This is a genomic window from Methylotenera sp., from assembly GCF_029946165.1.
Taxonomy (GTDB): Bacteria; Pseudomonadota; Gammaproteobacteria; order Burkholderiales; family Methylophilaceae; genus Methylotenera.
The window spans coordinates 1-57,671 of the sequence record NZ_JAQSDZ010000022.1 but is presented as its reverse complement, the minus strand read 5'-3'; the positions used below and the strand labels follow the sequence as shown (position 1 = coordinate 57,671).

The following is a 57,671-nucleotide window of genomic DNA, read 5'->3' as shown; positions in this document are numbered from 1 at the left end:
GCATTTTGTACTTTCAGTGCATCAGCCTGCGCAGTGGCCAATTTCAATATTTGATAAGCCTCACCATCTGCTTGCGCTTTAAGCGCACTGGCTTCAGCTTCGGCAATCGCCACTTTTTGCTTTTGCTCAGATTCAACCGTTTTAAGTTTATTTTCTGCCCCAAGTCGCAATTGCTCTTGCGTTACTTTGGCACTAATTGCCGCCATGTAGTCTTGTGAAAATGAGAAGTTGCGCATATCTACGTTAATCACCTGCGCGCCATATACATCTAATTTTTTGCGCAGAGCATCTAAAATATCACCAGAGACTAATGAGCGTTTACCGATTAAATCTGGTGCAGTGTATCTAGCCGTCACTGCTTTAAACACTTCTTGCGTTGCAGTTTGTACATAAGATTGTAAATTACCATCGTGGCTATATTTCTCAAATACTTCAGCTACTTTATCAGGTTTGATACTGTAACGCACCGTAAGGCTTACGCGTACTGGCTGCGTGTCGCTGGTGCTGCCATCAGCATTTTCTACTGCAGCTTCTTCAGCACGTATATTAAAAATGCTCAAAGTTTGCCAAGGGGCAACCAGCATAAAGCCTTCGCTTTCAATTCCTTTAATTGCACCGCCCACCGTAACAACGCCGCGACTGCCTGTTGGTACGCTGCGCAAAGGCCATAACCATGTGAGTAAAACTACCACAATGATACCCATGACGACATATTTAATGGATGATTGTATTGAAGGATTGTTTTCCACAGAGTCCCCTTTGACTTTTTGTAAAAAATTATTGATTGGTATTTTAGGATTCATGATTTATTGTTGATATTAATTTTTAACGCAGCTATTTTATTGCAGATTTTGGTCGAAATGCTTTAACTAAAGACTCATTGGTTTCAATGTAAGGTGCGCCAATCAAATCTAAGCAGTAGGGTACTGCGGCAAATATGCCGTGGACTTTAGTGTTGCCAGCTTCATCTTTTAGTCCTTCAAGTGTCTGTGCGATGGCTTTTGGCTGACCTGGTAAGTTAATGATTAAACATTGTTTGCGGATTACTGCCACTTGGCGTGAAAGTATTGCGGTAGGTACAAAATTTAAACTAATTTGACGCATTTGCTCACCAAACCCAGGCATTTCTTTATCAGCAACTGCCATAGTTGCTTCTGGTGTTACATCACGTAAGGCTGGGCCTGTGCCGCCAGTTGTTAAAATTAAGCTACATCCTTCACTATCAACCAAGTCAATGAGTGTAGATTCAATTTCATCTTGCTCATCGGCAATCAATCGTGCCATCATTTGGTAAGGCGTAGCGAGTGCGCTATCAAGCCAGTTTTTGAGCGTGGGTAGACCTAAATCTTCATACACGCCGCTGCTTGCGCGGTCGCTGATGGAAACTAAACCAATTTTAATGAATTCTTTTGTCATTAACGTGTCGTAAGTAATATAAAAATCTAATCATAACATTAACTACGTAAAGGGCATTTTATGCAGTCAAATATCCAGCCATTCAATAAGAAAAATCACGCAGCTACAAAAGAACCGCAAACTAAAGCACTACAAATTAAAGTATTACAGAAGAGACTTGTTAGCAGCGTAGTGTTGCTAAGTTTTCTGGGCTTAGGAGCTACTTTATTAGCACCAAAAGTACATGCTAATGATGTTGCTAAAGCTGGTACAAATTTATTTGAAGAGAAATTCGTAGAACAAAACGATCATCAACTTAAATCTCTCAAAGCCTCACCTGACACAACCTTAGAGTTAGGTGGAAATCAAGAAGCCGATACAACCCGTATGCTGGAAAATGGTTACGATATGATGGGAACATCAGAGTTTGTTTCGGCAAAAATCTCAGCAGAGTTGGCTAAAACTTATGCGAAAAAAATTAAAGCTGATTATGTATTGGTTTACGATAGACCGACCTCTCTTACGACCAATATGGTTAATTTAGACGGCACTGAAAGCGGTAATAAAGCGATTCAGGAAGCTAATGCTGAGAATGCTAAAAATGAGAAAACCGTGCATTATGCTAGCTATTGGGCAAAGCTGCCAATGCCTTTGCTCGGTGTACACGTCATCAAGTTGATAAAAGCTTCGACTAATCCTGCAGAGGAAGGTACTCCGCTGCCAGGGCTGAAAATTATAGCGGTAATTAAAGAGTCTCCAGCAGCCAAAGCCAATATTGTCACAGGTGACACCTTACTTCAAATAGGAGATGTCACACTTGAAAAATCCGGCGATTTATTTGCAGCCGTCAAGCGTTATCAAGGTCAAACGGTCGATATTATGTTCCGCCATGGGGATGAGGATATTAAAACTACAGTCGCTTTGAATTCACGTAAATAGTACGATACTCTATGCATCGCTAGGTTTAAAAATTCTAATAAACCTAGCGATATTTAGTGGGTGATATTGTATTGCAGAATATAAGTGAGATTGCCAGCAAAATAACCAATCAAGGCTAGCCAGCTTATCTTCTTAAAATACCAAACAAATTGTATTTTTTCTAAGCCCATTGCCGCAATCCCAGCTGCGGAGCCGATAATTAAAATCGAGCCGCCAGTACCAGCGCAATAGGCAATAAACTTCCATAAGAAACTATCTGGCGGATAAATCGCAAGGTCATACATTCCAATTGAAGCTGCCACAAGCGGTACATTATCCACAATGGCGCTAAGTAAGCCCATGATGCTTACGATCATATCTTGACGACCAATGGTTTGATCTAGGAATGTCGCTAAGTATTTCAGAATATGACTGTGTTCAAGCGTTGCAACAGCAAGTAATATACCGATAAAGAATACGATGGAGCTCATATCTATGCGCATGAGCGCATTGACTAGGGATAAATGCTCTTTATCTTGATCTTCTTTATCTCTATGTAATAAATCACCTACTAGCCAAACCAAGCCTAAACCCAATAGTATTCCCATAAACGGCGGTAGATGCGTGAGTGTTTTAAATGCGGGCACTAAAATCAATACACCTAGTCCCATAAAAAATACAACGTTACGTTCGAATTGGTTGGATTGTAAGTCTTTAGAGTTTTCTAGCATAATAGGCGCTATTACCGCTTTTCCTCTGAGAGAGTAACTCACGATCAGTAGCGGTACAATCAGGTTAACTAAAGACGCCAACAAAAGACTTTTTACAATAGAAGTAGCGGTGATCTGCCCACCGATCCAAAGCATAGTTGTTGTTACGTCACCTATTGGAGACCAAGCACCACCTGCATTAGCCGCGATAACCACCATAGAGGCAAAAATTAGGCGATCTTCCTGTTTGTCGAGAAGTTTCTTCATGAGTGAAATCATGACGATGGTTGTGGTCAAATTATCTAATATTGCGCTTAAAAAGAAAGTCACAAAACCAACAAGCCACATTAAGTTAGATAATTTTGTGGTTTTAATACGAGATGTAATTACTTCAAAGCCATTGTGTGCATCTATCACTTCAACGATAGTCATGGCGCCAATGAGAAAAAACACGATTTGGGCTGTAGTGGCTACAGACTCAGCCAGTTCATGATTGACTTGTAAATCGTTATTGCTGAATATCGCATAAACAGTCCAAAGTAAGCCTGCTCCAAGCAAAGCTGAAGCGGATTTATTTATTTTAATCGGATGTTCAAGCGCTATGGCGGTGTAGGTTACGATAAAGATGATGATCAGCAGGCTTAGCATATTTACTTTTCTTGGCTATTCTTAAGATATTCGCACAGGAGATATCAAATCCAGAATTATCAAATCAGGAGATATAAATTCAGTATATTTTAAATGTCACTGTCTGATTCATCATTAGGTGTATAGCTAGCGTCCGCATCGCTATTATCTTGAGACTCTTGCGTTATTTCGCGTAATAATTTAAAAATCTCACGACTGCTCTTTGGCGGCTTGTTGGCTTCTTGCTCTTTTTGTGCATTGCGAATTAATGTGCGCAATTGCTGACTGTCTGTTTTTGGATGGAGCGCCATAAACTCAGAAAGCACATTGCTGTCTGCAATCATGCGATCACGCCACCGCTCTAAGCCATGAAAATAAGCATTTTCAGCGGTATGTTTACCATCCCAGCGTGCTAGTTGCTCAAGAATTGGCGCATTATCAATTTCGCGCATCAATCTACCTAAATACTGGCGATGGCGTCTAATAGCGCCATTGGCAGTAATTTTTTTAGTATCTAACACAGCTGTTGTGACTGCATCAGGCAAGTCTAATTTAAGTAGTTTATCTTTAGGCAACTCAGAGAGCCTAACGCCAAGCGCTTGTTGCGCATCAGCTTCGGCTTTGAGTTTAGTTTTGCTAATAGGCTCATCAACATTTGATTCAACTTGTTTGTTGAGTTCATTGTCTAATTCGCGGTCTTTCGCGGTCTTTTTAGGTTTTGCTGATATTTGAGGTTTCATAGTGCGGTATTATAACAGCCTAGAAGTTGATAGACATTCCTTTAGTATTTTGTGTGTATTTTTATAATAGTAGAAGAGTTATGACAGATTCTGGATTTAGTTATTCTTTAGATGATATTAAGCAAATGTCGAGAGACGTGCTTAAAGTGGCAAAAGATTTAGGCGCAAGCTCGGCGGAAGCTGAGTTGAGTTTAAGCATAGGTCAAAACGTTTCAGTGCGCTTAAACGAGGTTGAAAACATTGAATACAACCGTGATAAAGGTATGTCGGTAACTGTATACTTTGGTCAGCAAAAAGGCCACGCCAGCACTTCTGATTTAAGTCCGTTAGCGATTAAAGATACGGTAGCCGCGGCTTGCAATATCGCTAAATACACCGCCAAAGATGAGTTCTGTGGTTTGGCTGATGCGAATTTAATGGCGAAAGAAGTGCTTGATTTAGATTTGCATCACCCTTGGAATATCTCTGTAGATGAAGCCATCGTCATCGCAAAAGAGTGTGAAACTGCTGCGTTAGGCGTTGATGCGCGCATTACAAATTCCGAAGGCGCAAGCGTTTCTACAAGCTCAGGTTACTTTGCCTATAGTAATAGTCATGGCTTCACAGGCGGTTACCCAAGCACGCGCCACGGCGTGAGTTGCTCTGTGATTGCAGAATCTGACGATAATATGCAGCGTGACTACTGGTATAGCACAGCCCGCGCAGCTGTCGATTTAGAGTCAGCCATAGCCATTGGCAATAGGGCGGGTGAGCGAACAGTTAGACGTTTAAACTCCAGAAAAATAAAAACTTGCCAAGTGCCTGTGATGTTTGAAGCACCCTTAGCAAGTGGTTTAATTTCTAGTCTGATTAGCGCAATTTCAGGTGGTAATTTATACCGTAAATCTTCATTTTTATTGGATAGTTTAGGTAAGCAAGTTGCTTCGCCACTACTTAATATTAATGAAGAGCCGCATCTCAAAAAAGGTTTAGCAAGTAGCCCGTTCGATAGCGAAGGTGTGGCAACGCATTCGCGACAATTGGTGAAAGACGGTATATTGCAGGGTTACGTCATGGGTAGTTATTCTGCACGTAAATTGGGCATGCAAACTACAGGTAACGCAGGTGGAAACCATAATTTAATCGTGCAATCTGGCGCGCAAGACTTCTCTGGTTTACTCAAACAAATGGGAACAGGCTTGCTAGTGACAGAGCTACTTGGTAGCGGTATGAATATGGTCACTGGTGACTATTCACGAGGTGCTGCTGGTTTTTGGGTTGAGAATGGTGTGATTGTTCATGCTGTTGAGGAAATCACTATCGCCAGCAATATGGCGGAAATGCTAAAAATGATTATTGCGATTGGCAATGACGTTTGCATACAGGGCTCAAAACAAGTGGGCTCTATTTTAATTGAGCGTATGACAGTGGCTAGCGAGTAAGGTGAGCGGACAAACTCGTCGAGTAAGTTAATGTTGCTATAATGAATAAGCCCCATCACTGGGGCTTATTCATTACATTTTTATATGCTTATTTAGCTGGAGTGTCTGCGTTTGCAGGATCAATCGCTATTTCTGCATCAATATCTTCATAATCATCTTTGTTTAATTCTTCAGATGCTTGTCCATCTTGAACCAAGCTTGCGCGTTTTTGCAAATAGGCATCGCGGGTAAATGCATATGGATCTAGTGAGGCTTCATCCACTAAATCAGATGCGGTCAGTAACTCCGTGCGTTTATCTAAAAACTGAGCTGCGCGTAATTGGTTGCTTAATCTGACTTGACCAATATTATGGGGGTAAGTGATTGGGTCGCTTGTAACTATATCAAACACTAAGCCAGTCGTATCACGGAAGCTAGATGGACCCAGTAGTGGCAAAACTAAGTAAGGACCGTTGCCTACACCCCAGAAACCAAGTGTTTGTCCAAAATCCTCTTTGTGATATCGTATATTATCCTTACCTGCTACATCAATAAACCCAGCAATACCAAATGTACTATTAATCACAAAGCGGCCAGCGTCAGTGAATGCATCGGCAAGTTTAAGCTGCAAAATATCATTTAAAACGGTTGTGAGTGAGCCTAAGTTAGTAAAAAAGTTGTTAAACCCGGTACGAATAGGCGAAGGTGTGATGGTTTTATACGCGATAGCTACAGGTTTAATGATTGCCCTGTCAGTGACATCGTTAAATTTGTATACACCACGATTTAAACCCTCAAGTGGGTCTTTATTGCCTTGAGTGGCGCAACCAGACAGAGTCGCTAGTGAAAGCACACAAATAGCAAGGATAGTAGTTTTATAATTTGTTATTTTTTTCGTACGCATGCAAGGCCCCAAAGTTGTAGTTTTTCACTAATTCATCACAAAACATTGTTTAAGGTGTTTTTTTAAGCTACCTTAACTAACTATATGAACAACTACGGAAAAACGTATCATAACTTTAACGTAGCGGATGGTCGTTGTCCAGCATTTGCTTATATGACACTTAATTTTAATGGTTTGTTGGCTTATTTGAATCGATGATTTGATGGGTTATTTTGCTCGCTTTTCACGATTTACTCGCGATATCTTCAGTAAAGTGTCACAATTATCAATATACATTTAACTTAGTAAATTCATCAGTCACCCATCATGTGACATCTAAACTTAGGAAGCCGTGTGACTAAACATATCAAGATAGCAGATTTTTTAAAGCAGCATTTGCAGGGTGAGCATAGTGTTGCGCTTAATGAAATATTAAGTGATGTGGTGGATGCATGTAAAAAAATTGCTGTTGCCATTGATAAAGGCGCTGTAGCCGGAAATATGGGTAGTTTGAGCTCTGAAAATGTGCAGGGGGAAGTACAAAAAGCGTTGGACGTAATTACTAATGATATCTTTATCGAAGCTTGTCAGCAAAGTGGTTACATTGCTGGAATGGCTACTGAGGAGTTGGTCGATGTGATAGCTATCGATGATAAGCATAAGCAAAATGGACAATATTTATTGCTTTTTGATCCGCTCGATGGCTCATCAAATGTGAATGTGAATATATCGGTGGGCACTATTTTCTCTATTCTTAAAAGTGCAAATAACAAGCCTGAGTTAGCCGATTATTTGCAAGTTGGTAATGCTCAAATATGTGCTGGCTATGCGCTGTATGGGACATCTACTATGTTCGTATTGACTACTGGTAATGGCGTTAATGGTTTCACGCTCGATGCTGATACTAATGAATTCTTGCTGACGCATCCCAATATGCAAATTGCTAAAGAGACGCAGGAGTTTGCTATCAATATGTCGAATTACCGTTTTTGGCGAGAACCTGTGCAGCGCTATATTGATGAGTGTTTGCAGGGCGAAGAGGGTGACCGTAAAAAAGACTTTAACATGCGCTGGGTCGCTTCAATGGTGGCGGAAGTGCATCGTATTTTAGTGCGTGGTGGCGTATTTATGTACCCAACTGACACTAAGTCAAGGTCGGGAAAATTGCGTTTAATGTATGAAGCTAACCCGATGAGCTTTATCGTTGAGCAAGCGGGTGGCGCTTCAACTACTGGTTCACAGCGTATTTTAGAGGTGCAGCCTAGCGGTATACATCAGCGTGTACCCGTGATGATGGGCAGTAAAAGCGAGGTGGATCGAATTGCGGCTTACCATCAAGTGACTTCAAAGAGGAAGTAAGCCTTAATTTAGATTGAAAATAAAGCGGCTAATTAGCCGCTTTGCATATGGCGATAAACTCTTCCGCATTCAACGATGCGCCGCCAACTAAGCCGCCATCAACATCTGGCATGCTGAATAACTTAGCGGCATTTTGCGCTTTCACGCTACCGCCGTAAATAATGCGTACTTTTGAAGCCGCCTCCGCATTACGCCTTGCAATGCGCTGACGAATAAATTGATGTACGATTTGCGCCTGCTCTGGCGTTGCAGTTTTACCTGTACCAACCGCCCAGACTGGCTCGTAGGCAAACACCATGTTCAGTTCCATTGCCTTGGCAAAATTTTCATCGTTAAGTGTTGCCATTACTGCATCCATTTGGCTTGCGACGATGACTTCTGTCAGCCCAGCCTCATGCTCTGCGAGGGTTTCACCCACACATAAAATTGGTGTTAAGTTGGCTTTAATGGAGGCATCAAATCTGGCTGCGGCTGATAAATTGGTTTCATGAAACAACACCCGCCTTTCTGAGTGTCCTAGAAGCACATAGGTGCAACCAAGATCTGTGAGCATGTGCGGTGAAACAGCGCCAGTAAAAGCGCCTTCTTCAAACTGATTAACGTTTTGACCACCCCAGGCAATGCCAGTGTTCTCTAGTAATGACCTTGTTTGATGTAAGTAAGGGTTCGGCACGCATACAACATAGTCTGCATTTTTGTAATCGCTTAGTCCACTAATCAATGTATTGAGTAGGGTTTCGTTGCTATGAATATTGCCATGCATCTTCCAATTGCCTACTACTAGGTTACGCCGCATTTCTAAATTCCTTATTTCTAACTTGCAAGACTTTGACTCACAATATTTCGATTCGCAATATTATGATTCATAAGTCGGATTATTTTGATTTAACAATCGCGTCTAATTCCCCAGCTTTATAGCGTACCGCCATTTGGTCGCATGAAATAGGCTTAATGAGTGCAGCTTGGCCAGCGGAGCCAAAAGCCTCATAGCGCTCTTTGCAAATGGCTCGCATGGCGACAGTAGAGGCGCTGAGGAACTTTCTTGGGTCAAATTCTTTTCTTTTTTCAGTGAAAAACTTACGAATAGATCCCGTATAAGCCATGCGCAAATCTGTATCGATATTGATTTTGCGTACACCGTATTTGATGCCCTCAACAATTTCTTCTACTGGTACACCATAGGTTTCACCCATGTCTCCACCAAACTCATTGATAATCTGTAGCCACTCTTGAGGTACGGAAGATGAGCCATGCATCACCAAATGTGTGTTGGGAATGCGCGCGTGAATTTCCTTAATGCGACTTATCGCGAGGGATTTACCTGTAGGCGGCTTGCTAAATTTATAAGCGCCGTGTGAAGTGCCGATAGCAATGGCTAACGCATCCACGCCTGTTCTACGAACAAAGTCAGCGGCTTCTTCTGGGTCGGTGAGCATTTGGTCGTGGCTTAAAATGCCAACTGCGCCAGAGCCGTCTTCTTCGCCTGCAAGACCTGTTTCTAACGAGCCTAATACGCCGAGTTCGCCTTCTACAGATACGCCAATGGCATGCGCAATCTCTACGATTTTTTTAGTCACATCGACGTTGTATTGATAAGTGGATGGCGTTTTTGCATCCTCCATCAATGAGCCGTCCATCATCACGCTAGAAAAACCTGAGCGTATTGCTTGAATACAAACTGCGGGCGATTGTCCGTGGTCTTGATGCATGACTACTGGAATGTGTGGGTAAGTTTCTATAGCGGCTAATACTAAATGCCTTAAAAAAGCTTCGCCGGCATATTTGCGTGCACCTGCCGAGCCTTGCAGAATCACTGGGCTATTCGTTTCGTCTGCCGCCTGCATAATGGCATGGACTTGCTCCATGTTGTTAACATTAAAAGCTGCCAAACCGTAATCGTGTTCAGCAGCGTGATCTAGCAATTGACGTAATGAAACGAGTGCCATGGTGATCTTTCAAATAATTAAAACATGTCTATGAGTATACTTAAGTTCTGTCTTTGCGTGGGCTTTGTGAGTCTGTGTAAATTATATAACACTTATGTCTTATATAAAACATATTATATATTTTTATAGAGCGCTAAAGCTTGCAGCCTTTGCGTAGTATGGTCAACTATGGGGGCTGGGTAGTCTTGACCGATGACTAAATTGAGCTCTTGCAGATGTAATGGCGGAATCAACCAAGGTGCATGAATTTCCTTGTCATTGCATTTTGCTAACTCTGGCATATATTTACGAATGAATTTTCCTTGTGCATCAAAGCGTTCACTTTGTGTAATTGGGTTAAAGATACGAAACCAAGGTTGCGCATCGCATCCCGTGCTGGCCGCCCATTGCCAGCCGCCATTATTGGCACTTAGATCAAAATCGATTAACTTTTCGGCAAAATAACGCTCGCCCCAGCGCCAGTCTATCAGTAAATCTTTTACCAAAAAGCTCGCAGCTACCATGCGCAAACGGTTATGCATAAAGCCTGTGGTGTTAAGTTGGCGCATGGCGGCATCAACTAATGGGTAACCAGTTTTGCCATCACACCAAGCTTGAAAAAGCTTAGGGTCCTCAGGAAACTTTAAAGCTTCAAATTCAGCTTTATAGGCTTTACCTGCAGCAACGTTGGGGTTGTGATGCAGTATTTGCACATAAAAATCACGCCAAATAAGTTCGTTTAGCCAAGTCTGTGCGCCAGCATTGCTCTCATGCAGTGCTTCGCGCGCTAGGTGGCGTATTGAAATAGTGCCAAATCTAAGGTGAACAGATAAATACGAAACACCTTTTATGGCAGGAAAATCTCTGGCGTCTTTGTAGCGACTCATACGTTCTTTAAAGTCATTAAAAAGTGTTAGCCCACCTTGCATTCCTGTTGGCAAATGCATAGCGCTTAAGTTTGTGCGTTTAAAACCCATATCTTCCAAGCTGATTAACGGACTTACTTTAAGTTTGGCCAAGTGGTTTAAATAAGCGTCTACTGGGTATGCTTTCAAAAAGAAATCATTCATAGTTTTCAGCCACATGTTTTTATACGGCGTGAATACACCATATGGCTTGCCTGTGAGATTTAACACTTCATCTTTTTCAAAAATTACATGATCTTTGTAATGATGAAAACTGATATTAAGAATATTCAGTTGTTCTGCCACATGTACATCGCGAGCAATGGCGCTAGGTTCATAATCATGATTAGCAAATACAGCACTCAATAAAAGTGAGTTGGCTAATTTTGGAATTTCATCGCTAGCATTGCCGTGCAATACAATTAAATCACTGCCGTGTTTTTGAAGTGAGGTTTTTAATTCTCTTACGCTTTCCCAAATAAACTCTACTCGGCGGTCGGCCTTATCATTTAATTGGTTAAGAATTGCAGTATCAAATACAAATACGCAATATACAGTTTTGGAGGATTTTAGTGCGTGGTAGAGCGCTGCATGGTCGTAATCTCTTAAGTCACGTCTAAACCAAACTAAAGATTTTTCATAGATTGGTTTCTGCTCAGGCATATTTACTCGCGATGATAGGGGTGATTGGTAATGACAGAATGTGCGCGATAAAGTTGCTCAGTCAGCAATACTCTAACCATGGCGTGCGGCAAGGTAAGTTTAGAAAGCCCCCAAAGCCAATCAGCTTTTTGTTTTACAGAAGCATGCAATCCGTCAGCGCCGCCAATGATGAGCGACACATCACGGCTTGAAGCTTGCCAATCTTTGAATTTATCTGCTAGTTGTAGTGTGGTAACTTCTTGCCCACGTTCATCTAGAGCAATACATAAATCTTTACCGACAGCTTCTAGAATACGTTTGGCTTCAATGAGCTGAATATTTTCAGTGCTGTTGCCAGCTGCACGTTTTTCGGGCTTGATGTCAATAATTTCAACAGTAGCTTCGCGAGGCATGCGCTTGGTGTATTCTGCGCAAGCGGTTTCAACCCAGCTTGGCATTTTGTGGCCGACAGAGATAATACGCAGCTTCATGCACTAACTCTGCTGGCGAATGAACTAATTACTCAGCTTTGATATGGCCGCGGCGGCTTTCAGCCTCGCCCCATAGTTGTTCTAGGTTATAGTAAGCACGTGTGGTTGGTACCATAATGTGTACGACGATATCATCTAAATCGACCAGCACCCATTCACCTTCTTTTTCGCCTTCAGTACCGCGAATGTGATAGCCTTTTTCTTTCAGTTTTTCACGCACGTTATCCGCAATAGCTTTGGCTTGGCGGCTTGATGTAGCAGAAGCCACAATCATATAACTAGTCATGCTCGTAAGCTTGCGAACATCCATAGGGGTGATGTCGAAGCCTTTGATATCTTCAATGGCATCAATCACTGCTTGTTTCATTGTTTCTAAATAGTTTACTGCGTTTACATCAATTGTCATTTAAGCGGCCTGTGCTGGAATTGCATTGCGTTGAGATTGTATGCGGTTGTTATCGTCCACATACACAAGTTGGGGTGAGAATTTTTGTAGTTCTAATTCGTTATAGTTTGCATAACTGGCAATAATCATAATATCGCCAGGCGCTGCTTTGTGTGCGGCTGCACCATTGACTGAGATAATACCTGAGCCGCGCTCAGCTAAAATCGCGTAAGTGCTAAAACGCTCGCCATTAGTCACGTTGTACAAATGAATTTGCTCGTACTCGCTAATGTTAGCGGCTTCAAGCAAGTTTTCATCAATAGCACAGCTACCTTCGTAATGAAGCTCACTATGCGTTACATGTACGCGGTGTAATTTAGATTTAAGCATTGTTCTTTGCATAATGCTGAAAACTCATTAGATATAAAAAACAGTATTATAGTGTATTCAACGGTTTATAGTAACTTAACATCTATTCACCTACTATTTGTATTAAGCTATTTGCCTGTAAAAAGGCGTTAAATATTGAATGTTAGGTTGTCGATTAGTCGGGTGTTACCTAATTTAGCTGCGCCTAAAACGACTAATTCAGTGTCTGTGTTGCAAGCAGGTAATAGCGTTAAGCTAGAGCGTATCGATATGTAGTCGGCCGCCCAACCTTGCTTATTGAGGGTAGATTTAGCTTGTTGCTCTAGTTGAGAGTAATCTTGATTACCATTTTTTACAGATTGAACAGTATCTCGCAAAGCACCATTTAGTTGACTTGCAGTGGCACGCTGCTCATTCGTTAAGTAACCATTACGCGAGCTCATCGCTAAGCCACTTGGCTCTCGCACTGTATCCACGCCAATAATGTGAATGGGCAAATTAAATTGTTTCACCATTTGTTTGATGATGAATAATTGCTGAAAATCTTTCTGACCAAATACAGCAACACTTGGTTGTACCATATTAAAAAGCTTCATTACCACGGTGGCAACGCCAGCAAAGTGGCCTGGTCGCGCAGCACCGCAAAGCTCGTTGGCGATAGGTGGCGGTGTGATGGTCATGCTTTGGTTGAGATTTTTACCGTCAAAGTCGGCGTACATTTCCTCAACAGTGGGCGTGAAAACAATGCTAGCGCCAGCTGCTTTTAGCTTTTTACAATCGGCATCTAGAGTACGTGGGTAACTCGCTAAATCTTCAGTTGGCCCAAATTGTAGTGGGTTAACAAAGATGCTCACTACAACACAGTTTGCATGCTGTTTAGCCACTTCAACCAATTGAACGTGACCCGCATGCAAGTTGCCCATAGTTGGTACAAAAGCGACATTTGATTGGTTTTTTAAAACGCTTCTTAATTCGGCTATGGTGTTAATAATTTGCATTAAATTAAGACTTTGAGAATGGACTTAATAACTATGCTCAAGCGCAGGAAAGCTTTTATCTTTCACTGCTTTAACATAAGCTGAAACCGCCGCTTGTATGCTATTAGTGTCTTTTAGAAAATTACGCACGAAACGTGGAGATTTAAATTCGCTAGTTTTTTTGTGGGCTGGCCCTGTGTAAATACCAAGCAAATCTTGAAGGACTAGCACTTGACCACTGCAATCAACACCAGCGCCTATGCCTATGGTTGGTGTTTTAATGGCTTCGGTAATTTTTTTAGCAAGGGTTGCAGGTACCATTTCTAGCACGATGAAACCTACACCAGCTTCACTCATGGCAATGGCATCTTGCATGATTTGAGTGGCACTTTCGTCGGTTTTACCTTGAATTTTATAACCACCCAGTTGATTAACTGATTGCGGTGTGAAGCCTAAGTGCGCGCAAACTGGAATGCCTCGTTCAACCAAGTAACGCGCAGTTCTAACTTTATTGCCGCCACCTTCAAATTTCACCATGTGAGCACCAGAACGAATCAGCCATTCGGCATTTTTATAGGCGGCTTCATTGTCGTGCTCATAGCTACCTAGTGACATATCTGCCACGATGTAGGTATTTAAAGCGCCGGCAGAAACGCTTTTGGTGTGATAAGTCATATGATGCATGCTGACATTAAGCGTGTTTTCAGCCCCTTGCAGTACCATGCCTAACGAATCGCCTACTAGTATTATATCAACACCAGCTTCTTCAGAAAGCTTGGCAAAGGTGGAGTCGTAACTGGTGAGCATGACGAGTTTCTCGCCAGCCGCAGCCTTTTCATGTAATTTGGATAAGTTCATTGGCTTAATTAACAGCTAACTAATCAAAGTTCGGATTAAAGAATTCGCGTTGACCTTTAATCTGCATAATACGGTTAAGTAGCAAATCAAGCGCATCTTCATTTTTTAGCACATTCAATTTTTCATTATTCACAATCAACACTGGCGATGCATCGTAATTATGAAAAAATTCACTATATGCATTGGCTAAACGCTCAATATATTCACGTGGAATGTCTTGTTCGTAACTCACGCTGCGCTCTTCAATGCGCTCCATAAGGGCATCAATAGGGGTTTGTAGATAAATCACCAAATCTGGTTTGGGTGCCTTTAGCTGCAAGTGCGAATAGATATTGTGATACAGCGCGTATTCTTCATCATCTAAATTCAGCCGTGCAAAAATTGGGTCTTTTTCTAAGAAAAAGTCGGCAACAATAGGTTTGGCAAACATGTCGCGCTGGCTTAAATCTGTCATTTGATTAGCACGCTGAAACAAAAAGAACAGCTGTGTGGGCAGAGCATAACGTTGCGCATCTTGATAAAAACGTGGCAAAAATGGGTTCGCTTCTGCTTTCTCAGATAAATAATCGACAGGAAATTTATCGGCCAACATTTTGGCTAACGTAGTTTTGCCACAGCCAATAGGGCCTTCAACAACGATATAAGGGAATTTGTTAAAAATGCTCATGCGATTAGTGTATTGCCTAAAGTTTTTTAATGCCAGTAAATTGCTGTTCGTGAATCAATGTCGCTATTTTGCCATGATTCGGGATGGATAATTGCGCTGCGATTTCAAATAATGGTAATAAAACGAAACCGCGCTGATGCATTCTTGGGTGCGGCAATGTTAGCTTGGTGGACTCCATGCTAACATTTTCATAAAGCAATAAATCACAATCCAGCACTCGTGGCGCATTTGGAAATGGGCGTTCGCGCCCAGCCTGATTTTCAATTTCCAATAATGCATCGAGTAACTCAATTGGGGTTAACTCTGTTTCAAGCTCGGCTACTGCATTAATAAAGTCTGGAATCTGCTCTAACTGCTCTGCTTCATAACCAATTGGCGCAGTTTTATATAAAGATGATTTCTTTAATACGCGCGTGTTAGGTAGCTTCTCAAGTGCAGAGAAAGCTGATTCTACTTGTGAAGTTGGGTTTGCTAAATTACTCCCCAGCGCAACAAAAGCCTGTTTCATCAATGCGGAGATTTATTCAGTTTCACTAGTACTAACAGTACTCGCACCAGCAGGTTTTTTGCGACTTCTTTTTTTACGCTTTTTAGGCGCAGTGTCAGCTTGTAGCATGGCTGTGCGTCCTTCACCATCCGCATTGGCGAATGCAGTCCACCACTCGCCTAATTCCATTGGTAATTCACCAGACTCACAACGTAATAGTAAAAAGTCATAGCCAGCACGGTAACGTGGGTGCGTAAGTAAGCCAAATGGCCGCTTTCCTGCGCGTTGTTCAAAACGTGGTTGCATACCCCAAATTTCTTTCATGGTGGCGGTGTAACGGTTATGAATCGCCATTTTCTCAGCTTGAGTCGCAATCACTTCACTCATCGCCATGTGCAGTGCTGGAATCGCATGCTGACCTTCTGCTTTGTAGCTTTCCCAAGCGGCTAACATTTCATGCCAAAGTAGGGTGGCGAATAAAAAGCTCGGGTTAGCTGATTTGCCAGAAAGTATACGATCATCGGTGTTTTTGAGTGCCAGCATGACAAAACGCTCACTCATAGGCTGCTCTAACACAACATCTAACATCGGCAATAAGCCATGGTGCAAGTGTTGCTCGCGTAAAGCGCTGACGCTTTCCATTGCATGACCAGATAAAAACAACTTGAGCATTTCATCAAACAAGCGGCTAGGCGGCACATCTTGCAGTAAATCTGCCATTTTCGCGATGGGTGCTTGTGTGGCTTGATCAATCTTTAAGCCTAATTTGGCAGATAGTCGTACAGCACGCAACATGCGCACAGGGTCTTCAGCATAACGCGTTTCTGGTTTGCCTATCATGCGCAAAATGCCAGCTTTTATATCGGTATAACCGTGGTGAAAGTCCAACACTTCTTGGCTAGCTGGGTTGTAATACAGGGCATTTGCAGTAAAATCTCGACGCACTGCATCATCTACAATTGAGCCAAACACGTTATCCCGAATAATGCGGCCAGAATCTGAGGTTTTAGAGTCACCTTTTGGGTTGCCCTCAGTTTCTAAATGACTACCGCGAAAGGTTGAAACTTCAATGGTTTCGTCGCCAAAGAGTACGTGAACCAATCTGAATCTTTTGCCTATAAGGCGCGAGCGTCTAAATATACGATTCACTTCTTCTGGCGTGGCATCGGTCGCTACATCAAAGTCTTTGGGCGTACGGTTAAGCAGTAAGTCACGCACTGCGCCACCCACAATATAAGCTTCAAAGCCTGCTTTATGTAAACCTTCAGTAGTTTTTAGCGCAGCATTACTTAACAAATCGCGGTCTATTTTATGGGTTTTATGTGCAATTACCGTTGCCCCATGATAAATACTATCGATATTTTTGTGCGCTGTTTTTTTTGTTCTAAGTGTTGGGCGATGAGTAGGCGCTTGCTGCGTTTTAGCTGGCGCAGCATTAACATGCTCAGGTTTGGCAATCTTGGGCTTGAAAATTCTATCTAGCAATTTTTTAATCATGGTCGAATTATAACTTACGAACAGAACTTCTAAAAATTATGCATGCTCGTTTTTCCAAAGAACATCACTCACGCCTGCCTCTTTATTGATTACGCGACACATGACAAACAGTAAATCAGACAAACGATTCAAATATTGAAGAGAAATATCTGTGACTTTTTCATTACGATGAAGCTCTACAAGCTTGCGCTCAGCGCGTCTACATACCGTACGCGCTAGGTGGCAGTAAGCCGCTGCTTTTGTGCCCCCTGGCAGGATAAATTCTTTAAGCGGCGACAATTGGCTGTTAAGTTCGTCAATCACGCTCTCTAAATCACTAATGCGTGATTGCTGCAATATGACATAGCCTGGAATGCAAATTTCGCCACCCACATTGAATAAATCATGTTGAATCTGGGTAAGCGGTTCTACCAGCTTGCTAGGCAGAGCTTCGGTCATCATCACGCCAATGACTGAGTTTAATTCATCCACATCGCCCATCGCCTCGACACGCAAGCTGTCTTTATTGATGCGGCTGCCATCACCCAAGCCTGTTGTGCCGCTATCACCCGTGCGGGTATAAATTTTACTGAGTCTGTTTCCCATAATATTTCCTCTATAATACGTGCATTGTAACTGATGACGACCTTGTAATGAGCGCTCAAACCATTAAGTCTAATGAAACTCCAGTTGATAAGTACGCGGAAAAACCGATTGCCGTATTCGACTCTGGCGTCGGCGGAATTTCTGTTTTAAAACATATTCATACCTTATTGCCAAATGAACAATTGCTCTATGTGGCAGATAGCAAATATGCGCCATACGGCAACAAAACAGCGGCAGAAATTCAAGCGCGTTGCTTTGAGATTGCCGAATTTTTAATCGCTAAAAATGCTAAAGCGCTAGTGGTGGCATGTAATACGGCGACAGCTGCTGCGATTGATGCTATGCGAGCAAGGTATTCTCTACCGATTATCGGCATGGAGCCAGCTGTTAAACCAGCTGCAGCAGCGACTAAAAACGGCATCATTGGCGTGCTGGCAACTACGGGCACACTTAAAAGCGCGCAATTCGCGGCGTTGTTAGAAAGTTATGGCCGCAATGTCAAAGTAGTCACGCAAGCTTGCGTAGGTTTGGTGGAATGTGTCGAGCGTGGTGAGCTAGATACGGACAATACAAACGCACTGGTGCAGCAATACTGTGCGCCCTTATTGGCAGAAGGCGCAGATACCATTGTGCTAGGTTGCACGCATTACCCCTTTATAAAACCATTAATCGAGCAAGCCGTGGGTAACAACGTTGCCATTGTTGATACAGGCGCTGCCGTGGCAAAGTATTTACAGAAGAAGTTAGCAGCGCAAGATTTGTTAACAACTGTTGAGGCAGAAGCGAATGTAGCTTTTTGGACGAATAGCCAAGCAGATAATTCCGCTCAAGTGATTGAAGCCTTGTGGGGCGCAAAGGCGGAAGTTCAGATTTTTTAGCGTTTAGTTTTTGGGCATCATTGTACGCGGATAGCTAAGGGTGTCGTGCGCTCTGTTGTCCCATCAAACAGCAGCACCTCACGAAAAGGTGAAGCTAGAATATCGCGCTCGACTTCAGAAATGAGCATACGCCAATCTTCAGCCGTATAGAGGCTATTTAGATGGCACTGGACGACAAGTGAGGTATTTTCAGGATATGCAATTTCGGATTTTTTCCGAATTGATGCGACGATGATTGGAGCAAATTTCAATACGTGTTCATAGTTAGTAAATACAACAGGTGCGGACTTAAGAGGCGAGCCCTTTTTTGTATCCATGCCTTCTGGTGCATAAGCGACTTTTCCTTGGCTTAGCAGCTTCCAGACCCAATGTTCGTTCTGATGCATTGCACAGGTTGCTTCTAGAAACGCTTGTGGTGCGAAATATCCTTGATCAATGTAATCGCCGCGTTGATGTAATTCTGCGTCATATGACTGACTATCGTTAACCCAACGAACTGAGATATATCGTCCGAGTCTATAGTAGGTTTGCACGTAGCGACATATTGGGAGAAGCTCCTCCAAGAGGCGTTTCTCATTATTGCCAGAGCGCAACCGCAACCGCTCTGCACCCCCAGGCTCCGCCCTAAGGCTCTCGAATAGAGAGTAGGTCTTTGCACAAAACTCTAAGCCATCAATCAACTGACCATCTAAATCATCGACTGTTATGCTCATTATGTATAACGTAATGTAGGTTTCAAGTTAATGATGCCCGACCACTTCACCCGCTTTAAGTTTATATTTGGTGCCGCAGTATGGGCATGCCACATGGCCGGTTTCGGCTATATCTAAAAATACGCGTGGGTGTGATGACCAAAGCGCAACTTCAGCTGTTGGGCAGTGCAGTGGTAGGTCTTTAGCGGTAACTTCAATTTCATTTGTGTTAGACATGCATCAATTTCCTCAATTTGTCATTCTGAGGTAAGCGAAGTATCCAGTTTCAATGTTACAAAAATTATGGATTCTTCGCTTTGTTCAGAATAACGGTGCAAAGATTAACATGTTTTTTTTAAACCAATGTTAACCAATCAGCATGTTTTTCTGATCTGCCGTGTACTACATCAAAATACATTTTTTGTAGTTGTTTAGTGATGGGGCCTGCTGTGCCAGCGCCAATTGCACGGCGATCTAACTCGCGAATTGGTGTTACTTCAGCAGCTGTACCTGTAAAGAAGGCTTCATCTGCGCCATACACTTCATCGCGGGTGATGCGTTTTTCAATCACAGTTAAGCCAATTTCAGCAGCAAGTTGCACAATCGTGTCGCGGGTAATGCCTTCTAACGCGCTGGTTAAGTCTGGCGTGTAAAGTTTGCCGTTACGCACAATAAATATATTCTCGCCCGAACCTTCAGCAACAAAGCCGTCTACATCTAACAATAATGCTTCTTCGTAGCCATCTTGCGCAGCTTCTTGGTGCGCAAGAATAGAGTTCATGTAGTTGCCATTAGCTTTGGCTTTACACATGGTGATGTTTACATGGTGACGTGAAAATGATGATGTTTTTACGCGAATGCCGTTATCTAGCGCTTCTTGACCCATATATGCGCCCCATTTCCAAGCGGCAACAATCACGTGGGTTGACAATGTTTTAGCAGAAATGCCCATTGCTTCAGCACCATAAAACGCCATTGGGCGCATATAAGCTGATTCTAAGTTGTTTTCGCGCACGGCTGCTTTTTGCGCTTCAATCATCTCTTCTTTTGTAAATGGCATTTTCATTTGCAAAATGTGAGCAGAGCGAAACAATCTGTCGGTATGTTCTGTCAAACGGAAAATAGCAGTGCCTTTGTCAGTTTTGTAAGCACGCACGCCTTCAAATACGCCCATGCCGTAATGCAAAGTGTGTGTTAAAACGTGTGTTGTGGCGTCGCGCCAGTTAACCATTTTGCCGTCATACCAAATTACGCCGTCACGGTCTGCCATTGATGTTGGAATTGCCATTATTGCTGCCTTATAAACGAATTTTGTAAAAGCATTATTGTAAACTAAAGCGCGGAATTCTTAGCGCATGTTAAAATCAAAAGCGTATAAATTTAAAACTTATTTGGAGTAATTTGTGCAACATTTACTAAAAACATTTTGTCTTGTAGCTTTCTTAAGTTTTTTATCGGCCTGCAAGCCTACTGGCGAGGCGAGTAACTTAGTTGCGACTGACATTACCGGCGCCGATTTTGGTCAATCATTCAGCCTGACAGATCACACTGGCAAACAGCGTACGATGGCTGATTTTAAAGGTAAAGCCGTGGCATTGTTTTTTGGCTATACGCATTGCCCAGACGTTTGCCCCACCACGATGTTGGATTTAAAACAAACCATGAAATTGCTTGGGCCACGTGCAGATGAAGTGCAAGTATTATTTGTCACGCTAGACCCAGCGCGGGATACTCAAGAAGTTTTAGCGCAATTTGTACCCTCATTTGATAAACGATTTATTGGTCTTAGAGGTGATGAAGCAACCATTGCTGCGACTGCCGCTACTTTTAAAATTTATGCAAAAAAAGTAGAGGCGCAAGGTAGGGGTGGATATACGCTAGACCATAGTGCTGGTATGTATATATTTGATAAATTAGGAAAAATCAGGTTGTACGTAGATTACGGAGAAAAACCTGCCGATATTGCCAATGATATTAAGCAGATACTCTAAGATGAAGCTTTAAAACCTACGTATTAGAATCTATGTAATTGAGCCGATATAGCTTTTAGTTCTTTTTCAGCCGATTTGTAATTAGGGAAAATACCAGCAACAGTCGCCCAAAACTTTGCTGAATGATTCATCTCTTTAATATGTGCCAGCTCGTGGCAAATCACGTAATTGATAATGTGCGGCGGGGCTTGTAGCAAGCGCCAGTTTAACCGAATCTCTTTTTTAGAGTTGCAACTTCCCCAGCGTGATGCTGCATTAGATAAGGTCAGTGAGGTGAATTGAACGCCTAATTTGCTTGAAAAAATCTCTAAGCGTCTTGTAAAGTCAGTGATTGCTTGCTTTTTGTACCACTGCACTACTTTACGTGCGATTAACATTTCATCTTGATTTGGCATTGCCAATTGCAAAACACCTGGCTCATATTCCACTGCTTTTGAACGGGCATTATGCTCAATGGTGAGTGTGATTGCGTTACCTAAGAATAGAAGTTGCTCGCCATGTTGCCATTGTATTTCTGGTATTTTATTGGCGGTAACTGAGGCGAGTTTTCTAAGCACCCAGTCAGATTTTTGTAGAATGATGTCCTCAAGCTGCGACTGTGAAATGCGTTTAGGAGCATGTATCACCAAGCCAGTTTGGGTGATTTTTAAGCCTACGGTACGGCGTTGGCGGCGCTCCAACTGGTAATGTAGGTGGTCGCCAGAAGGTAATGTGAGAGAGTGGCTCATTAATTTAACGTGAGCATCTCAGCTTCAATCCAGCTTTCTACCTGATGGTTTAATGCATCCGCTTTTACGCCGGTGGTTTGAATCGGTTTGCCGATATGCATTTTGATGACGCCAGGTTTTTTGATAAATGTGTTTTTAGCCCAATATTCACCCGCGTTGTGCGCGACTGGTAGCACTTGAGTTTTTGTATGCGTGGCTAACCATGCACCACCTATATGATATTTACTGCGTTCACCTGGTGTTATGCGCGTGCCTTCTGGAAATATCACTACCCACAGCCCTCGGTTTAATCTTGCTTGACCGTTCGCCACTAATTTTTTAAGCGCTTCACGACCAGAACTGCGATCAATGGCGATAGGGGAAGACATCGCTAAGCCCCAGCCAAAAATTGGAATCCATAATAATTCACGTTTTAGCACATAAACTTGCGTTGGGAATATGGCTTGAAAAGCCAGTGTTTCCCATGCGGATTGATGCTTGGACAAGACGATAGTGGGCGAGTCGCCAATGTTTTCTAGCCCCGTAACTTCATGGCGAATGTTGCAAGTGACTTTAAGCCACCACATCATACTGCGCGCCCAGCCTGAAATTAAGTCATTACGCAAAACGGGGTTAAGCGGCATGGCGAGTAGCGCAATCAGCGTGAAAAATGGCGCGGTAATCACTTGACCGATAAAAAACAACAATGAACGCAAAAATAGCATACTGACTTTCGATAGTGTTTAGCTTATTGTTCAGCCAAGTATTTTAATTTAGCCGAGTTCGGAGATAATTCGCTGAACAGCTTCCGCTAAGTCAGCGCAAACCCATGTGTTTGGCGGTAATGCTTTTTCTGAGCTTTCCTTTGATGTTGCTAAAGTTGCTTCACCTTTGCCTGTGAGCACTAAAATAGGTTGGCAACCCGCGCTGGCATAAGCCTGCAAATCACGAAACGCGTCGCCAATAGCTGGTACACTTTTCAATTCCATTGAAAAGCGCAGGCCAATTTCTTCTATCATGCCAGGATCAGGCTTGCGACAGTGGCATTGATCATCCGCCGCATGTGGGCAGTAGAATATCGCATCGATTCGTCCACCTACCACGGCTAATTCTTTATGCATTTTGTCGTGAATGCTATTAAGCGTGGTCATGTCAAACAAACCACGACTAATGCCAGACTGATTGGTCGCCACCGCCACTCTAAAGCCAGATTGGTTCAGCAAGGCAATCGCCTCAAGGCTACCCGCAATCGAAATCCACTCATTTGGACTTTTGATGAAATTGGCAGAATCTTGATTGATTACGCCGTCTCTATCTAAAATCACTAATTTCATGGGTGGCTCGCTTTGTCGGTTAACTAGCTAGTTTAGATAAGTCGGCAACGCGGTTCATGGTTTGGTGCAAAATCGCCAATAAACCAAGTCGGTTTGCTTTAAGTGCAACGTCGTCAACATTCACCATCACGTTATCAAAGAACGCATCCACAGGCGCTTTTAAAGCCGCGAGTGATTTAAGTGATGCAGTGTAATCGCCACTCTCAAATAACATATCGGCTTCTGGTTTTACTTTGCTTAACGCTTCATTGAGTGCTATTTCAGCAGGTTCTTGTAGTAAGTTAGTGTTTACTTCAGCTTTAACTTCGCCTTCTACCTTTTTCAGAATGTTGCCAACACGTTTGTTAGCGGCAGCTAACGCTGGGGCTTCTTCCAGTAAAGAGAATGCGCGAACGGCGGAAAGTCGTTGCGGAATTTCACTCAATAATTGCGGGTTAAGTGCTAGCACAGCATCTACTTCTTGTGGGCTGGCGCCTTGCTCTTTAAAGCTAACTGCTAATCTGTCTAAGCTAAATTCTTGTACTGCTTGGGCAGCCTTATTATCGCCATTAAATTGAGATAGCACAATTGCAATAAGCTTATTAAAGTGAATTGGTAGCTCGCCATCTATTAACATCCGAATCACACCAAGTGCCTGACGACGCAATCCAAATGGGTCTTTATCACCCGTTGGCTTCTCGCCAATGCTGAACAAACCAACCAGTGTTTCTAATTTGTCTGCTAATGCTACGCAAATGCCCACTTGGTTTCGTGGTAGTTCGTCACCTGCAAAGCGCGGTTTGTAATGGTCTTCAATGGCATAAGCCACATCATCATCAAAGCCCTCATGTTGCGCATAATAACGACCCATAATGCCTTGCAATTCTGGAAACTCACCCACCATATCAGTGACTAAGTCTGTTTTAGATAAGCGTGCAGCTTTTTCAACTTTAGAGACAAAATTAGCATCACCCAATTGCTTGGCAATTTCTGCTGCAATTTTAACTACACGCAGATTACGCTCACCTTGAGAACCAAGCTTATTATGGTAAACCACCTTGTTTAAACCTTCTAAGCGGCTTTCAAGGGTTTTCTTACGGTCTTGGTCAAAGAAGAACTTAGCATCTGCTAGGCGAGGGCGCACAACACGCTCATTGCCGCCAATCACTGCGCTGGCATCATCTGGGCTGATGTTAGAGACAATCAAAAACTTATTTGTGAGCTTATTGTTGGCATCTAGCAATGGGAAGTATTTTTGATTCGCCTTCATGGTCAAAACCAAACACTCTTGTGGTACTTCGAGATAAATTTCTTCAAACTGACCTAGTAACACATTCGGGCGCTCAACTAGCGCGGTTACTTCGTCTAGCAATGCTTCATCTTCAATGGGTTTTAGGTTTTGTTTAGCTGCCGCCGCATTTAGTTGACGTACGATTTCTGCACGGCGCTCAGCAAAACTGGCAATCACCGCACCTTCAGTTTTCAATTGCTCTGCGTAACTATCAGCATTTTTTAATACCACTGGTGAGACTGCTGCCTCAAATCTGTGACCTTGAGTAGCATTACCAGCAGTTAAGCCAAGAGCGCTAACCGCAACCACTTCATTGCCATGTAGGGCGACTAAACTATGCGCAGGACGCACAAAGTTCACACTCGTCCAGCCATCAGCCAATTGGTAAGTCATTACTTTTGGAATGGGCAGTTTTGCAATGGCTTCATTCAATGCGTTTTGCAAACCATCTTTTAGTGAAACACCTTTTTGCAATACATCTAAAAACAAAGCTTCATTTTTGCCATCCGCTTGCTTGGTCAAATTTGCTACAGCGCTTTCATCCAAGCCCATACCATTTAGGCGTTTAATTAACGCTGGTGTTGGGTTGCCGCTTGCATCTAAACCTACGCTTACAGGCATAAGTTTTTGAGTAGAGGTTTTATCTGGCGCGACAGCTTGTATATTGGTTGCATGCACAGCAAGTCTGCGGGGCGATGCAAACGCAGTAACAACTGAGCCATCTGCCACTAATCCTTGTGATTTCAGTGTTTCAAACAATACGGTTGAAAATGCTTCGCCAAGTTTATTCAACGCTTTCGGCGGTAGTTCTTCTACAAATAGTTCTACTAATAAATTTTGCGTACTCATGCTGCGGCTTTCTTAGCTAATTCTGTTAATACTTCATCTGCCCAATCTTTTGGTGCCATTGGGAAGCCAAGTCTGGCGCGGCTTTCCAAATAACCTGCGGCGACTGAGCGGGCTAGGTTACGGATGCGGCCGATGTAGCCTGCGCGCTCTGTCACTGAAATTGCGCCACGAGCATCTAGCAAGTTAAAGGTATGTGCTGCTTTTAGTACTTGCTCGTAAGCGGGTAGTGATAGCTTTTCTTCAATGAGATGTAAAGCTTGTTTTTCATGCGCAGTAAATGCCGTAAACAAGAAGTCAGCATCTGAGTGTTCAAAGTTGTAAGTTGATTGCTCTTTTTCATTTTGCAGATAGACGTCGCCATAGCTAAGACCTTCTGTCCAAGTTAAGTCGTAAACGTTGTCTACGCCTTGTAAATACATTGCCAAGCGCTCTAAACCGTAGGTAATTTCCCCTGTAATAGGTTTGCAGTTAATGCCGCCAACTTGTTGGAAGTAGGTGAATTGTGTGACTTCCATACCATTCAGCCAAACTTCCCAGCCCAAGCCCCATGCACCTAACGTTGGGTTTTCCCAGTCATCTTCAACAAAGCGAATGTCGTTCTTTTTTAAATCAAAACCCAGCGCTTCAAGTGAGCCTAGATAAAGCTCAAGAATGTCTGCTGGCGCTGGCTTTAACACTACTTGAAATTGGTAGTAATGTTGCAATCGGTTTGGGTTTTCACCATAACGACCATCTTTTGGGCGGCGGCTTGGTTGCACGTAAGCCGCTTTCCACGGCTCTGGGCCTAATGAGCGTAAGAAAGTCGCGGTGTGTGATGTACCTGCGCCAACTTCCATGTCGTAAGATTGCAGTAATGCACAACCTTTATCGCTCCAGTAGTTTTGCAGGGTGAGAATGATTTGTTGAAAAGTAAGCGCCATGATTTGATTCTAAGGTTCGATTCTAAATGGTTCTATATAGATTAAGTTGTACAGCTTACAGCCGTACAATTTGTAAAGGTGTGATTTTACTTTGTTTTATGCTTACTTGCCAAAAAATTGGGCAAACAGATGGCGCTAAGACCAATCAAGCAAATAATAAGGAATAACCTGTTTCCCCAACGCACATAAGGCGTACTACCGCTATAACCTTGTGCCGTGCCATTCAGTGTGGTTTCGGTAAAATGTGGCGCATGGGCTAGTACATTGCCATGCGGATCAATAATGGCGGTAGCGCCAGTGTTGGTTGCACGTAAAATTGTGCGGCCAGTTTCTAAAGCTCGGGCTTGTGAGAACTGCATGTGCTGAAAAGCCGCGTTGGATTGCCCATACCATGCATCATTACTAGCGTTGACTAATAGCGTGGCGGCGGGGAGTTGGCGGATGATTTCTTCGCCAAATACGTCTTCGTAGCAGATATTGATGGCGACTTTTTCGCCTGCGATACTCATCGGTTGTTGATGGATGCTGCCTCGTGTTAAATCACTGAGTGGCATGTTGAGTAAATCGCGATAAATCCAGCCGAAAGCCACTTTTAATGGAATAAACTCACCAAAAGGTACAAGGTGAGATTTGCGGTATGCCTCAAGTTTGCTGCCATTAATACTTAACATGCTATTAAAGTATGCGTCATTGTCGTGTTCAACAGCGCCGACTAAAATTGTGCCTTGATTCTGAACTGCATGTGTTTGCAAACGCGTGATAATTTCTTGAGGAATTTGGCTGGAAAGCACTGGCATGGCGGTTTCTGGCATGATAATGAGTTTGGCTTTACTCGCCTCTGCCATTTGCAAATATAAACTTAACGTCTTTTCAGCGACCTCTGGTGACCACTTAATATCTTGCGAGATATTGCCTTGTAGTAGCGCCACGGAGATTGGTTCGGATGTTGGTGTGGTCCATTCAACCAATTTTAATAAGCTGCCTGTCACCCAAATTAGTAGCAATAAGACAATCGTATTGCGCTTCCACAGTAAAGTAGCAGGTTGTTTAGCAAGCCAAAAGCCAATCAAACTTGCAATAAGTACCATGATCATCGATACGCCATATACGCCGATAATCGGCATATAGCCTGCCAGCGGACTATGCGGCACTTGGCTATAACCCATGGTTAGCCATGGAAAGCCAGTAAAAATCCAGCTACGTGTCCAATCGGCTAATGCCCAAAATATAGGAATGCTAATGAGCAACTGTGGGGGTTGGGCTTTTGAGATTTTGACACTAAAAGCCCCTACCAAGGCTGTGAATAAGGCCATAAATGCACATAACAAAAATGTAGCTAAACCTGCTATTACACTAGGCATATTGCCAAAGTCGTGCAGGCTGATATAAATCCAATAAATGCCTGTGCTAAATAAACCTAGACCGTAAATAAAACCTGATATGGCGGCTTGTTTTGACGTGTAATCTTGATGCCAAAAGTAAAATAAACCAATCAGCGATAAAATGCTCGCGGGGTAAAAGTAGAAAGGTGCAAAACCGAGTACACACAAGGCACCAAGCAGAAATAGTATGAGCGACCTTATGAATTTATTTTTAGAGATTATTTGCATGAGCTGAATTGTAGCTTGATAGCGCCAGATAACAAAAATTTACAGTGTTAACGCTGTGAAAATCTGGTGTTAATTGACATGAAATGTATTTAGAACCTATATTACGAGCTGTTACAACAATTAATTTATTGATTATCTTTAATTTTGTGGGAGAAGCGTATGAGTATGGCATCTGAGTTTAAAGAATTTGCCTTAAAAGGCAATGTGATGGATTTAGCTGTTGGTGTGATTATTGGAGGTGCTTTTGGCAAGATTGTTGATTCAATGGTTGGCGATATCATTATGCCAATAATAGGAAAAATTATTGGCAATGTGGATTTTTCAAACATGTATATTGCACTTAGTGGTCAGCCTGCTGGTTTATCGTTAGTAGAGGCTAAAAAGGCAGGTTCCGTGCTCGCTTATGGTAATTTCTTGACGATTTCTATCAACTTTTTGATTTTGGCTTTTGTTATTTTTCAACTCGTTAAAATGATGAATAGAATGAAAAAGACTGCACCCCCAGCCGCACCTGCCCCAACACCAGAAGATGTTGTATTGTTACGCGAAATTCGTGATGCACTGAAAAAATAATCAATCAAAGACTATTCATTAGCATCAGTAACAAACTAAAAAAGGGCTTTAAAGCCCTTTTTTAGTTTTCAAACTGTTAATTTAAATTAAAACTGAGTCAGCTTCATTAGATAATACTTCCACCATCATGGTATGTAAGCGACGGCTATCAGCCTTAAGCACTCTAAATCGTATACCGCCTAACATGATTTCGTCATCACGTTTTGGTAGGCGACCGAATTGATGAACCACCAAACCTCCAATGGTCGAGAATTCTTCATCGCTTAAATCAGTACCTATTACTTCGTTAAAGTCTGCAATTTCCGTGAGTGCTTTAACACGATACTGGCCATCAGCATTTTGAATGATGTTGTCTTCATCTTCGTCGTAATCATATTCATCTTCAATATCACCGACGATTTGCTCAAGCACATCTTCAATGGTCACCATGCCTGCTACACCGCCGTACTCGTCGACAACAATGGCAATATGGTTTCGATTGCTACGAAACTCTTTAAGCAATATATTCAAACGCTTAGATTCAGGAATAAATACTGCAGGGCGCAACATGTCGCGCACCTCAAAGTCCTCACCTGCGTAATAGCGGAGTAGATCTTTAGCTAGCAAAATGCCAATCACATCGTTTTTGTCATCTTCAATCACAGGAAAGCGCGAGTGGGCGGTTTCAATTACATGTGGGATAAAGGTTTCTGGAGGATCTGTGATGTCGATGACATCCATTTGAGAGCGCGGAATCATAATATCGCGCACTTGCATTTCACTGACTTGTAGCACGCCTTCTATCATGGCGAGCGAGTCTGCATCCATCAAACTGTTTTCGTAAGCGCCATGCAGTAGCGTTACAAGTTGCTCGCGATCTTCTGGTTCACGTAATAAAAAGTGACTGAGACGTTCTAATAAAGAGGGTTTGTTGCTAGGTTTTTCCGACTCGACAGCCATTAGCGGCGTCCTATGTTATGAGATAGGGATTAGGATACCCTAATTTTGTGATAATTGCAGTCTCTAAACTTTCCATTAACTCGGCTTGCGCTTCAATTTCATGGTCATAACCATGCAAATGTAGAATGCCATGCACCGTTAAATGTGCATAATGTGCCACTAGCGGCTTGTTCTGCGCGAGCGCCTCAGCGGCAACCACGGGCGCACAAATAATAATATCGCCCATCAGATGCGGCTCATCAGTAAGCGGAAACGTGAGTACATTCGTCGCGTAATCTTTGCCGCGGTAAGTTTTGTTAAGTTCACGACCTTCAACTTCATCAACGATTCGTATTGTCGCCTCAGTATCAACCCGAATAGCGGCTTTTGCCCATTGTCGAAACTGTGTTCTGCTGGGCAAGTCAGTTAAGGTTGATGCGTATTGAACGGCCAAATTGAGGATAGGCATAAGTTTAATTTGGGCGTGATTAATCGTTAATTAATTGTTATTAGATTGCTGTGTAGGACAATCTACATACGGAAATCGCACATGACCAAAACGAATGATAAGAATCGCAATCGCAATCAAGAAAATTGAGCCAGATAGTGCAATCATTTGCCAAGCGTCAATCTCTGCGACTTCCAATACCAAATAGCGCGCAAGCGCAATTATGCCAATATAGAGCGGATAACGCACTGGCAGGCTACCTGAGCCAAGGTAGTGGTTAAGCATTGACATGACTTCTAGGTATAAAAATAGCAATAACAAATCACCTACCGTAATCGCAGCAGCCAGATAGATATGCGTAATTGCCTGAAACACCGCAAAAATTGTGGCAAATGCAATGGTAATCAACACGGTTTGTTCAACATAACCAAGTCCGCGCTGCATCAATCTACTAAATTTATTCGGTGTCATTTTTAAACCTGAATCATCAAATGGAAAAACAATTATACCTTACTAGTTGTAAGGTTTTATTTCTCATTAATTTTCTCGTATTCTTCATACGCATTGACTATTTTTTGCACTAGTGGATGACGCACTACATCGGCAGATAAAAAGTGTGTCATGGCGATGCCTTTGATGTCTTTTAATACTTTTTGTGCTTCTACTAAGCCGCTCTTTTGATGGCGTTGTAAGTCAATCTGCGTTACGTCGCCCGTAATCACGGCTTTGGTGCCAAAGCCAATGCGGGTTAGAAACATTTTCATTTGTTCAGGCGTGGTGTTTTGCGCTTCATCTAAAATAATAAAGCTTTGGTTAAGCGTACGGCCGCGCATGTAGGCGAGTGGCGCTACCTCAATTGCACCACGCTCAAACATTTTATTTACTGTATCGTAACCAGCTAAGTCATAGAGTGCATCGTATAAAGGACGTAAATAGGGGTCAACTTTTTGGTTTAAATCGCCAGGGAGAAAGCCTAGTTTTTCGCCAGCTTCTACCGCTGGGCGAACTAATACAATGCGTTTAACGCGGTCGCGACTCATAGCATCTACTGCGCTGGCAACGGCTAAATAGGTTTTACCTGTACCAGCAGGGCCAATGCCAAACGTGATATCGTGGTCTTGAATTTGTTGCAAGTACGCGATTTGTCTTGGTGTGCGACCATGTAATTCGGTGCGACGTGTCATTAAAACAGGTGCGTTTGAGGTAGCAACATCCTCAGGTTTTAGTTTGTTGATTTCAACTAAGCCGAGTTGAATTTCATCTAAGCCGATTGGATTTTTAGCGCGAATATAAAAGCTTTCAATTAGCTGCACCGCCAAGCGCATATTGTGCACATCGCCAGTAAAGCGCATATGTGAGCCGCGTCTGGTAATTTGCACTTCTAGCGCATCTTCAATTTGCTTGATATTTTCATCGAGCACGCCGCATAGATTGGCTAAGCGTGAGTTGTCTTCTGGGGTTAGGTTGATTTCCATTTGTATGATTATATTTCCAATTCGTCATTCCCGCGAAGGCGGGAGTGACTGTAGAGGTGTTTTTAAATTATTTCGCCGCGTAAGCGTTTTGGGTTGCTAACATCGGTAATGCGCACGTTAACAAAGGTGTGAATTAAGTTTTCGCTGCCTACCAAATCAACAATACGATTATTATCGGTTTTGCCAGCTAGCTCATTGGCGTTTTTCCACGATGTACTTTCAATCAGCACGCGTTGCACCGTGCCTAGCATTTGCGTGCTGATGTTTTTGCCCAATTCTTCGTTAATGGTTTGTAACTTTGTTAATCGCGCTAATTTAACTTCTTGCGAGGTTTCGTCCGCTAAGTAAGAAGCAGGTGTGCCTGGGCGTGGGCTATATAAAAAGCTGAAGCTATAATCAAAACCTACGTCTTGCATGAGCTTTGCCGTGGCTTCAAACTCAGCTTCTGACTCCCCTGGAAAGCCTACAATAAAGTCTGAAGTGAAAGTAAGATTTGGATTTGCAACACGCAGTTTGCGTATGCTGGATTTAAATTGTAGCGCAGTGTAATTGCGTTTCATGGCCATCAGCACGCGGTCACTGCCAGCTTGTACGGGTAAATGCAATTGCACGGCTAGTTTTGGAATGTTAGCGAAACAATCGATTAATCGCTGATTCATTTCATTTGGGTGGCTAGTGGTAAAGCGTATGCGCTCGACTTGCGGAATTTCGGCGATGAATTCAATCAACAGGGCTAAATCAGCTTCTAAGTCATTGTATTGCGCGCGATAGGCATTCACGTTTTGCCCGAGTAGGGTGATTTCTTTCACGCCTTGTTCAGCCAGTTGTGCGGCTTCCGTTAGGATAGCTTCAAACGGACGCGAGACTTCTTCACCGCGTGTGTAAGGTACAACGCAAAAGCTGCAATATTTACTGCAACCTTCCATAATGCTTAAAAATGCACTGGCGCCTTCTATGCGCGGTGGCGGCAAATGGTCAAACTTCTCAATTTCAGGAAAGCTAATATCAACCTGAGAAGCGCCGCTAGACTGACTATTTTTAATCATCTCAGGTAGGCGATGCAATGTTTGTGGGCCAAATACCACATCTACATAAGGCGCACGTTTGATGATGTTGTCACCTTCTTGGCTTGCCACACAGCCGCCTACACCAATCACTAGGTTTGGGTTGGCTTTTTTAAGTGGGATAAAACGTCCAAGGTGGCTAAATACTTTATCTTCAGCTTTTTCACGTACTGAGCAAGTGTTGAGCAATATCACATCAGCATCTTCAGGCGTGAGCGTTTCCACCATGCCGTCAGTCGCATTGAGCATATCGGCCATGCGTGATGAGTCATACTCATTCATTTGGCAGCCAAAAGTTTTAATAAATACTTTTTTGGGTAAATTGCCAGTGGGCGTGAGCAAATCTAATTTATTTTCAGTGGTTTTCAAGGCAGGTTTCAAGATTGGTTTTCAAGGCAGTTTTTCAATAGCCTCTAGCATTTTTTAAAGCATAATTTTAACGCATTTTGTTAAGCCTAGTGCTAATTACCTTAGCCTGTCAATTTGCGGCTAACGATTTAAGTATGCGCTAAGTTCTTAATCCATTAAAATTACGTTTAAGTTAAATCACATAAAAATTCTAAAGGTCATCTATGCACGCGGTACTTCGTAACAATCTATTTTTTGTTAAAGAACAAGTTGGAATGTTTAAAGCGGCTAACAATTACGATATTTATGACCCTAGCACCAATCAAAAAGTTTTAGAGTGCCGCGAGCCTAATCTTGGTATTTTTACCAAAATTTTTCGCTTTACCGATTACAAACGCATGACGCCGTTTGATGTAGAAGTTCGCACACCTGATGGCGACAATGTTTTAAGCGTAAAGCGCGGCTTTTCTATATTTGATTCCAGAGTAGAAGTGTTTGACGAGTTGGGAAAATTAGCTGGTACATTCAGCCGTAAATTCTTTTCGATTGGTGGTAAATTTGATGTGTTAGATGCTCAAGGCACCGTGATTTGCACTTTGCAAGGCAAGTGGACAAGCTGGGATTTTAGATTTTTGAAAGGCGAAAAAGAGCTCGCTAACGTTTCAAAAAAATGGGCTGGTATGGGTAGAGAGCTGTTTACCAGTGCAGACAATTATATGCTGTCCATTGATAATAGTGTTGCTGCAAATGATACGGCTCGCGTTCTGATTATGGCCGCAGTGTTGTGCATCGATATGGTGTTAAAAGAGTAAGTGATTCATCGTATTATCAAATAAGATATTTAGTTAATCAAGGCAATAAAGGCTAGGCATGCAAGCACTTCCAATTTTTATTAATATCACTCAACGCCGTTGTGTTGTCATAGGCGGTGGTGATGTAGCTGCGCGTAAAGTGACCATGTTGCTTAAAGCGAATGCGGCGGTGGTGCTTTATTCGCCTGAACTATGTCATGAGTTAAGTGATTTGGTTAGTGGCGGGAAAATCAATCATATCAATGCCAATTTTGAGCCAAGCCAGCTAGATGGTGCTTGTTTGGTGATTGCGGCTACTGATGATGTGGCGGTTAATACGGCTGTTTCAGCTGCTGCAATGGCGCTCAATATTCCAGTAAATGTGGTGGATTCTCCTGCTTTATGCACCTTTACCATGGCGTCTATTGTAGAGCGGTCACCTATTGTGATTGCCATTTCAAGTGAAGGTAATGCTCCAGTATTGGCGCGCTATATCCGCACAAAAATTGAAACCATGTTGCCAGCAAGCTATGGCCGTATTGCTGAAATCGCTGGTGAATTTAGAGATAAAGTTAAGGCGAAATTTGCGACTACACAGCAACGCCGTATCTTTTGGGAAGGCGTACTGCAAGGGCCGATTGTTGAGCGTATTTTATCTGGGCAAGATGAGGCGGCAAGAAGAGCGCTAGACAATCTTCTTGCTGATGACCAGTCGTCTGATAAAACTGACCCTAAGCATCACGGTGAGGTCTATTTGGTTGGTGGTGGCCCGGGTGACCCAGATTTACTCACATTTAGAGCTTTGCGTCTTATGCAGCAATGTGACGTGTGTGTGTACGATAAATTAGTCAGCCCAGAAGTGATGGAATTGGTGCGTCGAGATGCAGAACTCATTTATGTAGGTAAGTCGCGCGATCAACATACGCTTCCACAAGAAGAGATTAATGAATTATTGGCAAGGTTGGCGTTAGAAGGTAAACGTGTTCTGCGCTTAAAGGGTGGTGATCCGTTTATTTTTGGGCGAGGCGGTGAAGAAATTGAAACCTTAATGCAACGCGGCGTTCCTTTCCAAGTGGTGCCTGGCATTACTGCGGCAAATGGCGTTTCTAGTTACGCTGGTATTCCGCTTACACATCGAGATTATGCACAAGCTTGCTTGTTTATTACAGGTCATTTAAAAGAAGGTACTTTAGATTTGGATTGGGTGGCAATGTCGCGCCCGCGCCAAACCGTGGTGATTTATATGGGCTTGGTTGGAATGGAAAAGATTTGTGAGCAACTCATTGCCCATGGCGTATCGCCAGATATGCCTGCCGCAGTAGTTCAGCAGGGCACGACACAAAAGCAACGCGTGGTTGTAGCAACACTAAAAGATTTATCTGCGAAAGTTAAAGAGGCGCAAATCAAAGCGCCTTGTTTGACGATAATTGGTGAAGTCGTGCAGTTGCGTGAGCGTTTGAATTGGTTTGAACCCGGCGCAAATTAATCAGGCATTCCCTCAGAGTAAACCGAAAGTTTGAGGGGTTTAGTTCCCTTACCTAGCAATTTGCACCATCTACTTATACTGGTACTATTCATGTCTTAATGTTTGATCGGCATGAAATAATGTTACTTCGTAATCGCTATATTCTGCTCGTCACTATTAGCTACTCTGTGCTGGGGTTGCTATGGATATTCTTATCGGACCAATTGTTATCAATCTTTGCCGATATTCACTCTATTGTCTGGTTATCAACCGCAAAAGGTGTCTTCTTTGTATTAGCTTCCGCGTTAGGTTTTTTCTTTGCCCTCCGCTCCATGCCTGAATTAGATCAAGCTGCTAAAGAGCGCCTGCAAGATGTGGTCTTTTCTGGCGCATTCATTGAGAATAGGTCTGCTTGGCTCACCTACACATTTGCTATCGTTATCACTTTGTTAATGTTGTTTGTGCGCATGAATATGGGGCTGAATACAGAACATCGACCACTTATGAGCTTATTCATTTTGCCGATTATTCTCAGCGCATTATTTGGCGGCTTTGGCCCTGGTCTTTTGGCGACTGTCCTTGGCGCGCTCGGCATAGATTATTTATTAATTGAGCCTTTAAACAAGCTTGAAATTACTGACAAATATGACTTAATACAATGGGGAAGTTTTATTTTTAGCGGCTTAGTCATTAGCATTTCAAGTGAGATTTTATTGCGCATGCACGCAAGAGCTGAAAGGAATCTTAGGTTATTGAATGTTGCGGTGTCTGGTACAGGAGATGCCATTTTTGTTAAAGATAAACTAGGTCGCTATCTAATTATCAATCAGGCAACAGCAAACTTTGTTGGCAAACCGATGGCCGAAATATTGGGAAAAGACGATCAATTTCTTTTTCCTGAGAGTTCAGCTAAAACAGTGATGACACTGGACCAGCAAATCATGGAAAGTCTGCAGACACAAAGTCATGAGGAAAACGTAGTTTCATTTAATGGAAAGGCTATGGTTTTCGATACCATCAAAGGCCCCATGTTTGATGATGCAGGAAATGTGATTGGTCTATTTGGTATTTCACGTGATATTACTGCCTTTAAACTAGCACAGGCGGCGTTGTTAGACCGTGACTTCAAGCTTAGTGCAATCGTTAATTACTCCCCTGCGGTACTGAGCCTAAAGGACACGGCTGGGCATTATGTGTTGGCAAATCCTAATTTCCAAAAGATTCATCATCTAGAGGAAAAAGAGATTATAGGAAAGACTGATTTTGATTTGTACCCAAAGGATATCGCAAATAGCTTTAGTCAAAACGACGCTATGATATTGGCGAGCTTAAAGCGTCACACCATAGAGGAGCGCTTTCCAGTAGAAGGTGAACTTCGTGATTTTATGACCACTATTTTTCCTGTATTGAATGCATCTGGCAAAGCCGAATTCATTTGCCGTATCTCGTTAGATATTACCGAGATGAAGCGTAAAAATGAAAGCTTGCAAATGAGTGAAGCTCGATTAAAAGAGGCGCACCGATTAGCTATGATCGGAGATTGGTCATGGGATGTCATCACAGATACTCATGTTTGGTCGGATGAAGTTTATCTAATCTATGGGCTTAATCCTGATCAACCTCCGGCAGACTACCTTCAGATTGAACAGTGCTTTACTACGGAAAGTTGGAAATTGCTTTCTACAGCAGTCAATGAAACGCTAGCAAATGGAACCGCATATGATTGCGATGCTGAGGTTGTTCGCCCAGATGGTAGCCATCGCTGGATAACCGCAAGAGGCAAAGCCGGATGTGATGTGAGTGGCAAGGTCGTGATGCTGCATGGCACTATTCAAGACATTACCGAGCGCAAGCAGGCTGAGATTAATTTGCAGATTGCGGCGGTAGCATTTGAATCTCAAAACTCGGTGATGATTACTGATGCTTCATTGAATATACTCAAAGTGAATAAGGCTTTTACGGAGGTTTTCGGTTATACCGCTGAAGAGGCTGTGGGCCGAACTGCTACTTTGCTTAAATCAGGTATGCAAGATACCGCTTATTATGAGCATATATGGCATCAAATTCATACGACTGGCTCATGGCATGGCGAAATTTTAAATCGTCATAAAAATGGTCAGTTATTGTCTAACTTGCTTTCGATCTCCGCGGTTAAAAGCAAAGATGGCATCGTTAGCCATTATGTAGGCTCACATGTTGATATCACCGAGCGAAAAGCGTCTGCTGACAAGATTCTTCATATCGCTTTTCATGATTTCCTCACTCAGCTACCTAACCGCCAACTTTTTAATGATAGGCTCAAACAAGCAATAGCTTCTAGCACACGTACTGCTCAAATTGGCGCATTGCTGCTGATAGACTTAGATAATTTTAAGACATTAAATGACACCCTAGGACATGATGTAGGTGATTTATTGCTTCAACAGGTTGCTGAGCGGCTAACCGACAATGTTCGGGCAGGTGATACTGTCGCACGCCTTGGTGGAGATGAGTTTGTCGTCCTATTAGAAGACCTAAGCGACAATCTATTAGATGCATCGGCCACAGCAGAGGTATTGGGCGAGAAAATTTTAGCCGCACTTAACCAAACATATTCATTGGGCACGCATCATTATCACAATACGTCTAGTATCGGCGTGACGATGTTTGACGGAAATCAGTCGCTGGTAGCGGATATTTTAAAACAAGCTGATATCTCGATGTATCAGGCAAAGAAAACTGGGCGCAACACCTTATGTTTCTTTGACCCTAAGATGCAAGAAGCCTTTAATGCTCGAGCTTCTTTGGAGATTGAGCTTCGTAAAGCGCTTGAAAACAAGCAGCTACAGTTGTAATACCAAGCTCAGGTCGATCAAGCAGATCGTCCATTTGGGGCTGAGGCATTAATTCGCTGGATACATCCAGAGCTGGGAGTGATCTCTCCTTTAAACTTCATTCCGCTTGCCGAAGAAACAGGTTTGATTTTGCCTATTGGACAATGGGTTCTCGAAACTGCTTGCGCTCAACTTGAAGTATGGCAGGAGCATCCATCGACAGCAAATTTAACATTATCAGTGAATGTAAGCGTAAAACAGTTTAGCCAACTAGATTTTGTGACACAAATTCAAGCTATGCTGAGTCGTTACAATGTGAAGCCGAAACGACTTAAATTAGAGCTGACGGAAAGCCTTTTGCTCGAGAGTGTTAATAACATCGTCACATCTATGGTTGCTTTAGAAGCTATTGGCGTGCAATTCTCTTTAGATGATTTTGGAACTGGGTATTCATCTTTACAATATTTAAAAATGCTGCCATTAAATCAACTTAAAATAGACCAATCCTTTGTGCGTGATCTTGTTGTTGATATCAATGATAGATCTATCGTACAAACGATTATTGCTATGGCGGGCAGCTTAGGTTTTGAAGTAATTGCCGAAGGCGTTGAAACCGAGGCGCAGAAAGCAATACTGCTAAATAAAGGTTGTCGCCATTTCCAAGGATATTTATTTGGCAAGCCTATGCCAATTGAGCAGTTTGATGAGTTGTTAAAGCTAAAAGCACATTAATGCGCATCATGAGTGTTTTGAGTTTAATTAACTTTTAATCGGAATGCTTAATCTCGCTTCTAATCCACCTTCTGGTCGGTTAATTAACGTTAATTTTCCATGATGTAATTTGGCTATGCGATCGGCAATGGCTAACCCTAAGCCACTGCCACCAGCATTGCTACGCGCAGTATCTAGCCTTTCAAATGGACGCAGCAGTTTTTGTAAATGGCTTTCTGGAATCCCTGGGCCATTATCAAACACACTTATTAAAATATGTTCAGCAGTCACTTTACCAGCTATTCGAACCTGCCCCTTGCCATAGGCATAAGCATTTCCCACTAAATTGTCCAACAAGCGTTGGATGGCTAACGGTTTAACGGGAATGAAATAGGTGGGAGCTAACTGTACTACCAAGTCACGCCCAGCGCGGAGTTGTCTATCATGTACCGCTTGCAGTAAGGCATTAATGTCAATCATTTGTGTAGGTTCGCCTTCGACCCCTTTTACAAAATCTAAAAACTGATGAATGATATTATCCATGTCAGCAATATCTTGTATCATGCCATTTTTTAGGCTGCCACAATCTTTATCAGGTAGCATTTCAACAGCTAAGCGTAATCTTGCAAGTGGTGTACGAATATCATGGGAAACGCCGGCAAGAATTAAGGTTCTTTCTGCATCAAGTTCAGCCAAAGAATCTGCCATTTTGTTAAAGGTTTCATTCACCTCGCGCAATTCAGCAAAACTTCCTTCGGGCAACTTTTCAGGCTGTTCGCCTTTACGAAGCCTATTCGCGGCATTCATTAATAAGTGCATGGGTCGGTTAATACGCAAGGCAATAAAGTAACCCCCTGCCAGTGACAGCATTAGTACTAGCGCACCCCAGCCTAGCCACTGCCATGGAAAGCGACGTTCAACATGCAGTTTTGGAATCACTACCCAAAAATCATCTTGTCCGATATTAAAGCTGACCCACAGCCCCTGAACACCATAGTGATTGACGGTAATAATGGTTTCTATGCCAAGCCGCTCTCTAATCTTTTCAGCGACCATATTAATAAATGGATCAGGAGGTAGAGGTTCAATGTCCTCCATAAAGTCCGCGTAATAAACGCGTACACCTTCTTTACCCGTTAGTTCAGACAGCAAAGCTAGGCGCAGATTATCTTGCGAAGCGATTAGTGAGGCACGAGTGTAATTCACCACAGTAACCGCTTGAAGCGCAGTAGCTTCCGCGCGAGGCTCGCGTTCAAAATACTCAAAGATCTGCAAGGAGGCGATTTGTCCAATAGCTAATAAAAAAGCAATGAGCAACATCCCTCTTGCGAGTAATGTTTTAGGTAGAAAGTTGAATTTCAAACTGAGTAATCTTAGGTTTGTTAGCCTTAGTGTTAACTAACGTTGGCGTCAGTCAACTTCGCCATCAGGAATAAATACATAACCAAAGCCCCACATGGTTTGTAAATAACGTGGATGCGCTGCGTCAGGTTCAATTAATTTGCGTAAACGCGATACTTGCACATCAATGCTGCGGTCAAATACATCTAGCTCACGTCCGCGCGCAAGTTGCATTAACCTATCGCGAGATAAGGGTTGACGTGGATGATCCACAAATACTTTCAGCAAGGCAAATTCGCCACTGGTAATAGTGACAGAAGCTCCTTCTTTGCTCAACGAGCGTGTAGACGCATTAAACACGAAATCACCAATAGTCACACTCTCTGTATTTACAGCAGGCGCGCTTGGTTGTAAGCGTTCATGTCTACGCATCACTGCGTTGATTCTAGCGAGTAATTCGCGTGGATTAAATGGTTTAGGTAGGTAATCATCTGCACCCATTTCTAAGCCGATGATTCTATCAACTTCATCGCCGCGCGCGGTCAGCATCACAATGGGTAACAAAGTGCCGGTGCCCCGTACTCGGCGGCAAATGGATAATCCATCTTCTCCAGGCAGCATTAAATCTAGCACTAGCAGGTCAATAGATTCTGCTGCTAAAACGCCATCCATCTCTTTAGCATCAGAAGCAACCTTCACTGTGAAGCCTTGCTCAGTCAGGTAGCGTTGTAATAATTCACGTAAGCGCACATCATCATCAACGACTAGTATTTTTTTATTTTGATCAATCATAGTATTTAGTCCGCGTTTATTATTTGTTAACTGAATTTGACTTTCAATCGCAATATTATGCAACTAAGCTTATTATTACTTTGTCGAAAGTCAAAATACTAAACCATTACAAAGTGTAAGCTATATTGTGTCAATTTAAAATAAAGCCTGAAATTAAATCGGGCAAATCAATTTAGATTTATAGTGAATAAGTGTCCATTTTATGCGTTACAATTTATTACAATTTCAATGTTCAATGAAACAATCAGTTAACAATCGTACTTCATTATGATGCGATTATGCTAAAGCTAAATCGTTTTTTCGACTTAATTATAAAGTTAGCGCATTGATTAAACTCACTCCTAAACATATTTTAACAGTTAAACACACGTGCATTGCAATGTATGTGTGCTTCGGAATATCGTTGGATGTTAATGCTGCGGGAAAAACAAACTTTATTGCAGTGGGTACAGTTGAAAAGCCAGTCCTTGGTGAAGAGGGCGCTGGCGATGGAATGCGGCAAACACTAAATCTTAATTTCAGCCCAGAGAATCGCGAAAAAATCCGTAAGGCTTTAGATGATTATGCCAAATCGGTTGACCAAGATCATGATCGAATTGAAGAGCGTCGACGCATCATGCAAGAAAGCCTAAAAGAACGTTTTTTAGATGCTGATAATGATAATGATGGCACTATAGATAGGCAAGAAGCGACAGAAAAGTTACCACAAATCGCAAGGCTTTTTAGTCAAGTGGATACCAATCAAGATGGTGTTATTTCATTAGAAGAACTCGAAGATGCGCAATCTCGCGCCGCTGAACGCAGAAGCGCAGCAGAAGCTAACCTTGAATTGCAAAAACAGCAAGCAACAGAGGCTTCATTAGCAACTAAATCTAAAAATAAGCAAGCTTCTACCAATCCCAAAAAGCGCACCTATTAGCTACCAAACTATTTAAGCTGAGCACAAATTTATTTTCCAAAGCCAGCTTTCTCACTTCTTAGCACTACTAAATAGCAATTAATAAGAATAGCGATTAATGAGTTTAATCTTAGAAATTTCCGATAGTATTGAGCAGCTTGATGCCCATGGTTGGGATGCCTTAGCGGGTGATATGCCATTACTCAGCCATGCGTTTTTAAGTGCGCTTGAAAGTTCAGGCTCAGTTGGTAAAGGCACAGGTTGGCAGCCTTATCCAATGCTAGTGCATGATGATGGCAGGTTAGTGGGTGCAATGCCGCTTTATATCAAAAGTCACTCCTATGGTGAATACGTTTTTGATTGGGCATGGGCAGAAGCTTATGAGCGCAATGGCTTAAGTTACTATCCTAAATTGATTTCAGCGATTCCATTTACCCCTGTTACTAGCCAAAGGCTTATTGCAGAAAGTTCCCAAATACAAGCACTAATGTTAGAAGCGCTTACTGAAACCATGCACAAACATCAATTGTCATCGATGCATGTGCTTTTTCCTGATGATGCTTCTACAGTTGCATTAGAAAAAGCAGGATGGTTACAGCGCAATGGTGTGCAATTTAGATGGCAAAACGATAATTTTATAGATTTTGAAGATTTTTTACGCACGCTCAGCCACGATAAACGTAAAAAGATTCATCAAGAACGTAAAAGGTGGTCGCTTCGGGAGTGGAATGTAAACGCATCAAAGGCGCAAACATTACCCCAGAACAATGGCAATTTTTCTATGAATGTTATGAAAACACCTACCTTGAGCATCGCTCAACTCCTTATTTAACGCCCGCATTTTTTCAGCAAATTGGTCGGACTATGCCGCAAAACATTTTGCTGGTATTGGCGTATTTGGGTGATGAGCCGATTGCCGCCGCGCTAAATATTTATCATCAAACTACGCTCTATGGCCGCTATTGGGGTGCCTTGAGATATGTGCCCAATTTGCATTTTGAGCTATGTTATTACCAAGCTCAAGAATTTTGTATCGAAGAAAAGATTCAATTCTTTGAAGGTGGCGCGCAAGGTGAGCACAAGTTAGCACGAGGGTTTAAGCCGCGTTCAACTTGTTCGTTTCACAAAATTGCGCAACCTGATTTTGCGCATGCGATTCAGGCATTTGTCACACAAGAGTCGCAAGGCATTGCCGCATATACTAACGAGCTTGAAGAGCGCGCACCGTTTAAAGCGCAATAGGTTTTGTTAATATTGTCATTGATTTATTAACGTGACAATCTTTTGTTTTACCAAGCAATTTCTTTACCATCATAAGCAATAAATTTTCCAGTATTGCTCAAGTTTAAATTCTCGATCACCTGACGCAACCCTGTCACACTTGTTTTGGTGCCTATCAATGCGTTGCTGCCGCCCATATCGGTTAGTACCCAGCCTGGGTGCAAAGTTGCCACGGCAATGCCTGCGGGTTTAACATCTATTGAGAGGCTTTTCATCACCATATTAACCGCAGTTTTAGTACTACGATAAATGTAACTACCTCCGCTAGTATTGTCGCTCATACTGCCCATTTTGCTAGAAAGCGTCGCTATCTTTTTAAGCTCGCCATTTGCAATGTGTGGAGTAAAAGCTGTCGCCATTTTTAATGGTGCAATGCTATTAATTTTAAATGCATCTAACCAGTCTTCTGTATTTGCATTCTTCAAGCTACTTTCAGGGTAAACGCCCGCGTTATTGATTAGTACATCAATTTTTTCGTCTTTTAATTGCAAAGCTAGCGCATCTATTTGTGCAAAATTTGCCACATCTAATTGCAGTATACGAATATTGGCATGTTTGCTTGCCAGCACCTGTAAAACGCTAGCCTTTTTAGGGTCACGGCAGCAAGCAAGTACGTTCCAGCCATCTTGTGCATATTGTTCTGTGAACTCTAAGCCAATGCCACGATTGGCACCTGTAATTAACACTTGGTAAGTCATTACTAAATCCTCAAATAAATATTGTTAACGCGCCTAAAAATACAAAAGCCACAAACTAAGCTGTGGCTTTTTTACTCTATGATTCAGGCTATTTAGCCATTTCATCCATCTTGTGGCCTTTCATTTTGCAATGGTCACCCATTTTTTCTTTCATTGCATCACGTTCAGCCTTATCGATTTTCCCATCTTTATTAGCATCCATTTTAGTAAACATAGTTTCTGCCATCTTTTGATGTGCTGCGGTGAATTCGTCGTGGCTGATTGCTCCATCTTTGTTGGTATCGGCATTCTCCATGGCATGAGAGCGATCGCCATGCATACCATCTTTACCGTGGTGATCAGCGTATGCCATTTGCGTTAAGCCCAATGTCAAAGCCGCCATTGCTATAATTTTTAAAGTTTTCATACAATATCCTTTTTTTGAATAATAATCGTACACGTAGGTAGACTCTGCGTATGTGTTGGCGTTCATTTTAGATTAACAATCAGCAGTCCAAACGAATCAAATGTTTAATTATGCCTAGTGATTTAGTCAAAATCACTAGGCACAATTAAGCTAAGCGCATAGGGCAGAATTCGAGAGGGCGCTCATAATGCAACACATGGAGCGAATCATTGTGAATCGCCAAACTAAAAAGGATACCTAATCATGTGGACAACACCAGGAGCTACAGAAATGCGTTTTGGCTTTGAAGTAACAATGTACGTAATGAACAAGTAATCAATCAGTTGATTTGCATATTAAGCTCGGTGGGAAATCACCGGGCTTTTTTATTGGCATTAATACAAGTTAACAAAATCAATCTTCTATTCTAAAGCCCACCTTCATTGTGACTTGAAAGTGAGCCACTTTTCCTTCTACAATATGCCCACGAGTTTCAACTACCTCAAACCATTCCAAATGCTTAAGTGTAAGAGAAGCTTTGTTAATGGCGCTTTTTATTGCATCGTCAGTACTGGTGGGAGAAGACCCCACTAGCTCAATAATTTTGTAAGTATGGTTCGACATTGCGTTCTCCAATTGATTTATTAATGATGCTTTGTTAATACTACGCTATTAACTCAGTGGTTTCTAATTCTGTAGCTTTTTGTTTACTAAGAAAAGGATAATCAATATAACCCTTTGCGCCACCACCATAAAGCGTATCAGCATCAAGTTTGTTCAAAGGTGCATTAAGTTTAAGACGAGCAACCAAGTCGGGATTTGAAATGAATGGCCGTCCAAATGCAACCATATCCACTAGATTTTCCTGACGTGCCGAAATAGCCATCCCTCTGTTATACCCATTATTGCCAATATAAATACCATTGAATAGTTTTCTAAGCGTTTGTAGGTTGAAGCCTTTGTCGACATTCCGTGGTCCGCCAGTCGCACCCTCAATAACATGTAAATACAACAAGTTAAATGTATTGAGTTGCTCTACAACATAACGGAAAAGCGGAGCAGGGTTGCTATCGCTAATATCATTTGCAGGGCTGATAGGTGACAATCTAACCCCAACACGCTCAGAAGACCAAACAGAAACAACTGCAGCGGTCACTTCCATTAAGAATCTGGCTCTATTCTCAAATGATCCACCATAAATATCGGTTCTATGATTGGTACTATCACGTAAAAACTGATCAATCAAATAACCATTAGCGGCATGAATTTCTACGCCATCAAACCCTGCAGCAAGCGCATTTTTCGCAGCTAGACGATATTGCTCAACAATGCCGGCTATTTCGCTAGTTTCTAAAGCTCGTGGAGTAACAAAAGGCACAAAGCCTTCTTCAGTAAATGCCTTTCCTTCTGGCTTAATTGCCGAAGGTGCAACAGGCAACGCATGAGAAGGTTGTAAGGAAGGATGCGATATACGACCTACATGCCATAACTGTAAAAAGATGCGGCCGCCAGCCTTATGCACAGTGTCAGTGATTGATTTCCAGCCTTTTACTTGCGCATTATTATAAATACCTGGCGTAAATGCATAACCTTTGCCCTGTGCAGAAATCTGCGTGGCTTCTGCAATAATTAACCCAGCCGTGGAGCGCTGACCATAATATTCAGCTGCAAGCAAGCTAGGCGCATCGCCCACTTGTGCACGGCTACGCGTGAGCGGCGCCATAACAATTCTGTTACTTAACTTATAAGGCCCAAATTGAAAGGGCATAAACAAGTCAGAGACCTCTGAGTTATATGAAAGCATATTTTCCTATGTAAAGTTACATAATAGATTGTTGAATCAGACCTAATAATTGCAAAACAATGTGTCAGGCTTATTACCAATACTACAATCAACTTAGCTTATAAACTGTGCGGCAGCTAACATATTGAATGGGTATAAATAAATTGACATCTGTAACGTTACGCATTACATTAAACAAAATTGAAAAATAAATAATGATTAAAACTTTCAGACATAAAGGACTCAAAGATTTCTTTGAGAGTGGAAGCAAGGCAGGAATAAGACCCGATCACGCTTCTAAATTAAGCCGTCAATTGGTGCGTTTAGACAATGCAAAAGTACCAGCGGATATGAACTTACCAGGTTGGAGACTTCATTCTTTAGAGGGTGAGTTAGCTGGGCATTATTCCGTTACTGTAAACGGTAACTGGCGAATGACTTTTATTTTTGATGGCGAAGATGCAGTTCTGGTGGATTATCAGGACTATCACTAGAAAGGAATTAAATATGAGCAAAATACACAATCCGCCACACCCTGGCGAGACTTTACGGGATGACATTCTTCCTGCACTTGGCTTGAGCGTGACTGAGGCGGCTGATCAGCTAGGTGTTGCACGCCCATCGTTGTCACGTGTATTGAACGGGCATGCCGCTATTTCACCTGAAATGGCTTTGCGTATCGAAAAATGGCTTGGTGTTGAGAACGGTGGTAGCGCCGACTTGTGGTTAGCAGAACAAGCCTCTTATGATCTATGGCAAGCAAGAAGTAAATTTAATGCAAAGGTAAAACCTGCGGCACTACTAAAAGCCTAAAAAAATTTCATTTCTAAAAATAATAAAAACAGGGGTAAACATTGCAACTAGATCCAGACGAAATAAGAGACTATCGGCAAGAGGCATTTTTTGACAAAAGAGAATCGAGTGAAGTTGATCCCTTTAAGATATTTCTAGCCGTACTTGCTGCTATTTTAATGGCATGGTTTATTAGAGCCGTCTATGTAGAGTGGCAGATCAGGCAAGTGTTGGATAACTTTAACCAGCAAATTGTCGTTATGAATGCAGAGTCGCAAAGAGCTATGGAGCTTAGTCAATTACGTGCTAAAGCTGCTGAGGATGAACGCACTAGAATTGAAGAGGAAAAAACTTATCAGCAAAAGGTTGCCAAGTATCAGCTAGAGCAAAATAGACAGGCTGTTATTACCAATGCGATCAACGACAAAAACCGAAAAGTACAGGCATGGGATGATTACTATAAACCTGCAAAGGGCTGTGAATCCTCTAATGATAATAAAGATCTCATGAAATGCGGCAATGACTATGCCCGTGCAAAAAAGAGTTTCGAGGCGCAATGGGCAAGCGCTCAATCTTCGCCTAGCAACTAAAACTTTACTCTGAAAATTAAGATTTACTTAGTCTTTGGGTATCTACGCAGTAATCAATGGTTTTGTACGTGCTGATATACCGAGACTGGAAAATTGCATAAGGTGACAAAGGTTATGAACAGGGAAGTACTGCGCTCGGTAATGTAGATATTAAGCAACAGAAGAGACAGTCTAAAGATCCTATGCGCCAATGCTTAGGAATCGCAAGCTATATTTGTGAATACTTTACTAAAAGCTATCTAGTGCATCATCAGTCTAACCGTAAGCGTTACTGGGTTCCTAAGCATTAAGCTCCCTGAATCAACATGATTGGTGGAAAAGAGTCAACTAAACTAACTCCTGTAAGCCCTTATTTAAAAGGGTTTGGTAGTTTCGTGGAATTTAGTTACCCCCAAACATCTTATACTCTTCAAAGCCTTGCCGAATCTTCAGCATTAATTTAACCCTAATATGTGTTTTAAATATATTAAGTAACTTACAGTTGTTCATTAATTAAATATGTTCACGTTACGTGAACAGTTAAAATAAATGAACAAAAATGTTGACTGCAATGTTCAACTTAATGTAATGTTCACGTAACGTGAACAAAATAAATAAATGAACAAAATGGAATTGGCTAATATAAAAGAAAATGAGATGCTTGATCGGGCAATAGAAGCTCTGAGGCAAACTGCTGGGTTAGATATTGAGGTTACTCAGTATGAGCCAGCAGCTACGCATGCGCGTGCAGATGCGTACATCAATATTGCATATAACAATAATAATTACAAGTTTGTAGTTGAGGTTAAGAATGTAGATCGCTTTGCTACCATTGCCCAAGTTAAACACCAGTTAGAAGAGTTTAACAAAGCGCCATTACTTATTGCGCCCAAGCTGACAGAAGCTGCTGCAAATAACTGTAAAGAGTTGGGCTTAAACTTTATTGATTTAGCTGGCAATGCTTATATTAACGAGCCTGGCTTTTTTGTATTAATAAAAGGGCAAAAACTAGTTCAAGAGCAAAATAATCCGATGAACTACTTCAAAGGCAACAAAGCGCTTACGCCGACTAATTTGCGTATGGTGTTTGCGCTGCTGTGTAACGCTGAAATGCTAAATGCACCTTACCGTGAAATCGCTAAAGTGGCAGGCATTGCATTAGGTGCAGTTGGCTGGGGATTTAATGACCTAGCCGCAAGAGCAATGACGCTTGGGGATGGTAAGAAAAACAATCGTGTAATCATTCAGCAAGAGAAGCTTATTCAAGAATGGGTGACAAACTACCCTATTAAATTGCGCCCTAAATTAAACCCAAGACGCTTTAAAGCAAACAACCTAGACTGGTGGAAGCATCTAGATGTTAAAAACTATGCAGCGCAATGGGGTGGTGAAGTCGCTGCCGACAAACTGACTCATTACTTAAAGCCAAATTTTTTCACGCTGTATTTACATGGCAAAGATTTGAAAAAAAACATGAATAAGCTGATTGTAGAAAACAGGCTTGTGCCAGACCCTAAAGGCGATATTGAGTTATTAGTAGCCTTTTGGGATTTTGATGGTGCAGACTTTTTGCCAGAGGTTGTACCCACTTTGCTGGTTTATGCAGACCTCATTGCAAGCAATGACCCGCGTAACTTAGAAACGGCAAAAATGATTTATGACAAGTTAATTCAACATGCAAACAATTAAACCTATTAAGCCAGTTGGCGAACTTACAGTTGAAATTGTGCGTGAAATAAACGCGGTAAGCAAAGCGCTGGGGCTAGAGTTGTTGCTAGTTGGCGCACAGGCAAAAGTGATATTACTAGAAAATATTCACGGCTTAAACCCAGGCCGCGCAACGGGCGATATTGATTTTGCATTTGCCGTTGAAAGTTGGGATCAGTTTAACCAAATTAAGCAAAGCTTAATCGCCACAGGCAAGTTTAGAGAGCTGCCAAAAGTTAAGCAAAGGTTACTCTATCAATCCAGTTTAATTGAGCATGGTTTTGTTGTAGATATTATCCCCTTTGGTAAAATGCAGGATGATAACAACATGATTGCGTGGCCACCAGAGCTAGATGTGGTGATAAGTGTAAGCGGTTATCAAGAGGCGCTTGAGTCTGCACTATTGGTAGAGCTAAATGCCAATTTGACTATTAAAGTAGTTTCGCTGGCTGGGTTGGCAGTATTGAAAATATTTGCGTGGTCAGAGCGAGGCACAGTCACTGAAAATAAAGACGCTATAGATTTGCTGACACTACTTCGCACTTATCATGAAGCTGGTAACGCAGACAGAATCTACGAAGTGCTAGAACCAGAGGTTTTGGAGTCTTTGGATTACAACCCAGAGCTGATGGGTGCTTGGCTACTTGGTTATGATGCCGCAGCGATAGCCTATAAAAGCACCATTGAAAGAATGACTGAGCTTATTGAAAGCAAAAAAGAAAACCTAATATTACAGATGGCTAAGTCTTTAACAGGTAATGAAAATGCTTTAAACGAGGCTGAAGCCTTGCTAAAAAGTTTTACTAACGGTTTGAGAAACTAACCAACTTTCACCAGCGCATTTTCATTCACCGCGCTCACCAACTGAATCACCTTTTTCGCGCCAATGTCATCAAACACACCCAGCAAACCATCTTGGTGAATATGCGTAAACGGCGGCTTAAACAACATATCATTATCAATCATGTCGTTTTGGGTGAGGTAGCTAATAATGTTGTTAATAAACGTCATCTGGTCAGCTTTAAGGCTGCCTGTCTGAATAAACGAGTGCAGCAACAATCGCAGAAGTCGTGCAAGAGCTTTATGTGCGTTTTGACATTACTTTAATGATGGAGGCTACAAAAGATAACAGCCTCTATATAACAGACCGTAATACGGCTATGATCTTTTTTAGATACTTGCCGAACGAAAATAACCCTTTACCAACGCCATTTTAGGAGAGGTCGCAATCTGCACCGCGCGCACGCGCAAGCGGCGCACGGAGCGGATTGCGACCGAGTCCTTTAGACTAGATATAAAGTACATTTAAGTACCGATAATTTAATAGATTGCGTTTATTTTTTGTTTGAGTACTTCAAAATATATTAAAGCTAACCAAGCAAACATTTTTTCGTTAATTGCTTGGAAAAATAGATCTGGCATAGGTACATCAATTAGCGATAAGTTGTTTTTGTGACTAGAGTTTTGATGAAAAAATCTATTCCTAACGCCTATTATGAGATCTAACATTCCTCGATTCTTAATTCTGATTGATTGATCAGTCTTAGACTCTATATTCTCTTTGCTAAATAAACATTTGTCTAAGCTATTAACAGCTTTTCTTTGTTCTTCAATAGTTAGTGCAGGAAATGAGAATTCGGTTGCATTGTCCAGTATTACATCATCGAATATTGATTCAGCGAATCGATTAAAAAATGGCAGTTCTGTTTTACTATCCCCTAAAAAATCTTTAAGAGAATCAAATGCCCCTAAGTAGTCTTTGGAAGCAGAAGCATATGCTAGCGGAAAAGAAAAGGAAACACGTTCCATGAAGCGATATAAGTGCAAGAATGCCATGCACTCTTCACTCTTTTTTCTTCTATGAAAGTAATGCAATGTCTCTAGCAATAAAGTTTTATAAAACTCTTTCTGCCTCAGGCTTTTTCTCAGATAATGATCGAGTGCTGTATGACTGATATCAATTTTTAATAGTTTATTTTTAATTGTAAGTTCATTGATTTTATTATTTTTTGGTAAGCCATAAATCGAATGATTTATACGTTGAGATATGTTTTTATTTGATGAAGTATGCGAAAAACTAACGGATCCAATAAGAAGTCTCACTAAAGCTGCCTCTTCGGAACTATTAGAGCCTATATTGAGAATTGTTTGCTGAGTTATTGGTAATGGTGGTAATACAGGAGCTATATCACTCGACTCCACTATTGAAAAATAACTATCTATTTGTAGCGACATTTATTCAATTACATCAAGTAATTTATCAGTAATTACACTAGATGAGCGATTTGCTAATGACTCTAAATTTTTAATAAAATATGCAACTGCAATTCTTCTAGCTTTACCAAGTTTAATTTTTGACACATCAAACTCTTTGAACGAAATTTCAAACTGCTCAATTGACTCTTCAAACGTAGAGATATCTAGATCTTTTAGGAAGTTATATGAGTTTCTTATTTCTGAACTGAATCCAATAAAATTGTTACTTAATCTAAACCATTTGTCTAGGATTGAAGAGGCTGATAGTTTCTTTACGAGTTCTATTACATCTTTATACTCAAGATCACCATCTTCTGGGCTGCGCTCTAATATTTTACCTGCGACAAGATCATCCAGTTTTTCTTGAATCAATTTCTGCGAGTCTATATTTACCGAATGACTCAAAAACGCCATGTATGCTAGTACGAAGTCGGAAAGACCAAATACCCCAGGTTTTATCCGTTTAGCACTTTTTTCGGTTAGTAAATCTGTTTCCTCTATTGAAAAATCAAAAAGATTTGCACTTAATATCTCTATTTGATGCCTAGTTGACATTGGCTTTTGACCATTATTCAGTGTAATCATCCTATAAAGCAAATTGTCCATCGATTGGCAGACTAATATATTTATAAAGATGGATTGGTCAAAAGGGAACTCTGATACTAATGGTAACTCTTGACTTGCTCTTTGTAGTGTTGAAAGTCTTTGTATACCATCAAGTACGAACCCTTCTGATATATTTGTATCAAGAAACCTTTGAAAGGCATTAACTGAAAATAATGAGTTAGGATCTGGATGAATGAAAGCAATTGTAATAGGAGGCATTAAGCAACCAGCTAATATATCTTTCTTTAGACGATCATAAAAACGTGGGTTTTGTATTCTTCTCTGGATTTCTAGTCTGTTGACTAAAGGTGTTAGTTTTTCTAGAGCGAATCTATAATCGGCTTTGCCCGTTGCAACAATTGCGCTCACTACTGAGTCTTTATCAATACTAAAAATAGTTAATGTTGTATTTGCTTGGTTAGCCACTGGTTACCTCTTGATAAATTAAACTATGGTCAATGTTAATTTAAATTGACTTTAAACTGTTAGAAATATTTTGTAGTTGTTCTTTTTTATACTTGCTTAAAGAGTTAGTGAAAAGTAATATCATGATTATGGCTACTAGATGGCTACTAATTGAGAAATAAGCACAAAGAAAAACGCCCCATTCTTTCGAATGAGGCGTCTTTATTGGTGGGAAAGAGGGACTTGAACCCTCGACCCCAGGATTATGAATCATGGGATCAAAAAATAAAAAAAATACCTTATAAATCATATACTTAATTTTAAGTCTTTTTTCTATAAATGTCCTTTTTAAGATTTTTTGTAGCAGACCGTATCAGACATAGGTAAGGGGTGTGTGCACAGGACTAATACTCCTTAGTTATTGAAATTTAGCATATCAAAAACGATTTTTCTGAATAAAAAATTTTCAAAGAATTACTATAAGGTTTGTGTGTTAATCATGCAAAACTAACAGTCAAATAAGACTTGGGTGAAGCTTTATAGTGAAAATCATGGCATATTATGAACATGTATCTAATTTGAGAATAATAATGGAAATTTTAGAAGATAAGAGGTTGCCAGAACAAACCATTGCCCTACTAAAAATCCTTCAGATAGGGCAGTCCCAAATAGAGCAGGGTCAGGTCAAGACAATGGAAGTGGTATTTGAAGAGCTTGATAAGCTAAACTAGCACAGTTACACACTTTGACAGTGTGGCTTAAATTAACTAGCAAAAAGCCATTAGAAATGTATTGAAAACCAGCTTATACTAAATTTAATGAAAATAAATGTCGTTAGATATACTTAATCAAGTTGAAAATAAAAATTTAGAATAATTTAACTAGTAGGGATAAGTCAGTGCCTTTAATAAAAATAACCCCTAAAAGCTCTATAAACAAGGCTTTTCTGAAAGTTAAACCCAATCGCATTGAGATTGAGAAATTCAAAGCCAATCTCACTAATTTACTTGATGCAACCAATGATACAGAATCAGAAGAGTTCCATAAAAACCTCGTTTCTGATTTTCTCAAAAAATCCTATTATGACCCTAACTACTTTATTAACACTAAAGGTAGAAATGATCTTGTTATACACAACGGCAAAGATGCTAAAAATACCGTAGGTGTTATTGTTGAGGCAAAAAAACCTACTAACAAAGTGGAAATGCTTAGGCAAGACAATATCAATTTCAAAGCTTTTCAGGAGCTTGTGCTTTATTATCTTCGTGAGCGAATTACTCACAAAAACCTAGAAGTGAAATGTTTGGTTGCAACCAACATTAATGAATGGTTTATTTTTGATGCTGTGATATTTGAAAAACACTTTGCCCAAGACAAAGCATTGGTTGCTAAATTTAATGACTTTGAAGCTGGAAGATTGTCAGGCACTAACACTGATTTTTTCTATAAGGAAGTAGCTCAACCTGCGATTGCAGCCATCACAGCAGAGATTGAATTCACCTACTTTGATATTCGTGATTATGAAAAACCTCTTCGAAATGCAGACAAAAAAGACGATAACAAATTAATCGCACTATTTAAACTTTTATCACCTGAACACTTACTTAAGCTTCCATTTATCAATGACAGTAATAGTCTAGATAAGCGGTTCTATACAGAACTGTTACATATTATTGGACTAGCTGAAACTAAAGAGGGTTCTAAAAAACTTATTCAAAGGAAAAATGTAGGTGAAAGAGATTCTGGATCTCTACTTGAAAATGCCATAGAGCAAATTGAAGCAAAAGATAAGTTGGCCGTTATAGATAATCCAGCAAAATTCGGAGCTAATAAAGAAGAAAGATTATTTAATGTCGGACTTGAGTTAGTTATCACATGGATTAATCGTATTTTATTTCTCAAGTTGCTTGAAGCTCAGTTGCTTTCATATAACAAAGGCAATAACTCATATGCATTTTTGAATCATAAAAAAATCGCAAACTTTGATGACTTGGATAGTTTGTTTTTTCAGGTGTTGGCTAAAAAGAGTGGCGAAAGAAAAAGCGAAGCACAAAATCAATTTAGCAAAGTTCCATATTTAAACAGTTCGTTATTTGAACCAACTGATATTGAGCATAAATTCATTTTCATTAGCAATCTAAGAGATGAAAAGAAAATACCTATTATTTCATCAACAGTGCTTAAAGATGAAAACGGTAAAAAGCGAACGGGGGAACTCAGCACACTTGAATATTTGTTTGAGTTCTTAGATGCCTATGACTTTGCAAGTGAAGGTAGTGAAGAAATACAAGAAGAAAATAAAGCATTAATTAATGCCTCAGTGCTTGGCCTGATATTTGAAAAAATAAATGGTTACAAAGATGGTTCATTCTTTACTCCTGGATTCGTCACAATGTATATGAGTCGTGAAACGATTCGTAGGGCAGTAGTGCAGAAGTTTAATGAAGCTAAACAATGGGAATGTAAAACCTTTGATGAGCTTTATGACAAGATAGAAGATAGAAAAGAAGCTAATGAAATCATTAACAGCATAAAGATATGCGATCCAGCAGTAGGTTCAGGACACTTTCTGGTTTCTGCACTCAATGAAATTATCGCAATCAAAAGTGATTTAAAGGTATTGCTTGATCGTGCTGGAAAAAGATTAAAAGAATATCAAGTAGAGGTTGTTAATGACGAACTGATTATTACAGATGAAGATGGTGAGTTTTTTGAATATAAGCCCACAAACAATGAAAGCCAGCGAATACAAGAAGCAGTATTTCATGAGAAACAAACAATAATTGAAAGCTGCTTATTTGGAGTAGATATTAATTCTAATTCCGTAAAAATTTGCAGATTAAGGTTGTGGATTGAATTGCTCAAAAATGCTTATTATAAAAATAGCGAAGATTTAGAAACTCTTCCAAACATAGATATAAATATTAAGTGTGGCAATTCATTAATAAGTCGTTTTGATCTGGATTCTAATTTAAAAGATGCACTTAAAAAATCTAAACTAACTATTGGAGGCTATAAAACTGCTGTGAATACTTATCGGAATGCGATAAGTAAAGAACAAAAGCGAGATATGGAAAAGTTGATTGAAGAAATAAAATCAAACTTTAGAATTGAAATATACAGCAATGATCCAAAAATAAAAAAGCTAGATAAACTGAAAAATGAGTATGGCTACTTATTAGGACAGTCATCATTGTTTGATGATACTGTAAAAGAGAGAAAACTAAGAAAACAAAAACTTGAGGATTTGAAAGGTCAAATAGACAAGGCTAGTACAGAAATTGATCAAATCAAAAGTAACAAAATTTATGAAAATGCTTTTGAGTGGAGATTTGAGTTTCCTGAAATATTAAATGATGAAGGAGATTATCAAGGTTTTGATTTGGTTATTGGGAATCCACCATACATTGCGATTGAAGAGTTTAGTGAAAGCCATAGAGATTACTTTAAAAGTAAATATACTCAGTTCGAAAGAAAATATGAATCATCCGTATTATTTATTGTTCAAGCAGAGAGAATATTGAAGGCGAATGCCTTACTAACATATATAGCACCACAAACATGGTTAACTGGAGAAAATTTTACAAAATTTAGGTCGTATATATTTTCTGAGTTATCAGTTAATAAAATCATTAACTTACCATTTAATATTTTTGAAGATGCCTATGTTGACACAAGTATTTATGTATTTAAGAAAGCTGTAAAAACTGATTACGAAATTTATAACTTTAATAAAAAAGATAAAATAACTTCATTAGAAAATATAAATTTCGTAAATATTGATTCTGATTTAATTCACTCTCCAGACTATAAAATTGTTTTAGATAAATCTGCTGCTGAGTTGATAAAGGCTATCAGTAATCCAAATTTTATAAGTTTGGGCGAAATTACAAAATCTACACAAGGGTTATCTGGTAGTGCTTATAAAAGTGTTGAGAATTCTGATAGTTGTCAAATTTACCCCTTTCTAAATAAAGGTAATGTGTATAACTATATTTTGATTAAAGAAGATATATTTTATACCAGCTTAGAAGACAAACATTCACTTAAACAATTTTATCAAAGCGAACCAAAATTATTAATAAGAAGAATAATAAACCGTCAAGATAGATTGAGTGTTGGTTACTGCAATGAAAGTCTTGTATTTAAAAAAGACATAAATCCATTTATATGTATTGATGATCGGTTTGATACATTTTATCTACTAGGAATATTAGCTAGTAAATTTATCTCCTCACTTTATTTGAAGTTATCGGCAATAGCTAGTAAGGATGACTTTAGACAAACAACTCTTGGCGAGTTGAGAAGACTTCCTATACCAATAATAAGCAAAGATGACCAAAAAGAAATCATTGCTCTAGTTAGTCAAATTTTAGAAAATAAAAAAGCTGAAATTGAAACACAGGAATTAGAGGACTCTGTAGAAAAAATCGTCAGTAGGTTATATGGATTTAATTCTGATTTAGAAGTGTGATCTTGAATATTTGATAGCAGGATAGCTTGATATTTAATTGAATTTTTATTTGAGTGATTGAACGGAATAATATGCAAAATCAAATTGATTTATCAGACATTGATCTTAAAAATAAACTTGAAATAAAATTCAATAATATCAAACCAATAGAATTAAATGACTTGAGTTTGTCTCTTCTTTCAATAGGAAATCAATATCAAAAGTTTATTGAGAATGACACAAACGATAGCTATAAAGTAAATTCAGAATTATTCATTAAAGAAGTTCGCACTGGTTCAATAATTATTGAATTGGTTGCCCAAGCTATGCCAGTAGTTCCATTGCTTTGGTCTGGTGGTTCTCTCGTTGAGTGGACTAGTCAAGCATCATCAACATTTCAATGGTTGCTAGGTAAAGTTAATGAGCCCCCTATTGAAGTATCAAAGCAAGATTTAAAGCAATGGAATTGCATACTTGAACCAATAGCAAAAGATAATGGCTCACAGCTAAACTTTACAGTTTCTGATGGTGGCACTGTAATTAACAATTTCTATATTAATTCAGAGCAAGCAAATGCTGCACAAAACTCAATTAAAAGAAGAATTGAAAGCTTAAATGAACCAGATGACCACCTTCAGGCAAAAAGAGTTATGTACTGGTATCAAACAAAATTTGATGATGAATCTCACACAGGTGATAAAGCTGTAATTGAAAGTATTTCAAAAAAACCAGTTAAGGTTATTTTTGAGAATAATGCAGTCAAAAAAGCGATGTTGAAAGGTGATGCTAGATTTATTAAGCCTTGGAATGAGTTAGCTTATCTTGTTGATGTTCGTGTGCAAACAGTTAGAGATGAGCCAAAAGTTTACACAATTATTAATTACTTTGAAGATGAAACTTTTGACCCAGAAATTTAATTTTATATTAACTCAGATCATGGCTAGGCAATTTCCATCAGTACATCAGCTGCAACTTTGAGCCTGTAAATAATTCTGTGTAAATGCAGTTTGAGTGCATTAATTCAAGGG

59 protein-coding genes and 2 pseudogenes (1 of these 61 running past the window's edge) are annotated in these 57,671 nt (G+C 40.9%); 21 read left to right on the top strand and 40 right to left on the bottom strand.

The features are described 5' to 3' along the window. Positions 1-749, bottom strand: partial view of a prohibitin family protein gene (locus tag PSV17_RS11560; protein ID WP_300482767.1) — the 5' portion only. Its footprint begins 151 nt before the window's first position; 749 of the gene's 900 nt are visible here — the first part of the coding sequence; its start codon is at positions 747-749; its stop codon lies off the left edge, out of view. An 85-nt stretch (positions 750-834) separates the two neighbouring features. Then, positions 835-1,416 carry a molybdopterin adenylyltransferase gene (gene mog, locus PSV17_RS11555; protein WP_300482765.1) on the bottom strand — a complete coding sequence of 194 codons (582 nt, stop codon included), beginning with the start codon at positions 1,414-1,416 and terminating at the stop codon, positions 835-837. A 60-nt stretch (positions 1,417-1,476) separates the two neighbouring features. On the opposite strand from mog, the gene PSV17_RS11550 reads away from it, so the two are divergent. Beyond that, a complete protein-coding gene (locus tag PSV17_RS11550; RefSeq protein ID WP_300482762.1) occupies positions 1,477-2,334 on the top strand; it encodes a PDZ domain-containing protein in 858 nt (285 codons plus the stop codon). 53 nt (positions 2,335-2,387) lie between these two features. On the opposite strand, the gene nhaD is transcribed toward PSV17_RS11550, so the two are convergent. Together nhaD and yjgA are read right to left on the bottom strand one after the other, a co-directional pair. Then, complete coding sequence (gene nhaD / locus PSV17_RS11545; protein ID WP_300482760.1) at positions 2,388-3,671, bottom strand: sodium:proton antiporter NhaD; 1,284 nt, start codon at positions 3,669-3,671, stop codon at positions 2,388-2,390. An 89-nt stretch (positions 3,672-3,760) separates the two neighbouring features. Then, positions 3,761-4,390: a ribosome biogenesis factor YjgA gene (gene yjgA / locus PSV17_RS11540; RefSeq protein WP_300482757.1), complete on the bottom strand. Its 630-nt coding sequence runs from the start codon at positions 4,388-4,390 to the stop codon at positions 3,761-3,763. Positions 4,391-4,470: 80 nt separating this feature from the next. Here yjgA and pmbA point away from each other — a divergent pair, with 80 nt between their 5' ends. Continuing rightward, on the top strand, positions 4,471-5,811 hold the full coding sequence (gene pmbA / locus PSV17_RS11535; protein ID WP_300482754.1) for a metalloprotease PmbA: 1,341 nt from the start codon (positions 4,471-4,473) through the stop codon (positions 5,809-5,811). Positions 5,812-5,899: 88 nt separating this feature from the next. Here the strand turns inward: pmbA and PSV17_RS11530 are convergent, their stop codons facing one another. Further along, positions 5,900-6,694 (bottom strand): VacJ family lipoprotein, encoded by a 795-nt coding sequence (locus PSV17_RS11530; RefSeq protein ID WP_300482753.1) that lies wholly within the window; start codon positions 6,692-6,694, stop codon positions 5,900-5,902. A gap of 351 nt (positions 6,695-7,045) precedes the next feature. Between PSV17_RS11530 and PSV17_RS11525 the strand changes: the two genes are divergently transcribed. Further along, positions 7,046-8,032 carry a class 1 fructose-bisphosphatase gene (locus PSV17_RS11525; protein WP_300482903.1) on the top strand — a complete coding sequence of 329 codons (987 nt, stop codon included), beginning with the start codon at positions 7,046-7,048 and terminating at the stop codon, positions 8,030-8,032. 28 nt (positions 8,033-8,060) lie between these two features. Here PSV17_RS11525 and tpiA read toward each other — a convergent pair whose 3' ends face one another. From tpiA to PSV17_RS11465, 12 genes are all read right to left on the bottom strand, one after another. After that, positions 8,061-8,828: a triose-phosphate isomerase gene (gene tpiA, locus PSV17_RS11520; RefSeq protein ID WP_300482750.1), complete on the bottom strand. Its 768-nt coding sequence runs from the start codon at positions 8,826-8,828 to the stop codon at positions 8,061-8,063. Positions 8,829-8,907: 79 nt separating this feature from the next. Then, a complete protein-coding gene (gene fba, locus PSV17_RS11515; RefSeq protein ID WP_300482748.1) occupies positions 8,908-9,978 on the bottom strand; it encodes a class II fructose-bisphosphate aldolase in 1,071 nt (356 codons plus the stop codon). Between the two features lie 113 nt (positions 9,979-10,091). Continuing rightward, positions 10,092-11,525, bottom strand: coding sequence for a deoxyribodipyrimidine photo-lyase (locus PSV17_RS11510; protein ID WP_300482745.1), 1,434 nt, complete (start codon positions 11,523-11,525; stop codon positions 10,092-10,094). A 2-nt stretch (positions 11,526-11,527) separates the two neighbouring features. Beyond that, positions 11,528-11,995 carry a 23S rRNA (pseudouridine(1915)-N(3))-methyltransferase RlmH gene (rlmH, locus tag PSV17_RS11505; RefSeq protein ID WP_300482743.1) on the bottom strand — a complete coding sequence of 156 codons (468 nt, stop codon included), beginning with the start codon at positions 11,993-11,995 and terminating at the stop codon, positions 11,528-11,530. Positions 11,996-12,023: 28 nt separating this feature from the next. Beyond that, positions 12,024-12,401 (bottom strand): ribosome silencing factor, encoded by a 378-nt coding sequence (rsfS, locus tag PSV17_RS11500; protein ID WP_013148837.1) that lies wholly within the window; start codon positions 12,399-12,401, stop codon positions 12,024-12,026. Further along, positions 12,402-12,782 (bottom strand): aspartate 1-decarboxylase, encoded by a 381-nt coding sequence (gene panD, locus PSV17_RS11495; RefSeq protein ID WP_300482741.1) that lies wholly within the window; start codon positions 12,780-12,782, stop codon positions 12,402-12,404. A 116-nt stretch (positions 12,783-12,898) separates the two neighbouring features. Further along, complete coding sequence (panC, locus tag PSV17_RS11490; RefSeq protein WP_300482738.1) at positions 12,899-13,747, bottom strand: pantoate--beta-alanine ligase; 849 nt, start codon at positions 13,745-13,747, stop codon at positions 12,899-12,901. A 24-nt stretch (positions 13,748-13,771) separates the two neighbouring features. Next, the gene (panB, locus tag PSV17_RS11485; protein WP_300482736.1) at positions 13,772-14,584 is read right to left on the bottom strand and encodes a 3-methyl-2-oxobutanoate hydroxymethyltransferase; all 813 of its coding nucleotides are present in this window, start codon (positions 14,582-14,584) and stop codon (positions 13,772-13,774) included. 19 nt (positions 14,585-14,603) lie between these two features. Further along, on the bottom strand, positions 14,604-15,251 hold the full coding sequence (locus PSV17_RS11480; RefSeq protein WP_300482734.1) for a deoxynucleoside kinase: 648 nt from the start codon (positions 15,249-15,251) through the stop codon (positions 14,604-14,606). A 16-nt stretch (positions 15,252-15,267) separates the two neighbouring features. Then, complete coding sequence (gene folK / locus PSV17_RS11475; RefSeq protein WP_300482731.1) at positions 15,268-15,759, bottom strand: 2-amino-4-hydroxy-6-hydroxymethyldihydropteridine diphosphokinase; 492 nt, start codon at positions 15,757-15,759, stop codon at positions 15,268-15,270. Positions 15,760-15,771: 12 nt separating this feature from the next. Next, a complete protein-coding gene (gene pcnB / locus PSV17_RS11470; RefSeq protein ID WP_300482728.1) occupies positions 15,772-17,235 on the bottom strand; it encodes a polynucleotide adenylyltransferase PcnB in 1,464 nt (487 codons plus the stop codon). Between the two features lie 36 nt (positions 17,236-17,271). Continuing rightward, positions 17,272-17,820: a cob(I)yrinic acid a,c-diamide adenosyltransferase gene (locus PSV17_RS11465; RefSeq protein WP_300482725.1), complete on the bottom strand. Its 549-nt coding sequence runs from the start codon at positions 17,818-17,820 to the stop codon at positions 17,272-17,274. A 47-nt stretch (positions 17,821-17,867) separates the two neighbouring features. On the opposite strand from PSV17_RS11465, the gene murI reads away from it, so the two are divergent. Next, positions 17,868-18,698 carry a glutamate racemase gene (gene murI / locus PSV17_RS11460; RefSeq protein ID WP_300482722.1) on the top strand — a complete coding sequence of 277 codons (831 nt, stop codon included), beginning with the start codon at positions 17,868-17,870 and terminating at the stop codon, positions 18,696-18,698. A 17-nt stretch (positions 18,699-18,715) separates the two neighbouring features. Here the strand turns inward: murI and PSV17_RS11455 are convergent, their stop codons facing one another. The 3 genes from PSV17_RS11455 to PSV17_RS11445 form a co-directional block, all read right to left on the bottom strand. Further along, the gene (locus PSV17_RS11455; RefSeq protein ID WP_300482719.1) at positions 18,716-19,261 is read right to left on the bottom strand and encodes a hypothetical protein; all 546 of its coding nucleotides are present in this window, start codon (positions 19,259-19,261) and stop codon (positions 18,716-18,718) included. Between the two features lie 177 nt (positions 19,262-19,438). After that, on the bottom strand, positions 19,439-19,627 hold the full coding sequence (locus tag PSV17_RS11450; protein WP_300482716.1) for a zinc-finger domain-containing protein: 189 nt from the start codon (positions 19,625-19,627) through the stop codon (positions 19,439-19,441). A 118-nt stretch (positions 19,628-19,745) separates the two neighbouring features. After that, a complete protein-coding gene (locus PSV17_RS11445) occupies positions 19,746-20,660 on the bottom strand; it encodes a branched-chain amino acid transaminase (protein WP_300482901.1) in 915 nt (304 codons plus the stop codon). A 133-nt stretch (positions 20,661-20,793) separates the two neighbouring features. Between PSV17_RS11445 and PSV17_RS11440 the strand changes: the two genes are divergently transcribed. Next, complete coding sequence (locus tag PSV17_RS11440; protein WP_300482715.1) at positions 20,794-21,381, top strand: SCO family protein; 588 nt, start codon at positions 20,794-20,796, stop codon at positions 21,379-21,381. Positions 21,382-21,404: 23 nt separating this feature from the next. On the opposite strand, the gene PSV17_RS11435 is transcribed toward PSV17_RS11440, so the two are convergent. The 6 genes from PSV17_RS11435 to lnt form a co-directional block, all read right to left on the bottom strand. Next, a complete protein-coding gene (locus tag PSV17_RS11435; RefSeq protein ID WP_300482714.1) occupies positions 21,405-22,109 on the bottom strand; it encodes a SprT family zinc-dependent metalloprotease in 705 nt (234 codons plus the stop codon). Beyond that, a complete protein-coding gene (locus PSV17_RS11430; RefSeq protein ID WP_300482713.1) occupies positions 22,109-22,813 on the bottom strand; it encodes a lysophospholipid acyltransferase family protein in 705 nt (234 codons plus the stop codon). Before PSV17_RS11430 ends, PSV17_RS11435 begins: the two co-directional genes overlap by 1 nt. Positions 22,814-22,861: 48 nt before the next feature. Further along, positions 22,862-23,422 carry a D-glycero-beta-D-manno-heptose 1,7-bisphosphate 7-phosphatase gene (gene gmhB / locus PSV17_RS11425; protein ID WP_300482711.1) on the bottom strand — a complete coding sequence of 187 codons (561 nt, stop codon included), beginning with the start codon at positions 23,420-23,422 and terminating at the stop codon, positions 22,862-22,864. Between the two features lie 19 nt (positions 23,423-23,441). Beyond that, positions 23,442-25,541: a glycine--tRNA ligase subunit beta gene (gene glyS, locus PSV17_RS11420; protein ID WP_300482709.1), complete on the bottom strand. Its 2,100-nt coding sequence runs from the start codon at positions 25,539-25,541 to the stop codon at positions 23,442-23,444. Next, complete coding sequence (gene glyQ / locus PSV17_RS11415; RefSeq protein WP_300482707.1) at positions 25,538-26,461, bottom strand: glycine--tRNA ligase subunit alpha; 924 nt, start codon at positions 26,459-26,461, stop codon at positions 25,538-25,540. The genes glyS and glyQ overlap by 4 nt, the downstream gene beginning before the upstream one ends. 86 nt (positions 26,462-26,547) lie before the next feature. Continuing rightward, positions 26,548-28,071, bottom strand: a complete 1,524-nt coding sequence (gene lnt / locus PSV17_RS11410) for an apolipoprotein N-acyltransferase (protein WP_300482706.1) — start codon at positions 28,069-28,071, stop codon at positions 26,548-26,550. 159 nt (positions 28,072-28,230) lie between these two features. On the opposite strand from lnt, the gene mscL reads away from it, so the two are divergent. Next, positions 28,231-28,644, top strand: a complete 414-nt coding sequence (mscL, locus tag PSV17_RS11405; RefSeq protein ID WP_300482705.1) for a large conductance mechanosensitive channel protein MscL — start codon at positions 28,231-28,233, stop codon at positions 28,642-28,644. Between the two features lie 81 nt (positions 28,645-28,725). On the opposite strand, the gene PSV17_RS11400 is transcribed toward mscL, so the two are convergent. The 5 genes from PSV17_RS11400 to miaB all read right to left on the bottom strand — a co-directional run bounded on the left by PSV17_RS11400 (position 28,726) and on the right by miaB (position 32,918). Then, the gene (locus PSV17_RS11400; protein WP_300482703.1) at positions 28,726-29,583 is read right to left on the bottom strand and encodes a transporter associated domain-containing protein; all 858 of its coding nucleotides are present in this window, start codon (positions 29,581-29,583) and stop codon (positions 28,726-28,728) included. A gap of 10 nt (positions 29,584-29,593) precedes the next feature. Further along, entirely contained in the window at positions 29,594-30,031 is a 438-nt protein-coding gene (gene ybeY / locus PSV17_RS11395) for an rRNA maturation RNase YbeY (protein ID WP_300482701.1), read from the bottom strand. A 30-nt stretch (positions 30,032-30,061) separates the two neighbouring features. Then, a complete protein-coding gene (locus PSV17_RS11390; RefSeq protein ID WP_300482699.1) occupies positions 30,062-30,481 on the bottom strand; it encodes a phosphate-starvation-inducible PsiE family protein in 420 nt (139 codons plus the stop codon). 56 nt (positions 30,482-30,537) lie between these two features. Further along, complete coding sequence (locus PSV17_RS11385) at positions 30,538-31,485, bottom strand: PhoH family protein (RefSeq protein WP_300482698.1); 948 nt, start codon at positions 31,483-31,485, stop codon at positions 30,538-30,540. Between the two features lie 62 nt (positions 31,486-31,547). Continuing rightward, positions 31,548-32,918: a tRNA (N6-isopentenyl adenosine(37)-C2)-methylthiotransferase MiaB gene (gene miaB, locus PSV17_RS11380; RefSeq protein ID WP_300482696.1), complete on the bottom strand. Its 1,371-nt coding sequence runs from the start codon at positions 32,916-32,918 to the stop codon at positions 31,548-31,550. A 203-nt stretch (positions 32,919-33,121) separates the two neighbouring features. Between miaB and PSV17_RS11375 the strand changes: the two genes are divergently transcribed. The 4 genes and pseudogenes from PSV17_RS11375 to PSV17_RS11360 form a co-directional block, all read left to right on the top strand. After that, positions 33,122-33,709 carry a phospholipid scramblase-related protein gene (locus tag PSV17_RS11375; protein ID WP_300482693.1) on the top strand — a complete coding sequence of 196 codons (588 nt, stop codon included), beginning with the start codon at positions 33,122-33,124 and terminating at the stop codon, positions 33,707-33,709. Positions 33,710-33,767: 58 nt separating this feature from the next. Further along, positions 33,768-35,174, top strand: a complete 1,407-nt coding sequence (gene cysG, locus PSV17_RS11370; RefSeq protein ID WP_300482691.1) for a siroheme synthase CysG — start codon at positions 33,768-33,770, stop codon at positions 35,172-35,174. Between the two features lie 119 nt (positions 35,175-35,293). Further along, on the top strand, positions 35,294-37,987 hold the full coding sequence (locus PSV17_RS11365; protein WP_300482689.1) for a PAS domain-containing protein: 2,694 nt from the start codon (positions 35,294-35,296) through the stop codon (positions 37,985-37,987). Positions 37,988-37,999: 12 nt separating this feature from the next. Next, positions 38,000-38,698 (top strand): annotated as a pseudogene (locus tag PSV17_RS11360) (EAL domain-containing protein); the annotation flags it as partial. 27 nt (positions 38,699-38,725) lie between these two features. Here the strand turns inward: PSV17_RS11360 and PSV17_RS11355 are convergent. Further along, positions 38,726-39,997, bottom strand: a complete 1,272-nt coding sequence (locus tag PSV17_RS11355) for an ATP-binding protein (protein WP_300482899.1) — start codon at positions 39,995-39,997, stop codon at positions 38,726-38,728. A 90-nt stretch (positions 39,998-40,087) separates the two neighbouring features. Next, complete coding sequence (gene ompR / locus PSV17_RS11350) at positions 40,088-40,810, bottom strand: two-component system response regulator OmpR (RefSeq protein ID WP_300482686.1); 723 nt, start codon at positions 40,808-40,810, stop codon at positions 40,088-40,090. 325 nt (positions 40,811-41,135) lie between these two features. Between ompR and PSV17_RS11345 the strand changes: the two genes are divergently transcribed. Together PSV17_RS11345 and PSV17_RS11340 are read left to right on the top strand one after the other, a co-directional pair. Then, positions 41,136-41,729, top strand: a complete 594-nt coding sequence (locus tag PSV17_RS11345; RefSeq protein ID WP_300482684.1) for an EF-hand domain-containing protein — start codon at positions 41,136-41,138, stop codon at positions 41,727-41,729. A gap of 97 nt (positions 41,730-41,826) precedes the next feature. Continuing rightward, positions 41,827-42,950 (top strand): annotated as a pseudogene (locus PSV17_RS11340) (GNAT family N-acetyltransferase). 47 nt (positions 42,951-42,997) lie between these two features. Here the strand turns inward: PSV17_RS11340 and PSV17_RS11335 are convergent. Then, a complete protein-coding gene (locus PSV17_RS11335; protein ID WP_300482682.1) occupies positions 42,998-43,687 on the bottom strand; it encodes an SDR family oxidoreductase in 690 nt (229 codons plus the stop codon). 88 nt (positions 43,688-43,775) lie between these two features. Further along, on the bottom strand, positions 43,776-44,093 hold the full coding sequence (locus tag PSV17_RS11330; protein WP_300482680.1) for an EF-hand domain-containing protein: 318 nt from the start codon (positions 44,091-44,093) through the stop codon (positions 43,776-43,778). Between the two features lie 243 nt (positions 44,094-44,336). Between PSV17_RS11330 and pqqA the strand changes: the two genes are divergently transcribed. Then, entirely contained in the window at positions 44,337-44,408 is a 72-nt protein-coding gene (gene pqqA, locus PSV17_RS11325; RefSeq protein ID WP_300482896.1) for a pyrroloquinoline quinone precursor peptide PqqA, read from the top strand. Between the two features lie 78 nt (positions 44,409-44,486). Here pqqA and PSV17_RS11320 read toward each other — a convergent pair whose 3' ends face one another. Continuing rightward, a complete protein-coding gene (locus tag PSV17_RS11320; protein ID WP_300482679.1) occupies positions 44,487-44,696 on the bottom strand; it encodes a dodecin in 210 nt (69 codons plus the stop codon). A 40-nt stretch (positions 44,697-44,736) separates the two neighbouring features. Beyond that, positions 44,737-45,876, bottom strand: a complete 1,140-nt coding sequence (locus tag PSV17_RS11315) for an alkene reductase (protein WP_300482677.1) — start codon at positions 45,874-45,876, stop codon at positions 44,737-44,739. A gap of 194 nt (positions 45,877-46,070) precedes the next feature. On the opposite strand from PSV17_RS11315, the gene PSV17_RS11310 reads away from it, so the two are divergent. From PSV17_RS11310 to PSV17_RS11290, 5 genes are all read left to right on the top strand, one after another. Next, entirely contained in the window at positions 46,071-46,349 is a 279-nt protein-coding gene (locus PSV17_RS11310; protein WP_300482675.1) for a type II toxin-antitoxin system RelE/ParE family toxin, read from the top strand. Between the two features lie 13 nt (positions 46,350-46,362). After that, positions 46,363-46,668: a HigA family addiction module antitoxin gene (locus PSV17_RS11305; RefSeq protein WP_300482673.1), complete on the top strand. Its 306-nt coding sequence runs from the start codon at positions 46,363-46,365 to the stop codon at positions 46,666-46,668. 41 nt (positions 46,669-46,709) lie between these two features. Continuing rightward, on the top strand, positions 46,710-47,237 hold the full coding sequence (locus tag PSV17_RS11300; RefSeq protein WP_300482672.1) for a hypothetical protein: 528 nt from the start codon (positions 46,710-46,712) through the stop codon (positions 47,235-47,237). A gap of 597 nt (positions 47,238-47,834) precedes the next feature. Beyond that, positions 47,835-48,905: a type IV toxin-antitoxin system AbiEi family antitoxin gene (locus PSV17_RS11295; protein WP_300482669.1), complete on the top strand. Its 1,071-nt coding sequence runs from the start codon at positions 47,835-47,837 to the stop codon at positions 48,903-48,905. Then, positions 48,892-49,746 (top strand): nucleotidyl transferase AbiEii/AbiGii toxin family protein, encoded by an 855-nt coding sequence (locus PSV17_RS11290; protein ID WP_300482666.1) that lies wholly within the window; start codon positions 48,892-48,894, stop codon positions 49,744-49,746. The genes PSV17_RS11295 and PSV17_RS11290 overlap by 14 nt, the downstream gene beginning before the upstream one ends. Here PSV17_RS11290 and PSV17_RS11285 read toward each other — a convergent pair. The 3 genes from PSV17_RS11285 to PSV17_RS11275 all read right to left on the bottom strand — a co-directional run bounded on the left by PSV17_RS11285 (position 49,743) and on the right by PSV17_RS11275 (position 52,211). Next, positions 49,743-49,979, bottom strand: a complete 237-nt coding sequence (locus PSV17_RS11285; protein WP_300482892.1) for a type I restriction-modification enzyme R subunit C-terminal domain-containing protein — start codon at positions 49,977-49,979, stop codon at positions 49,743-49,745. The two genes, PSV17_RS11290 and PSV17_RS11285, sit on opposite strands and share 4 nt — an antisense overlap. 264 nt (positions 49,980-50,243) lie before the next feature. Further along, on the bottom strand, positions 50,244-51,158 hold the full coding sequence (locus PSV17_RS11280; protein ID WP_300482664.1) for a hypothetical protein: 915 nt from the start codon (positions 51,156-51,158) through the stop codon (positions 50,244-50,246). Continuing rightward, positions 51,159-52,211: a hypothetical protein gene (locus PSV17_RS11275; RefSeq protein ID WP_300482662.1), complete on the bottom strand. Its 1,053-nt coding sequence runs from the start codon at positions 52,209-52,211 to the stop codon at positions 51,159-51,161. Between the two features lie 569 nt (positions 52,212-52,780). Between PSV17_RS11275 and PSV17_RS11270 the strand changes: the two genes are divergently transcribed. The 3 genes from PSV17_RS11270 (at position 52,781) to PSV17_RS11260 (ending at position 57,560) form a co-directional block, all read left to right on the top strand. Further along, positions 52,781-52,921 carry a hypothetical protein gene (locus PSV17_RS11270; RefSeq protein WP_300482661.1) on the top strand — a complete coding sequence of 47 codons (141 nt, stop codon included), beginning with the start codon at positions 52,781-52,783 and terminating at the stop codon, positions 52,919-52,921. Positions 52,922-53,088: 167 nt separating this feature from the next. Continuing rightward, positions 53,089-56,664 (top strand): TaqI-like C-terminal specificity domain-containing protein, encoded by a 3,576-nt coding sequence (locus PSV17_RS11265; RefSeq protein WP_300482659.1) that lies wholly within the window; start codon positions 53,089-53,091, stop codon positions 56,662-56,664. Between the two features lie 71 nt (positions 56,665-56,735). Beyond that, the gene (locus tag PSV17_RS11260) at positions 56,736-57,560 is read left to right on the top strand and encodes a hypothetical protein (protein ID WP_300482656.1); all 825 of its coding nucleotides are present in this window, start codon (positions 56,736-56,738) and stop codon (positions 57,558-57,560) included. The last annotated feature ends 111 nt before the right edge of the window (positions 57,561-57,671 follow it).

Bases quoted from the DNA above. Each gene is read 5' to 3' on its own strand.
- mscL (WP_300482705.1), top strand. From the start codon at position 28,231: ATGAGTATGGCATCTGAGTTTAAAGAATTTGCCTTAAAAGGCAATGTG.
- PSV17_RS11445 (WP_300482901.1), bottom strand. From the start codon at position 20,660: ATGGCAGACCGTGACGGCGTAATTTGGTATGACGGCAAAATGGTTAAC.
- pcnB (WP_300482728.1), bottom strand. From the start codon at position 17,235: ATGATTAAAAAATTGCTAGATAGAATTTTCAAGCCCAAGATTGCCAAA.
- PSV17_RS11335 (WP_300482682.1), bottom strand. From the start codon at position 43,687: ATGACTTACCAAGTGTTAATTACAGGTGCCAATCGTGGCATTGGCTTA.
- PSV17_RS11435 (WP_300482714.1), bottom strand. From the start codon at position 22,109: ATGAGCCACTCTCTCACATTACCTTCTGGCGACCACCTACATTACCAG.
- tpiA (WP_300482750.1), bottom strand. From the start codon at position 8,828: ATGCGGCGTAACCTAGTAGTAGGCAATTGGAAGATGCATGGCAATATT.
- ompR (WP_300482686.1), bottom strand. From the start codon at position 40,810: ATGATTGATCAAAATAAAAAAATACTAGTCGTTGATGATGATGTGCGC.
- lnt (WP_300482706.1), bottom strand. From the start codon at position 28,071: ATGCAAATAATCTCTAAAAATAAATTCATAAGGTCGCTCATACTATTT.
- PSV17_RS11280 (WP_300482664.1), bottom strand. From the start codon at position 51,158: ATGTCGCTACAAATAGATAGTTATTTTTCAATAGTGGAGTCGAGTGAT.
- PSV17_RS11355 (WP_300482899.1), bottom strand. From the start codon at position 39,997: ATGTTGCTCATTGCTTTTTTATTAGCTATTGGACAAATCGCCTCCTTG.
- folK (WP_300482731.1), bottom strand. From the start codon at position 15,759: ATGAAACAGGCTTTTGTTGCGCTGGGGAGTAATTTAGCAAACCCAACT.
- nhaD (WP_300482760.1), bottom strand. From the start codon at position 3,671: ATGCTAAGCCTGCTGATCATCATCTTTATCGTAACCTACACCGCCATA.
- panB (WP_300482736.1), bottom strand. From the start codon at position 14,584: ATGAACTTATCCAAATTACATGAAAAGGCTGCGGCTGGCGAGAAACTC.
- PSV17_RS11400 (WP_300482703.1), bottom strand. From the start codon at position 29,583: ATGGCTGTCGAGTCGGAAAAACCTAGCAACAAACCCTCTTTATTAGAA.
- fba (WP_300482748.1), bottom strand. From the start codon at position 9,978: ATGGCACTCGTTTCATTACGTCAATTGCTAGATCACGCTGCTGAACAC.
- PSV17_RS11510 (WP_300482745.1), bottom strand. From the start codon at position 11,525: ATGCCTGAGCAGAAACCAATCTATGAAAAATCTTTAGTTTGGTTTAGA.
- PSV17_RS11295 (WP_300482669.1), top strand. From the start codon at position 47,835: ATGAACAAAATGGAATTGGCTAATATAAAAGAAAATGAGATGCTTGAT.
- panD (WP_300482741.1), bottom strand. From the start codon at position 12,782: ATGCAAAGAACAATGCTTAAATCTAAATTACACCGCGTACATGTAACG.
- PSV17_RS11270 (WP_300482661.1), top strand. From the start codon at position 52,781: ATGGAAATTTTAGAAGATAAGAGGTTGCCAGAACAAACCATTGCCCTA.
- PSV17_RS11315 (WP_300482677.1), bottom strand. From the start codon at position 45,876: ATGCTTTCATATAACTCAGAGGTCTCTGACTTGTTTATGCCCTTTCAA.
- PSV17_RS11305 (WP_300482673.1), top strand. From the start codon at position 46,363: ATGAGCAAAATACACAATCCGCCACACCCTGGCGAGACTTTACGGGAT.
- PSV17_RS11530 (WP_300482753.1), bottom strand. From the start codon at position 6,694: ATGCGTACGAAAAAAATAACAAATTATAAAACTACTATCCTTGCTATT.
- ybeY (WP_300482701.1), bottom strand. From the start codon at position 30,031: ATGCCTATCCTCAATTTGGCCGTTCAATACGCATCAACCTTAACTGAC.
- pmbA (WP_300482754.1), top strand. From the start codon at position 4,471: ATGACAGATTCTGGATTTAGTTATTCTTTAGATGATATTAAGCAAATG.
- panC (WP_300482738.1), bottom strand. From the start codon at position 13,747: ATGCAAATTATTAACACCATAGCCGAATTAAGAAGCGTTTTAAAAAAC.
- PSV17_RS11450 (WP_300482716.1), bottom strand. From the start codon at position 19,627: ATGTCTAACACAAATGAAATTGAAGTTACCGCTAAAGACCTACCACTG.
- yjgA (WP_300482757.1), bottom strand. From the start codon at position 4,390: ATGAAACCTCAAATATCAGCAAAACCTAAAAAGACCGCGAAAGACCGC.
- PSV17_RS11260 (WP_300482656.1), top strand. From the start codon at position 56,736: ATGCAAAATCAAATTGATTTATCAGACATTGATCTTAAAAATAAACTT.
- gmhB (WP_300482711.1), bottom strand. From the start codon at position 23,422: ATGAAATTAGTGATTTTAGATAGAGACGGCGTAATCAATCAAGATTCT.
- PSV17_RS11375 (WP_300482693.1), top strand. From the start codon at position 33,122: ATGCACGCGGTACTTCGTAACAATCTATTTTTTGTTAAAGAACAAGTT.
- PSV17_RS11385 (WP_300482698.1), bottom strand. From the start codon at position 31,485: ATGGAAATCAACCTAACCCCAGAAGACAACTCACGCTTAGCCAATCTA.
- rsfS (WP_013148837.1), bottom strand. From the start codon at position 12,401: ATGACAATTGATGTAAACGCAGTAAACTATTTAGAAACAATGAAACAA.
- PSV17_RS11550 (WP_300482762.1), top strand. From the start codon at position 1,477: ATGCAGTCAAATATCCAGCCATTCAATAAGAAAAATCACGCAGCTACA.
- PSV17_RS11365 (WP_300482689.1), top strand. From the start codon at position 35,294: ATGTTACTTCGTAATCGCTATATTCTGCTCGTCACTATTAGCTACTCT.
- PSV17_RS11465 (WP_300482725.1), bottom strand. From the start codon at position 17,820: ATGGGAAACAGACTCAGTAAAATTTATACCCGCACGGGTGATAGCGGC.
- PSV17_RS11320 (WP_300482679.1), bottom strand. From the start codon at position 44,696: ATGTCGAACCATACTTACAAAATTATTGAGCTAGTGGGGTCTTCTCCC.
- PSV17_RS11330 (WP_300482680.1), bottom strand. From the start codon at position 44,093: ATGAAAACTTTAAAAATTATAGCAATGGCGGCTTTGACATTGGGCTTA.
- rlmH (WP_300482743.1), bottom strand. From the start codon at position 11,995: ATGAAGCTGCGTATTATCTCTGTCGGCCACAAAATGCCAAGCTGGGTT.
- murI (WP_300482722.1), top strand. From the start codon at position 17,868: ATGAGCGCTCAAACCATTAAGTCTAATGAAACTCCAGTTGATAAGTAC.
- glyS (WP_300482709.1), bottom strand. From the start codon at position 25,541: ATGAGTACGCAAAATTTATTAGTAGAACTATTTGTAGAAGAACTACCG.
- PSV17_RS11390 (WP_300482699.1), bottom strand. From the start codon at position 30,481: ATGACACCGAATAAATTTAGTAGATTGATGCAGCGCGGACTTGGTTAT.
- PSV17_RS11290 (WP_300482666.1), top strand. From the start codon at position 48,892: ATGCAAACAATTAAACCTATTAAGCCAGTTGGCGAACTTACAGTTGAA.
- PSV17_RS11430 (WP_300482713.1), bottom strand. From the start codon at position 22,813: ATGCTATTTTTGCGTTCATTGTTGTTTTTTATCGGTCAAGTGATTACC.
- glyQ (WP_300482707.1), bottom strand. From the start codon at position 26,461: ATGGCGCTTACTTTTCAACAAATCATTCTCACCCTGCAAAACTACTGG.
- cysG (WP_300482691.1), top strand. From the start codon at position 33,768: ATGCAAGCACTTCCAATTTTTATTAATATCACTCAACGCCGTTGTGTT.
- PSV17_RS11310 (WP_300482675.1), top strand. From the start codon at position 46,071: ATGATTAAAACTTTCAGACATAAAGGACTCAAAGATTTCTTTGAGAGT.
- PSV17_RS11480 (WP_300482734.1), bottom strand. From the start codon at position 15,251: ATGAGCATTTTTAACAAATTCCCTTATATCGTTGTTGAAGGCCCTATT.
- mog (WP_300482765.1), bottom strand. From the start codon at position 1,416: ATGACAAAAGAATTCATTAAAATTGGTTTAGTTTCCATCAGCGACCGC.